At 51.6% G+C, this 56841-nt stretch carries 56 protein-coding genes and 3 tRNA genes (2 of these 59 cut by a window edge); 29 read left to right on the top strand and 30 right to left on the bottom strand.

Annotated elements, in window-relative coordinates:
• On the top strand, positions 1-840 hold the 3' portion of the coding sequence (serS, locus tag HCX89_RS10660) for a serine--tRNA ligase (RefSeq protein ID WP_101058793.1). 447 nt of this gene lie to the left of the window's left edge; the window shows 840 of its 1287 coding nt (coding positions 448-1287); the start codon falls outside the window, past its left edge; the stop codon is at positions 838-840.
• Positions 841-853: 13 nt separating this feature from the next.
• Positions 854-976: a hypothetical protein gene (locus HCX89_RS22990; RefSeq protein ID WP_025009737.1), complete on the top strand. Its 123-nt coding sequence runs from the start codon at positions 854-856 to the stop codon at positions 974-976.
• 61 nt (positions 977-1037) lie between these two features.
• Here HCX89_RS22990 and HCX89_RS10655 read toward each other — a convergent pair whose 3' ends face one another.
• The 6 genes from HCX89_RS10655 to punR form a co-directional block, all read right to left on the bottom strand.
• A complete protein-coding gene (locus HCX89_RS10655) occupies positions 1038-1376 on the bottom strand; it encodes a TusE/DsrC/DsvC family sulfur relay protein (protein ID WP_025009738.1) in 339 nt (112 codons plus the stop codon).
• Positions 1370-1651 carry a sulfurtransferase complex subunit TusB gene (tusB, locus tag HCX89_RS10650; RefSeq protein WP_167716015.1) on the bottom strand — a complete coding sequence of 94 codons (282 nt, stop codon included), beginning with the start codon at positions 1649-1651 and terminating at the stop codon, positions 1370-1372. Before tusB ends, HCX89_RS10655 begins: the two co-directional genes overlap by 7 nt.
• The gene (gene tusC, locus HCX89_RS10645; protein ID WP_025009740.1) at positions 1651-2007 is read right to left on the bottom strand and encodes a sulfurtransferase complex subunit TusC; all 357 of its coding nucleotides are present in this window, start codon (positions 2005-2007) and stop codon (positions 1651-1653) included. The genes tusB and tusC overlap by 1 nt, the downstream gene beginning before the upstream one ends.
• Positions 2007-2396, bottom strand: a complete 390-nt coding sequence (tusD, locus tag HCX89_RS10640) for a sulfurtransferase complex subunit TusD (protein ID WP_107352121.1) — start codon at positions 2394-2396, stop codon at positions 2007-2009. Before tusD ends, tusC begins: the two co-directional genes overlap by 1 nt.
• A gap of 58 nt (positions 2397-2454) precedes the next feature.
• A complete protein-coding gene (locus tag HCX89_RS10635; RefSeq protein WP_167716013.1) occupies positions 2455-3114 on the bottom strand; it encodes a Bax inhibitor-1/YccA family protein in 660 nt (219 codons plus the stop codon).
• Positions 3115-3260: 146 nt separating this feature from the next.
• Positions 3261-4163 (bottom strand): DNA-binding transcriptional activator PunR, encoded by a 903-nt coding sequence (punR, locus tag HCX89_RS10630; RefSeq protein WP_028779875.1) that lies wholly within the window; start codon positions 4161-4163, stop codon positions 3261-3263.
• A gap of 128 nt (positions 4164-4291) precedes the next feature.
• On the opposite strand from punR, the gene punC reads away from it, so the two are divergent.
• From punC to HCX89_RS10615, 3 genes are all read left to right on the top strand, one after another.
• Positions 4292-5533, top strand: a complete 1242-nt coding sequence (punC, locus tag HCX89_RS10625; RefSeq protein ID WP_302476691.1) for a purine nucleoside transporter PunC — start codon at positions 4292-4294, stop codon at positions 5531-5533.
• An 81-nt stretch (positions 5534-5614) separates the two neighbouring features.
• Positions 5615-5705, top strand: a tRNA-Ser gene (locus HCX89_RS10620).
• A 595-nt stretch (positions 5706-6300) separates the two neighbouring features.
• The gene (locus HCX89_RS10615; protein ID WP_167716012.1) at positions 6301-7977 is read left to right on the top strand and encodes an Hsp70 family protein; all 1677 of its coding nucleotides are present in this window, start codon (positions 6301-6303) and stop codon (positions 7975-7977) included.
• Here the strand turns inward: HCX89_RS10615 and HCX89_RS10610 are convergent.
• From HCX89_RS10610 to HCX89_RS10585, 6 genes are all read right to left on the bottom strand, one after another.
• Positions 7971-10892 carry a J domain-containing protein gene (locus HCX89_RS10610; protein ID WP_167716009.1) on the bottom strand — a complete coding sequence of 974 codons (2922 nt, stop codon included), beginning with the start codon at positions 10890-10892 and terminating at the stop codon, positions 7971-7973. The two genes, HCX89_RS10615 and HCX89_RS10610, sit on opposite strands and share 7 nt — an antisense overlap.
• A 5-nt stretch (positions 10893-10897) precedes the next feature.
• Positions 10898-11638, bottom strand: coding sequence for a DUF1266 domain-containing protein (locus tag HCX89_RS10605; RefSeq protein WP_107110401.1), 741 nt, complete (start codon positions 11636-11638; stop codon positions 10898-10900).
• Positions 11639-11816: 178 nt separating this feature from the next.
• A complete protein-coding gene (locus HCX89_RS10600; protein WP_167716007.1) occupies positions 11817-13454 on the bottom strand; it encodes a PepSY domain-containing protein in 1638 nt (545 codons plus the stop codon).
• A complete protein-coding gene (locus HCX89_RS10595; protein WP_167716005.1) occupies positions 13455-13742 on the bottom strand; it encodes a hypothetical protein in 288 nt (95 codons plus the stop codon).
• Positions 13739-13996, bottom strand: a complete 258-nt coding sequence (locus tag HCX89_RS10590) for a hypothetical protein (protein ID WP_144133596.1) — start codon at positions 13994-13996, stop codon at positions 13739-13741. Before HCX89_RS10590 ends, HCX89_RS10595 begins: the two co-directional genes overlap by 4 nt.
• A gap of 362 nt (positions 13997-14358) precedes the next feature.
• Positions 14359-14616, bottom strand: coding sequence for an alpha/beta hydrolase (locus HCX89_RS10585; protein ID WP_217351529.1), 258 nt, complete (start codon positions 14614-14616; stop codon positions 14359-14361).
• Between the two features lie 126 nt (positions 14617-14742).
• On the opposite strand from HCX89_RS10585, the gene HCX89_RS10580 reads away from it, so the two are divergent.
• Complete coding sequence (locus tag HCX89_RS10580) at positions 14743-15669, top strand: LysR family transcriptional regulator (RefSeq protein WP_174840080.1); 927 nt, start codon at positions 14743-14745, stop codon at positions 15667-15669.
• Positions 15670-15893: 224 nt separating this feature from the next.
• Here the strand turns inward: HCX89_RS10580 and HCX89_RS10575 are convergent, their stop codons facing one another.
• Complete coding sequence (locus tag HCX89_RS10575) at positions 15894-17171, bottom strand: site-specific integrase (RefSeq protein ID WP_167716034.1); 1278 nt, start codon at positions 17169-17171, stop codon at positions 15894-15896.
• A 505-nt stretch (positions 17172-17676) separates the two neighbouring features.
• Here HCX89_RS10575 and HCX89_RS10570 point away from each other — a divergent pair.
• Positions 17677-19254 (top strand): DUF3369 domain-containing protein, encoded by a 1578-nt coding sequence (locus HCX89_RS10570; RefSeq protein ID WP_028779892.1) that lies wholly within the window; start codon positions 17677-17679, stop codon positions 19252-19254.
• Positions 19255-19385: 131 nt separating this feature from the next.
• On the opposite strand, the gene HCX89_RS10565 is transcribed toward HCX89_RS10570, so the two are convergent.
• Positions 19386-19673: a hypothetical protein gene (locus HCX89_RS10565; RefSeq protein ID WP_139190774.1), complete on the bottom strand. Its 288-nt coding sequence runs from the start codon at positions 19671-19673 to the stop codon at positions 19386-19388.
• A 439-nt stretch (positions 19674-20112) separates the two neighbouring features.
• Here HCX89_RS10565 and ccoN point away from each other — a divergent pair, with 439 nt between their 5' ends.
• The 11 genes from ccoN to ttcA all read left to right on the top strand — a co-directional run bounded on the left by ccoN (position 20113) and on the right by ttcA (position 30099).
• Positions 20113-21549, top strand: coding sequence for a cytochrome-c oxidase, cbb3-type subunit I (gene ccoN / locus HCX89_RS10560; RefSeq protein WP_028779894.1), 1437 nt, complete (start codon positions 20113-20115; stop codon positions 21547-21549).
• 12 nt (positions 21550-21561) lie between these two features.
• Positions 21562-22167 (top strand): cytochrome-c oxidase, cbb3-type subunit II, encoded by a 606-nt coding sequence (gene ccoO, locus HCX89_RS10555; protein ID WP_025010382.1) that lies wholly within the window; start codon positions 21562-21564, stop codon positions 22165-22167.
• A 10-nt stretch (positions 22168-22177) separates the two neighbouring features.
• Complete coding sequence (locus tag HCX89_RS10550; protein WP_025010383.1) at positions 22178-22354, top strand: CcoQ/FixQ family Cbb3-type cytochrome c oxidase assembly chaperone; 177 nt, start codon at positions 22178-22180, stop codon at positions 22352-22354.
• 5 nt (positions 22355-22359) lie between these two features.
• Positions 22360-23340 carry a cytochrome-c oxidase, cbb3-type subunit III gene (gene ccoP / locus HCX89_RS10545; RefSeq protein WP_025890018.1) on the top strand — a complete coding sequence of 327 codons (981 nt, stop codon included), beginning with the start codon at positions 22360-22362 and terminating at the stop codon, positions 23338-23340.
• Between the two features lie 104 nt (positions 23341-23444).
• Positions 23445-23924, top strand: a complete 480-nt coding sequence (locus HCX89_RS10540; protein WP_025010384.1) for a FixH family protein — start codon at positions 23445-23447, stop codon at positions 23922-23924.
• A gap of 8 nt (positions 23925-23932) precedes the next feature.
• Positions 23933-26329 (top strand): heavy metal translocating P-type ATPase metal-binding domain-containing protein, encoded by a 2397-nt coding sequence (locus tag HCX89_RS10535; RefSeq protein ID WP_107111356.1) that lies wholly within the window; start codon positions 23933-23935, stop codon positions 26327-26329.
• Positions 26326-26553 carry a cbb3-type cytochrome oxidase assembly protein CcoS gene (ccoS, locus tag HCX89_RS10530; protein WP_054745823.1) on the top strand — a complete coding sequence of 76 codons (228 nt, stop codon included), beginning with the start codon at positions 26326-26328 and terminating at the stop codon, positions 26551-26553. The genes HCX89_RS10535 and ccoS overlap by 4 nt, the downstream gene beginning before the upstream one ends.
• Positions 26543-27235, top strand: coding sequence for a sulfite exporter TauE/SafE family protein (locus HCX89_RS10525; protein WP_167716001.1), 693 nt, complete (start codon positions 26543-26545; stop codon positions 27233-27235). The genes ccoS and HCX89_RS10525 overlap by 11 nt, the downstream gene beginning before the upstream one ends.
• Before the next feature lie 55 nt (positions 27236-27290).
• Entirely contained in the window at positions 27291-28043 is a 753-nt protein-coding gene (gene etrA, locus HCX89_RS10520; protein WP_025010389.1) for an electron transport transcriptional regulator EtrA, read from the top strand.
• 89 nt (positions 28044-28132) lie between these two features.
• A complete protein-coding gene (gene uspE / locus HCX89_RS10515) occupies positions 28133-29059 on the top strand; it encodes a universal stress protein UspE (protein ID WP_039032955.1) in 927 nt (308 codons plus the stop codon).
• Between the two features lie 77 nt (positions 29060-29136).
• Positions 29137-30099: a tRNA 2-thiocytidine(32) synthetase TtcA gene (gene ttcA, locus HCX89_RS10510; protein ID WP_044735811.1), complete on the top strand. Its 963-nt coding sequence runs from the start codon at positions 29137-29139 to the stop codon at positions 30097-30099.
• A 90-nt stretch (positions 30100-30189) separates the two neighbouring features.
• Here ttcA and HCX89_RS10505 read toward each other — a convergent pair whose 3' ends face one another.
• The 3 genes from HCX89_RS10505 to HCX89_RS10495 all read right to left on the bottom strand — a co-directional run bounded on the left by HCX89_RS10505 (position 30190) and on the right by HCX89_RS10495 (position 32234).
• On the bottom strand, positions 30190-30642 hold the full coding sequence (locus HCX89_RS10505; RefSeq protein ID WP_167715999.1) for a GNAT family N-acetyltransferase: 453 nt from the start codon (positions 30640-30642) through the stop codon (positions 30190-30192).
• 157 nt (positions 30643-30799) lie between these two features.
• The gene (locus HCX89_RS10500; RefSeq protein ID WP_028779901.1) at positions 30800-31429 is read right to left on the bottom strand and encodes a DUF2987 domain-containing protein; all 630 of its coding nucleotides are present in this window, start codon (positions 31427-31429) and stop codon (positions 30800-30802) included.
• Positions 31407-32234 (bottom strand): glucosaminidase domain-containing protein, encoded by an 828-nt coding sequence (locus HCX89_RS10495; RefSeq protein WP_025887408.1) that lies wholly within the window; start codon positions 32232-32234, stop codon positions 31407-31409. Before HCX89_RS10495 ends, HCX89_RS10500 begins: the two co-directional genes overlap by 23 nt.
• A 150-nt stretch (positions 32235-32384) precedes the next feature.
• Between HCX89_RS10495 and yvcK the strand changes: the two genes are divergently transcribed.
• On the top strand, positions 32385-33287 hold the full coding sequence (yvcK, locus tag HCX89_RS10490; protein WP_071238158.1) for a uridine diphosphate-N-acetylglucosamine-binding protein YvcK: 903 nt from the start codon (positions 32385-32387) through the stop codon (positions 33285-33287).
• A 90-nt stretch (positions 33288-33377) separates the two neighbouring features.
• Here the strand turns inward: yvcK and HCX89_RS10485 are convergent, their stop codons facing one another.
• From HCX89_RS10485 to astE, 9 genes are all read right to left on the bottom strand, one after another.
• The gene (locus HCX89_RS10485) at positions 33378-34571 is read right to left on the bottom strand and encodes an amino acid aminotransferase (protein WP_167715998.1); all 1194 of its coding nucleotides are present in this window, start codon (positions 34569-34571) and stop codon (positions 33378-33380) included.
• 255 nt (positions 34572-34826) lie between these two features.
• Positions 34827-34914 (bottom strand) — tRNA-Ser (locus HCX89_RS10480).
• A gap of 201 nt (positions 34915-35115) precedes the next feature.
• A tRNA-Ser gene (locus HCX89_RS10475) sits at positions 35116-35203 on the bottom strand.
• A 164-nt stretch (positions 35204-35367) separates the two neighbouring features.
• Complete coding sequence (locus HCX89_RS10470; protein WP_096141769.1) at positions 35368-37368, bottom strand: methyl-accepting chemotaxis protein; 2001 nt, start codon at positions 37366-37368, stop codon at positions 35368-35370.
• A 155-nt stretch (positions 37369-37523) separates the two neighbouring features.
• On the bottom strand, positions 37524-38591 hold the full coding sequence (gene nadA / locus HCX89_RS10465; protein ID WP_071238161.1) for a quinolinate synthase NadA: 1068 nt from the start codon (positions 38589-38591) through the stop codon (positions 37524-37526).
• A gap of 167 nt (positions 38592-38758) precedes the next feature.
• On the bottom strand, positions 38759-40366 hold the full coding sequence (locus tag HCX89_RS10460; RefSeq protein ID WP_167715996.1) for a dihydrolipoyllysine-residue acetyltransferase: 1608 nt from the start codon (positions 40364-40366) through the stop codon (positions 38759-38761).
• Between the two features lie 10 nt (positions 40367-40376).
• Positions 40377-41354 (bottom strand): alpha-ketoacid dehydrogenase subunit beta, encoded by a 978-nt coding sequence (locus tag HCX89_RS10455; RefSeq protein WP_123116332.1) that lies wholly within the window; start codon positions 41352-41354, stop codon positions 40377-40379.
• A gap of 2 nt (positions 41355-41356) precedes the next feature.
• Complete coding sequence (locus HCX89_RS10450; protein WP_044734490.1) at positions 41357-42535, bottom strand: thiamine pyrophosphate-dependent dehydrogenase E1 component subunit alpha; 1179 nt, start codon at positions 42533-42535, stop codon at positions 41357-41359.
• Positions 42536-42698: 163 nt separating this feature from the next.
• Positions 42699-43736 carry a succinylglutamate desuccinylase gene (gene astE / locus HCX89_RS10445; protein ID WP_025010398.1) on the bottom strand — a complete coding sequence of 346 codons (1038 nt, stop codon included), beginning with the start codon at positions 43734-43736 and terminating at the stop codon, positions 42699-42701.
• Positions 43737-44032: 296 nt separating this feature from the next.
• On the opposite strand from astE, the gene msrA reads away from it, so the two are divergent.
• Positions 44033-44512 carry a peptide-methionine (S)-S-oxide reductase MsrA gene (gene msrA, locus HCX89_RS10440; RefSeq protein ID WP_025010399.1) on the top strand — a complete coding sequence of 160 codons (480 nt, stop codon included), beginning with the start codon at positions 44033-44035 and terminating at the stop codon, positions 44510-44512.
• 70 nt (positions 44513-44582) lie between these two features.
• Here the strand turns inward: msrA and pgm are convergent, their stop codons facing one another.
• Complete coding sequence (gene pgm, locus HCX89_RS10435; protein WP_144379730.1) at positions 44583-46232, bottom strand: phosphoglucomutase (alpha-D-glucose-1,6-bisphosphate-dependent); 1650 nt, start codon at positions 46230-46232, stop codon at positions 44583-44585.
• Between the two features lie 37 nt (positions 46233-46269).
• Complete coding sequence (gene seqA, locus HCX89_RS10430) at positions 46270-46824, bottom strand: replication initiation negative regulator SeqA (protein ID WP_025887395.1); 555 nt, start codon at positions 46822-46824, stop codon at positions 46270-46272.
• Positions 46825-47123: 299 nt separating this feature from the next.
• On the opposite strand from seqA, the gene HCX89_RS10425 reads away from it, so the two are divergent.
• From HCX89_RS10425 to efp, 6 genes are all read left to right on the top strand, one after another.
• On the top strand, positions 47124-47900 hold the full coding sequence (locus HCX89_RS10425) for an alpha/beta fold hydrolase (RefSeq protein WP_144379732.1): 777 nt from the start codon (positions 47124-47126) through the stop codon (positions 47898-47900).
• Positions 47901-47999: 99 nt separating this feature from the next.
• Positions 48000-48221: a DUF2788 domain-containing protein gene (locus tag HCX89_RS10420; protein WP_025887393.1), complete on the top strand. Its 222-nt coding sequence runs from the start codon at positions 48000-48002 to the stop codon at positions 48219-48221.
• 14 nt (positions 48222-48235) lie between these two features.
• The gene (gene ybfE / locus HCX89_RS10415; RefSeq protein ID WP_025010403.1) at positions 48236-48505 is read left to right on the top strand and encodes a LexA regulated protein; all 270 of its coding nucleotides are present in this window, start codon (positions 48236-48238) and stop codon (positions 48503-48505) included.
• A gap of 54 nt (positions 48506-48559) precedes the next feature.
• The gene (gene fldA / locus HCX89_RS10410) at positions 48560-49087 is read left to right on the top strand and encodes a flavodoxin FldA (protein WP_025010404.1); all 528 of its coding nucleotides are present in this window, start codon (positions 48560-48562) and stop codon (positions 49085-49087) included.
• 77 nt (positions 49088-49164) lie between these two features.
• Positions 49165-50361 (top strand): elongation factor P maturation arginine rhamnosyltransferase EarP, encoded by a 1197-nt coding sequence (gene earP / locus HCX89_RS10405; RefSeq protein WP_144131009.1) that lies wholly within the window; start codon positions 49165-49167, stop codon positions 50359-50361.
• 45 nt (positions 50362-50406) lie between these two features.
• Entirely contained in the window at positions 50407-50970 is a 564-nt protein-coding gene (efp, locus tag HCX89_RS10400) for an elongation factor P (protein ID WP_100143637.1), read from the top strand.
• 69 nt (positions 50971-51039) lie between these two features.
• Here efp and HCX89_RS10395 read toward each other — a convergent pair whose 3' ends face one another.
• Positions 51040-51924: a hypothetical protein gene (locus HCX89_RS10395; RefSeq protein WP_144131011.1), complete on the bottom strand. Its 885-nt coding sequence runs from the start codon at positions 51922-51924 to the stop codon at positions 51040-51042.
• 246 nt (positions 51925-52170) lie between these two features.
• Complete coding sequence (locus tag HCX89_RS10390; protein ID WP_167715994.1) at positions 52171-53553, bottom strand: Na+/H+ antiporter NhaC family protein; 1383 nt, start codon at positions 53551-53553, stop codon at positions 52171-52173.
• 575 nt (positions 53554-54128) lie between these two features.
• On the opposite strand from HCX89_RS10390, the gene HCX89_RS10385 reads away from it, so the two are divergent.
• The 3 genes from HCX89_RS10385 to HCX89_RS10375 form a co-directional block, all read left to right on the top strand.
• Positions 54129-55343 (top strand): pyridoxal phosphate-dependent aminotransferase, encoded by a 1215-nt coding sequence (locus HCX89_RS10385; protein ID WP_109248141.1) that lies wholly within the window; start codon positions 54129-54131, stop codon positions 55341-55343.
• Positions 55344-55461: 118 nt separating this feature from the next.
• On the top strand, positions 55462-56049 hold the full coding sequence (gene yfbR, locus HCX89_RS10380; RefSeq protein WP_107111337.1) for a 5'-deoxynucleotidase: 588 nt from the start codon (positions 55462-55464) through the stop codon (positions 56047-56049).
• A gap of 11 nt (positions 56050-56060) precedes the next feature.
• A protein-coding gene (locus HCX89_RS10375) for an anti-phage deoxyguanosine triphosphatase (RefSeq protein ID WP_167715992.1) crosses the window boundary here: on the top strand, positions 56061-56841 show its 5' portion. It continues 554 nt past the right edge of the window; 781 of the gene's 1335 nt are visible here — the first part of the coding sequence; it begins with the start codon at positions 56061-56063; its stop codon lies off the right edge, out of view.

Here is a 56841-nt window from a genome sequence, read left to right as displayed (position 1 = left end):
GATTTCAAGAGTGCCGTAAAGGTAACGGGTTCACGCTTTATCTTTATGCAGGGCCAAATTGCCCGTATGCACCGCGCTCTGGCGCAGTTCATGCTGGATTTGCATACCCAGGAGCACGGCTACACGGAATGCTATGTGCCTTTACTGGTCAACGAAGCCAGCCTCAAGGGCACAGGCCAACTGCCCAAGTTTGGTGAAGATCTGTTTCACACCAAACCGGCCACAGAGGAAGGTCAGGGGCTTAGCCTGATACCAACCGCAGAAGTGCCGCTGACCAACCTGGCCCGCGATACCATACTGGATGAAGCCGAGCTGCCAATCAAGTTGACCGCTCACACACCATGCTTCCGCAGTGAAGCCGGCTCTTACGGTAAAGATACCCGCGGCCTTATACGCCAACACCAGTTTGACAAGGTCGAAATGGTGCAGTTGGTGAAGCCGGAAGATTCGGAAGCTGCATTGGAAGAGTTGGTCAGTCACGCTGAAAATGTACTGAAGAAGCTGGGGCTGCCGCACAGAACTATCGTCCTGTGTACCGGTGATATGGGCTTTGGTGCCGCCAAGACCTACGACGTTGAAGTCTGGGTTCCGGCTCAAAATACCTACCGTGAGATCTCTTCCTGCTCCAACGTGCGTGACTTCCAGGCGCGGCGCATGCAGGCCCGTTATCGCGCCAAAGACGACAACAAGCCCAAGCTTATCCACACTCTGAATGGTTCAGGACTGGCGGTTGGTCGTACTCTGGTAGCCATTTTGGAAAACTACCAAAATGCCGATGGTAGTGTCACAGTACCTGAAGCCCTGCGCAGCTATATGGGTGGCATTGAAAAAATAGGTTGATGGGTGAGGTCATATGGATAAAGGTCAGCGCTACCTGCGCTGGCTTGCCTACGTGGCCGTCATCGCAGTTTTTTCTGCCCTGTTTTTAGCCACGCTCGGCAAGGCAGCCATGCTGGTATATGAGAATTTAAAATAGTTATTCAAATAGTAAAAAGCCCCGAGAACCGGGGCTTTTTTGTGTGCAGAATCGAGTCGCTTTAAATACACTTGGCCGGCTTGGGCAGCCCGGCAATCTTGGTTGCCTGCTTGGCTGGCCCCATCGGGAACAGGGTGTAGAGGTACTTGGAGTTACCTTTCTCCGGCCCCAGTGCCTGGCCGATAGCCTTGACCAATACCCGAATAGCCGGGCTGGTCTTATATTCAAGATAAAAGTTACGCACAAAGTTAACCACTTCCCAGTGGGCATCGGTCAGCTCTATCTCTTCGCCTGCGGCGATGACAGGCGCCAGCTCGGGCGTCCAATCGGAAACCTGCTTCAAGTACCCTTGAGGATCGGTCGCTATCTGCTTGTCATTGAATTGAATGAAATCTACCACGAAATAACCTTTGTATGAGCCAATATCAGCGCTACCAGCGCCGGATAATCCAACTGTTCATAATTACCAAGAAAGTCCTCGAGCCCGCGGGCTTTGACGTCATCGGCCACCAGCACCACTTTAAAGGGGGACAGTGCCATGGCCCATTGACGTTTCAGCAGGGCGCTTACTGCATCGCCTGCCAGCAGAAACACGTCTGTCTTGCCGGCATATCTCAGTGCGCAGGACAGCGCAGTGTCGCGCGCCGCCGATGTTTGTATTTGGTGTAATATCATCAGAAAACCATGACCTCATCGGCATCCAGCAGGGCCTGGCGGATCTGCTCGTTATCACAAATGGTGGCAGGAATAACCAGTTCGGTGCGGCCAAGTCCCAGCTCCTGCAACGATTGTTTGCAGACCAGTACAGTCTCTATGTCATAGAGGGGCAGCGCACCCAAGGTGGCGATATAGTCCTTGCAACCGATAAGCTCAGGTTGCTGCTGCTTCAGCAGCGTAAGCACGCCTTCATCGGTAAATATCAGGCTCACCTCTTGCTCGAAACTGGCGCTCAGCAGCGCCAGATCCAGGCCTTCGCGGCCGGAAGCCGACCCATGCGGTGCTCGGCGAAAAATAATGGCTAATTTCTTCATTAAAAACTCACCAGACGATCACTCTTTTCAAGCCCGGTGACCAACTCGCCAAGCCCCCCCATGGTAAATCCAGCGGCGAGATTGGCACTCGCTTTGGCGTTATCCTTGGCATCCTGTGCTGAAAGCACACCGCGGCGCAGGGCGGCAGAGACGCAATTCACCAGATTAAGCTGCCACTCCTTTGCCAGCTGCTGCCAGGCGGCAGTTAAGTCCAATTCGTCGGACGCCGGCGCGCATAGCGCATTGGACTGGCTCACCCCATCCTGATAAAAGAATACGCAGTGAACCTCATGGCCTGCTTGCAGGGCAGCCCGGGTATACTTGAGTGCATGGAAGCCAGCCGCCGGGCCGTAGATACTGCCATTCACCATAATAATAAGTTTGCTCATACCAAAAAAAATGACCCTGAATTAGGGCCATTTTAACCTATTTTCCGTCCCGAGGGGATCAGTCATCACCACCGGCACCCATCAGGTGCAGCAGGCTGATAAACAGGTTGAGAAAATCCAGGTACAAGGCAATGGTGGCGCGAATATAGTTGGTCTCACCACCATTGACGATACGGCTGGTATCAAACAGGATAAAACCTGTCATCAGCAGGGCGATACCCGCGTTTACCGCCATAAATACCGCGCCGTTACCGACAAAGATATTGATCACCGCAGCGGCAATGACGACCACCAGACCGGCAATCAAGAAGCCGCGCATAAAGGAAAAATCTTTCTTGGTGGTCACGGCATAGGCCGACAGGGCGACGAAGATGGCTGATGTCAGACCAAAGGCCTGAATAATCAGCTCAGGGCCGTTACTCATACCGGCGTAATGATTGAGGATATAACCCAGAGACGCGCCTTCAATACCGGTAAAGGCAAATACCCAAAAGATCCCGGCGGCAGATTCCGCTTTTCTCAAGGTGACGAACAGCAACACCAAGCCACCGATGGAAAGTCCCAGTGACATCATGGGGCCGATACCCATCGCCATGGCGATGGCGGCACATACGGCTGAAAACCCTATGGTCATTGCCAGCAGCATGTAGGTGTTTCTGAGCATTTTGTTCACTTCCATAGTGGAAGTTTGGCTCGAATAAAGGGTTTGCTGAGTCATTTGCTTCTCCGAAGGTTGACTGACATAGCCCGGGTTGGCGGCCCGGCTAGTTTCCATGTTAGAGCAGTTTAAACCGTATATGGTTCCGCTGCAGGTTTCCTGTTATAGATTGTGCCATTAAACACTGAATCTTTTATGAATTAAAGTCAGGCGAGCCACTCTCTGTGCAGTTTTTCGGTATCGCCCAGATAATCCAGTACCCATTTGAGCGCCGGCGACATCTTGTTGGCATTCCACGCCAGGCAGCAGGAGCTTGCAGCCAGAGGAGTGGCCAGCTGTTTTTCCACCAGGGCACCGGCGCGAATAAAGGGGCTGGCCAGGTGTACCGGCATATAACCTATCCCCAAGCCTTCACGGAAGCAGTTGATGGCGCGGATCCAATCCGGCACCACCAAGCGGCGCTGATTGTCCAGTAACCAGGTGTGGCGCTTGGGGATCTCTCTTGAAGTATCGTCCAGGCAAATAGAAGGGAAGGGCCTGAGCTCTTCATCTTCCAGAGGCCGGTCGATAGCGGCCAAAGGGTGGGACTTGCTCACCAGAAATGCCCACTCGATATCGCCCATGTCTCTGTGATGGTAGGCGCCGCCGACCGGGATGGCAGTGGTGGCGCCAATGGCAACATCGCTGCGACCGGTAGACAAGGCCTCCCAGACACCGTTGAACACCTCAATACGGATGATCAGCTCCACATCGGTGAAGTGACGATAGAAGTCGGCAATCAGCACACTGATCCTGTCTGCCCTGACGATATTGTCCAAAGCGATGGATAACGTCGGCTGCCAACCATTGGCTACCCGCTGGGTTTCCCGTTTCAGGTCGTCCAGTTGCTTGAGCATAATCCTGGCTTCCTTGACAAAGTGAGCCCCGGCGGGCGTCAAACTGACGCTGCGGTGATGACGCTCAAACAGCACGACTCCCAGTTCTTCTTCAATCTGCTTAATGGCATAACTCACGGCGGATGGCACCTTGTGCAACTTGTTGGCTGCGGCGGTGAAACTGCCAAGGTGAGAAACAATATCGATAAGTTGCAACGATTGTTCAGAAAGCATGGCGATTCCTTGCTGTGAGATTATTTGAAAGCATAGGTCAAAAATAAACGTTTCACCTCGATTGAGCAAGGCTTTAGACTGCTCCGGCATTCATATTACTTTTGTCTTAAGTTGTAATCAGGTTGTATATGACTCTTAAATATTTCATGTTTTTATGCTATCTCGCGCTCCTTAGCATGTTGGCTTTCATCGCGACCGACATGTATCTCCCAGCATTCAAAGCAATTGAAGGCTCGCTTGGCGCCAGCTCATCTCAGGTGGCCATGTCCTTGACCTCTTTCCTGGCCGGATTGGCCTTGGGGCAACTGCTTTACGGCCCTCTAGTGCAGCGTTTCGGGAAACGCAATTCACTGCTAGGTGGCTTGGCGCTGTTTGCCCTGGCGACAGTCAGTATAGGTTTCAGTGACAATATCATCATGCTCAACTGTGCCCGTTTCTTCCAGGCGATTGGTGTCTGCAGTGCTGCCGTCATTTGGCAGGCTTTGGTGGTAGAACAGTATGATGCCAAAGATTCACAGCGCATCTTCTCCAACATCATGCCCTTGGTGGCCTTGTCACCGGCCTTGGCGCCTATTCTCGGCGCCAAGGTGCTTGGGCATCTGGGCTGGGAAGCGATATTTTTCATTTTGGCGGCGACGGCAACGGCATTGATGGCGCTGACTATGGTGTTGGTGAAGCCGGCAAATGAAGGCGCTTCCAAAGCTGAAGAAAAAGTGGCCTACAAGACCTTTTTCAACAACACAGGTTATTTGGGCAATGTGCTCATCTATGGTGCTTGCTCAGGCGCTTTCTTTGCCTATCTGACACTCTGGCCGATAGTGATGGAACAGCACGGTTATGAAGCAGACGCCATAGGTTTAAGCTTTATTCCGCAAACCATCATGTTTATTGTCGGTGGCTATGCCAGTAAGTTGCTTATCCGCAGGGTAGGCAGCGAGATGACGCTTAAACTGTTGCTGGCCCTGTTTGGTTTGTGTGTGTTGGCGATTGCCTTGGCGACTTTGGTATTCAAGGCGCAAACCATCTATCCATTGCTTATTGCATTTTCTGTGCTGGCCGCGGCCAATGGTGCCATTTATCCGATAGTGGTTAACAGTGCGCTGCAACATTTCAGTCAGTGCGCCTCCAAAGCGGCCGGGCTGCAAAACTTTTTACAGATCACCTTGGCATTCGGAGCATCAAGCCTGGTTGCTGTGTGGGCCACGGCCGGGGAAACTGCTATTGCCTGGGGGATCCTGGGTTGTAGTGCGCTGGTATTTGCTGGCTATAAACTGCGTCAGTTTGCCGGCTGGTCGCAGGTGGGGGCAGGTTTTACCAAGCCGGATCCCGCGCGTTTGGCGCTGCATGCAGAAGAAACGCCCAAAGACTGAGTGCAGATTGAGCAAATAGATAAGGCCGTGACATTTTCTGCTTTACAGTCTCATATCCTCGCTATAGTATTTGCAGCGTTCGGAGGGGTGGCAGAGTGGTTGAATGCACCGGTCTTGAAAACCGGCATGGGTTTATAGCCCATCCAGGGTTCAAATCCCTGCTCCTCCGCCATATTCAGGGAAGCCCGCTTATGAGAATAGGCGGGCTTTTTCGTATCTCAGTTTTGATGATAGCGATTAGCCAGGTATAGGCGGTTAGAGAATGGCGGGTTTATAGCGCCGTCATGCAGGGTTCAAATCCATGCTCCTTTGCCATATTCTGAGAAGCCCGCTTGTGAAAGCAGGCGGGCTTTTTCGTATCTCATTTTTGATGATTGCCATTAGCCTGGTATCGGTTAGCGGATTGCCGGGTTTATAGCGCCATTATGCAGGGTTCAAATCCCTGCTCCTTTGCCATATTCAAAGAGAACAGCTTTTTGTAAACTGGCTGGCCTTTTCATGTCTGCTCTCCATATCTATTCAAGTTGGTCGTATTCAGAAGACCGTTAGAATTATCGCAGTTATCAGCCTTATATCTTGGTTTCCCCCAAAGAACTCTATTGGTATTACCCTGGTTGTCTGCATTTGGGACAGGTGGATAAATAATCCTTCGACTTTGTTGGTTTTTCAGCATTTAACTTGTTGCTTTGTCGAACTTTAGGCATAGTGTGGGCGCTGGAAATTCCCCCGGCGAAGATGGATAAGCAGGAAAAGGAAGGAGTTAGGTGATGGATAAGCCTGAAGTACCCGCAATCGGCATAGATTTGGGCACCACCAACAGCGCCATTGCGCTTTGGCGCGACGGTAAGGTGCAGATGATCCCCAATGCCTTGGGAGAGGATTTAACCCCGTCGGTCGTCAGTATCGATGAGGATATGCACCTATTGGTTGGTCGTCCGGCCGCCGAACGTTTAATGACTCATCCACGCAATACTGCCGCCATATTCAAACGTTTTTTGGGCAGTGAGAAACGCTATCGCCTCGGAGGTCAGGAGTTCAGCACCACTGAGCTTTGCACCATCATACTCAGTACCCTCAAGGCCGATGCCGAAGCCTATCTTGGGCACGCCATTAAGCAAGTGGTGATTTCTGTACCGGCTTACTTCAATGATCAGCAGCGCAAACAAGTGCATACGGCTGCGGAGCTGGCCGAGCTGGAAGCGGTACGCCTTATCAATGAACCCACAGCCGCCGCCATGGCTTACAGCTTACACGAGTCCCATAGCCGACGTTTCCTGGTGTTTGATATAGGTGGTGGTACCTTCGATGTCACCATTGTCGAGTTCCAGGATGGCATCATAGAAGTTCGCGCTTCGGCCGGTGATAACCGTCTGGGTGGTGAAGACTTCACTCAGGATCTGCTCGATGGCGTGTTGCAAAAGCTGCAACTGGAGCGTGAAAGCCAATCTCTCAAGTACCTCAGTCAGCTCTATTACGCCTGTGAAAATGCCAAGCGTCACAGTAATGGCCAGGGAACCCGGGTCTGTTTGAGTGGCGAGCAGGATATCAACCTCGAGTTCGACGGCCATGAGCTGGAAAAGATTTGGCAACAGACACTGAACCGGCTGCGAAAACCGCTGAGCCAGGCACTTGCCGATGCCAGATTACAGCCTGAAGAGATAGATGAACTCATTCTGGTGGGTGGTGCTAGCCGTCAGCATCATGTAAAGCAGGTCGCTACCAGGTTACTGGGCCGCTTTGGCCGCCAGGAGCTGGATCCTGACCGGGTGGTGGCCATGGGCGCAGCCATTCAGGCCGCCTGTCGTTTGCGCGATGAAGCGGTAGAGGAGCTGATCCTCACCGATGTTTGTCCCTTCAGTCTGGGGATCCGGGTAGAGAGCAATGGCCAGTCCGGGGTGTTTAGCCCCATCATAGAACGCAACACTGTGGTGCCGGTATCGCTGGAGCAACGCTATTACGCCGGTCATGAAGAGCAGAGCCAGGTGTGTATCGCCATCTATCAGGGAGAGAGCCTTTGGGTTGCCAATAATCTGCACATTGACGATCTCGATATCGATATTCCAACCGGGAAAGGGTTGCAATCGGTGGATGTCAGATTCAGCTACGATATCAACGGTATGCTTGAAGTGGATGTCACCATCACCAGCACAGGAGAGATACACCAGAAAGTGATAGATCGCAGCCCGACCGGGGTATCGGAAGACGATAGACAAGCCAGCAGGCAAAGGCTTGCCAGATTGAAAGTGCATCCCCGCGAGCAACTACCCAACCTCAACCTGACGGAAAAGTTACATCGCATGTATGAGGAATGCCTGGGAGGCGAGCGGCGTCAGATAGAACACTGGTTGCTGAGTTTTGAACAGGCTCTGGCCTCCCAGGATGAAAACTATATTCGTGATGTGCGCCAGGCGATTCAAAATGCACTGGCGCACTGGGATCAATAAACAATTTCCTCCAGGGGAATTCTTCTGGGTTCTTTAAAACTCTTCGGCCAGCCGTGACGCATTGAAGATGCGGCTTGTGTGCCTGCGGCAGCCAGCAGGTGGCCGAGAAGCAGCGGCAGCGCCCACCAGAAGCTGTTACCCACCAAGGCCAACACTATGGCAAAGGTGCTCCACACCCCATAGTTGCGGGCGCCTTTCGATGTCTGGCGGGTACTGCAGATCCTGAATACCATAAACAGGTTAAAGGCCAGAAACACCAAGAGTTTTCCTTTATGAGCCTCGAGTTGCTGCACTATGGACATAGGGTCGAGCAGTGAGGCTGCGCTGTCGGGATAGATGGGGAATACGAAAAAACCGTGCAGTGCCACCAGTAGTGCCCAGACAAAAAGGCGCTTGCCGCTGTGCAGATTAAAGCGTTGCGGCGCTTTCTCTCGGTCGTCACTGATGACCTGGTTGAGCTTATCTTCCAGCAGTTGGCACAATAGCTTGGCGGTGTTTTGCCTGTCACCGGCAAGCTTGGGTTGCGACTTGTGAAAGTCCTCTACCAAGGTGCCATTAAACCCTGCACGTGAGATGTCATTGGCCAGCAAGGCTATGCAGTAACAGGCCGGATAGACATAGTCTTTGGCTTCTTTTTTCGCCGCACAGGCATCAATGGCTTCCGGATGAATGCCCCGTTCCCAATCATCATTCAGCAGACCATAGGCCAGGGTATTGTCGTCGTAGTAATACTCTTCGAAATTGATATTTTGCTCTTTCAGCTGCCCCTGAAGCTTCTCCAGTTGTGGCGTGGTGACATAGCGCCAGCTATTAGTGGCGTTGGGGTGATATCTCAGTGCCGCCCAGAGTATCAGGGTATTGTGTATATCGTCAGTGGTTTCAACCCTGCGATTGATCAAGGCACCCAGTGCCGTCAGTTGCTCGGCATCAATCTGTTGCCAGAGCTCTTCATCGCTTAAGCTTGATTGCGCCAAGCGCTCAACCTGGTTGCGCAGCTCTATGCAAAACACAAACTGCTTGGGCCAACGCATGACGGCTTCGGCAATCAGCGGCGAGATGCTTTGCGGATCCGCACACATCTGCCAAGCCAAGGCAAAGGGAGTGTCCTTGATTGGCTGCGGCAACTGCGTCAGTGAAAGTGCCTGACGCATCGCCAAGCGATGGCTGATTTTGCTCCATGGCAATGAATAGTAGAACTCTGCCCACTCCAGGGCGATATCCGCTTGGGAACTTTGCTCCTTGGCGGCTTGCTCGCCGTTTTCAGCGTCCGATGAATGCTCAAATGCCGACAGCAATGGCTGACGTACCCCCTCACGTTGCCAGATCAGCATGCCAAACAGGCTGGGATCTTCCGTCAGCTGTGACAGCCATTCTTCGGCTTCGGCTCTTTGACACAAGGCCCGCTGCCAGCTATCCGGCAGCAGGGGATGGCGCTGGCCAACTTGCAGCCACTCCTCGGGCGTGGGTTGGCTGAAGGCCTGGACATCGGGCGCAGGCATAGTAAACCAGTTGGGCTGGCCATAACCTGCCGCCAGTGCTTCAAACACGGCATGCTTGGGTCTATTGGCGAGGATCTCTGTCGCAATGCCGCAAAGTAACTCGCCGAGATAATGCCAACCGGCTTCCACGCGATCGCAAGCCGGCAATTGAGCGAACTGTTCAATCTGTTGCCAACTGCCCAGCTGACATGCCCAGAACAATCTCGCCAACGCGCCTTCATAACCGGGCAAGGACTTCAGCGGCAATATGGTGTGGGGCATAGCGCCTTCGTTGAATACCGTCTTGTACAGCAGTTGCTCGATGAAATCCGCCTCTTGGGGTTCATCAAACCAGCACTCTTCAAAGGCGGCCGATATTCGCCAGTTCCCGCCTTGCTGACAGGCCAATGCCTTAAACCAAAGTGCCAAACGCGGCGTGCTCGGCAGATACCATTTTTCCAGATGTTCGGCCAATAGCTGAGGCAGCTCGGCTTGCTTGAGCTCATCGGCGAGTTTGAGTGCTAAGGATTCCTTACCGCAGCGGCGGCTGATCTCGGCCAGCAGCACCAAATCTTCGCCCCAGAGTTCGCCTTGCTGCAACACAAAGTCACATAACTCAAGCAACTGTTCCACGGGCCAATTCAGGTTTAACGCCCTGATAACCCTGAGTTGGACAATCGCAAGCGCAGGGTGCAGCACGCCGCAGACATGACCGCTAAAGAACAACATGCGGATCTGTGGGAAATCACAGTCAAGCAGTGCATTTTGCAATGGTTGGTAATAGCTTTGGATGGCGATTTGAGTCGCATTATCCTGCGTCGCCAACCAGTCCAGCGGCGCAGGGCTCGGCCGCGAAATCCACCAATCGAAAAAAGCCGCTCTTTGTTGCTGCGCCTTATCGCCCCGCTCAAGTGAGCTCCACTCCAGTGCATGCCACAAATGACTGATAATTTGTCCTGGCAGCCAGCGCCAATTGAGTATCTCCGCCTGAACCCACTGCGACAGCTGGGCTTGGCAGGAAAGAGAGCTTTGGCCGACACGCTCGGCCCACTGATACCAGTGTTCATTGTCAAAGCGCAGGCGCTCATTGCCCAACATGCTCATCAGCTGCTGGAACAGACTCTCCGGGGTTTCAACCTGGGCTTTGGCAGCTGTTTGCTGGGTTTCCGGCGGCTGGGCCCGGTATCGCGGCTTAGACTCTTGTTGCGGCAATGGTTGTGCTTTGGCCGCTGTGGGCGAGGACGTGTTCAGCTCCAGCGGTTTGGCCTGGGTTGCCGGGCGGGCCGCAGCCAGGGCTTGCTCGTAGGCGCTGCGCAGTGCTCTGAAGCCTTCCGGGTTATCCTCCGGGTGACAGTCGCGGAGCTGGGTGCGGTAAGCCTGCTTGATGGCTGTTTCATCTTGGGTGGCGGTGATACCGAGTATTTGCCAGATATCCATGGCGACTAATCCTGTGTTTGGTTGAGAAGATCGAGCAGGCTTTGCGGGGCGCTAAGTTGCGGCAATTCCATGTCCCAGTCGCATTGATGAATGGGGTTATCCTTGTCACTGATAGCACGGCGATAGTCTATCCGTTGTCGTCTGGCTATCCAGCCATTGAGTAATGCCTCTGCGGCCTCTTCTGTGTCCGGCTCATTGATTAAAAACATCCATATCGCACGCCCGGCAAACCAAGCTTGGGTATATTGCTCCCAAGAGCGGTAAAAATAGCGGCTCTTGGCTGCGATAAAGCTGTGGAGAAAATCGAACTCTTCCTGGCTGACCCAACCCAAGCGCAATCCTTCCCGGGTGAGATAAGAGGCGCGCCCGAAATCATAGGCACGGGTGCCGCCGAAGCCGAGGATGGAATAAGTCGCGGCGACATAGCGCATTTCGGCCTGCCTACGCGGGGATTGTTCGAAATCAATAAGATATCGCCAGTTCAAGCTGGTACCACAGGCATATTGACTATAATCACTGACCAGATAATGACCATGGGTGCCGTCGTTAACCAGACTGGCAATCTGCTGATGAAGGGATAATCTATCGGTAATACCCCAGTCTTCTTCCAGTGTATTGGGTTCTTCGAGCCCGGCATGCAGGGAAGTAGGGTTAAGATAACCTCTGGCCTGGGTTTGGAAACTGATCTGTGGCGAGGTGAGTGTAAGCCACCAGATCTGATGGAGAGACAACGTATTGGTGGACATTCCAGCTCCTTGGTTTTCTTCCATAAAAATCAGCGGCTACTATAAAAGCCGTTGGCAGATTAAGCAATAATGGCGCCGGGCAATGGCGATTCTGTTGTGCAACTTGTGAGCTCGATGGCATGACTTGCAAAGCAAAGCCCCGCGAACGGGGCTTTGTGGAATGATTCAAACTAACAGCTTAAGACTGAACGCTGGTTTGCAGCGCAGCAATAGGCTGTTTTTGCGGTATGGCCCAGATACTGTCAGCCGGCCCCTGGGTCGCTCGTTTAAAGGTTTTGAGCGCGCCAAAAGCAAAGATGGCGGCAAAAGCGAATGCGGTGAGATCCACCGCCCAGGTGCCTGGGGTCTCCGGTGCCCAAATTCCAAGACCGGGTGCCAGCAACGCCAGGATGGATGTCAGCGGCATTGCCAGACAGACTAGCGCCGATAGCGCTTGCAGTGTTACCGCGGCTCTGGCAGCACCACGCCAGAAAGCATAAGCCAGGGCAATAAGGAAACTGGCGTAGTAGCTCCACAGATAGAGATGATTGATATTTTCTACATGAGCATATCCCCATTTACCCAGCAACATGGCCAGCGCAACGCCTAACATTGAACCCAAGCAAATTCCTACAGTAGCGGCTCCAAGGATCCTGACTCTTCTCGGTTGCTCTGGAATGGGCTCCCCCTTGCGCTGTTTGCTGCGGCGCTTTTCCAGCCATAGCAGATTACCGCTGTAAAACAGCATGGCACCACTCATTCCGAGGAAAAAATAGAGCCAGCGACCGGGATAGCCGCCGTAGGAGCCAAAGTGAAGTCCAAAGAATACCGAAACCATCCTGCCCCAAACGCCTTCTTCCCCCGGAGTAAAGGTGCTGTTGCCCACCTCAAGGGTGTAGGGGTTCATATAAAGGAAGTCTCCTATCGGGCCGCGCATCAACGCTTCTTCGTTATACATGGCCATCCGGACCATGGGAGCCGGAGTATCCATGCCCATATAGGTCAAACTGAGTGCCTGATAACCGGGCGCGAAGCTTTCGGCCCGAGCAACCAGTTCAGTTACCGGGGGCAGGGTGCTCAGTGAGCGCACTTCGCCCTTGGGCGCTTCGCGGTTGAACATCGGCTTATCGCCATAAACAAACTGCCCCAAGGCGCCGTACAATTGATCGTGAAAGACAAACACCACCACGGTCAAACTGATAATGATATGAAATGGCAGGGCGGTGATGCCAAGCAGGTTGTGGCTGTCGAGCCAAAAACGATTGGGGCCTTTCTTGCGCCTTAAGGCAAACAGCGTTTTCACCAGTGTTGGCAGCAGGAAGATCACCCCGGAAACCAACGCCATAAAATAGAGAATGCCGGCAACCCCCATAAAATAAGCACCGAGCTGCTCGTGTCCCATATCACCGGGAATACCTCCGGTGCGGTGCAGCTCATCTATCAAGCGTGCCAGTTGGCTCTTGGGTTCCTTATGGGAGATGAGCTCACCTTGATTGTTTAAACTGGCATGCCAAAGCTCATCGCCCAGACCCCATTGCCGCTCACTGCCGGAGGCGTACCAACTCAAAGGCGAATGCTTGTCGCTGGCAAGATGAAGGCTGAAGCCCTTACTTAACTCAGGGTGTTGCGCTCTGGCTTCACTGAGTAGTTTGTCCATCTGTTCCAGTTTCACCTGTGGCAAAATGGTTTGCGGCGGTGATGACCAGGCGGCAATCTCTTCCTTGAACATGGTCAGGGCGCCGGCATAAAAACCGATAAACAGTAAAATCCCGGCGAGTATGCCCACCCAGGTATGAAGTGTTTGATAAATTCTGAGAATATCGCTGCGGATCTGCATTTACTTAACCCACCATAGCAGCAGCCATGCAAGCACGTTGGCCGCCATTAGCCAGAAAATGGCGCGGCGGGCACTGTAGAACAAATAGCTGAAACTGAAGAATGAAAGCCAGAGTGGCGCTATCAGCCACATATTGAATTGCACCTTATCTTTGGCATCTATGCCACCAGGCCCCACCCAGGCAAAGATGCCACTGAGTGCGATTGCCAGGGCAAAGCCCAGCAAGGCGCCGGCAAGGGTTTTCCCCAGCCAGTCAGGGCGGATTTTATCTTTCTTAATTGTTGTCATCTGTTGTCTCCCTTGAGCAGGGAAATAAAGGGCAGGGAGCCCAGCAGCATGGAAAGCAGCATGAGCCAAAAAAACAACGCGGCCGAGGCCGTCAACAGTAAACCCCAGCCGAGCAGAGTCAGCAGCAGTAATAAAGTGCCCAGCAGCTTGGCCTGCCAGGGCAAAGGGTTGGCAAGCAATGCCTGATGTTTACTGCCTAAATAGATAAGCAATGAACCCAGGGTCATCGTCAGGATCAACAGGAGGTACCACATGAGTTGCGATGTCCGAAGAATTGGTTTGATAAAGAATCGCAACATAGCACAAGTATTAGATCTATTAAATGATATTTATTCCCATTTACAATTAGTGCCAACTTAAATACAAGTTACTGATATCAATGATTAACTCTATTCAAACCTATGAGCAGTTTATGTGTTACTTCACATAAATCTGAGGAAATGAGACCGGGGATGTAATCCAGGTGTGATCCCGGAAAGGAAGTAAAACAGCATATATCTCTAGACGGAAGGGGCACAATAACCCCTTACTTTCGGTAAAATTGAGAGGATCGGCCGAGCCGCTCTTTCGTTAAAAGGCAGAGTCACTAGATAGTCAGTTACGCGGCTGAAGTCCTCTACAGCCATCGAAGGATCTTCGGTATAGCGGGGCTCACCGCCGCTCTGTCCCTGCGTACTGCGGTCGAAGGCAATGACAACAAATCCTTCTTTTGAGAGGGCTTCTCCATAAACGTTGCCGCAGTCTGCTCCTTGCAGCTCCCGATAGGATGGGCGCTGATAATGGCAGGGTACTGCTTATTGTCATCAAATCCAGGAGGGAAATAGATGTTGGCTGCGATGTCCCAGTACTGGGTCTTGATCATAACTGTGTTCATTGTCATCTTCCATTTTTCACGGTTGGAGTGCTCAGTTGGAGATAAAACTATAGAACCAAGATTGTCATTGAAAAAGACATAAATTAGGAACACAGTAGTAAGTACTGGTTTACAATAGGAGTGCCGATGGATCCTTCGTTGCTGCCGTCACTGGCATGGTTCACCCATATTGCCCATCATCTCAGTTTCACCAAGGCGGCCGCTGAAATGGGGGTTTCTCGGGCTGCATTATCGCAAAACCTCAAAACATTGGAACAAAAATTGAACGTCAAGCTGCTGTATCGCACTACGCGGGACATGTCGCTGACGGAAGATGGTAGGCGGCTTTTTGAAGTCTTGCAAGGTGCGCTGCAATCGATTGACGATGTGGTAAAAACGGTAGGAGAGACCCGCTCTGAACCCTCAGGACTTTTACGTGTAAACACATCCCGTTTTGCGGCCAAGACCCTAATCGAGCCTCACGTGGGCGAATTCCTGGAGCGTCATCCCAAGTTGCAGCTGGAGCTAATCATGGATGATGGCCTAGCCAACATCATCGCTGACGGCTGCGATGCAGGTATTCGGCTGGGCCAGAGCTTGGCCGAACACGTGACCGCGGTACCCATCACGCCACCAATGGAAATGGCAGTGGTGGCGACACCGGCTTATTTCGAGAAACATGGCATACCGGAAACGCCTGCCGAGTTGGCGAAGCACAACTGTCTGCGTTTCCGGCAAACCAGCAGTGGAACCATTTTCAGCTGGGAGTTTGCGCCACCAGAGATCGCGGGGCAAGAATTTGCGCTGGAACCTCAAGGGAGCTTTATCACCAACGATGATGACAGCATGGTGCGTGCGGCACTCCAGGGGGTCGGTATAATCCAGCATTTTGAAATTGTCGTGCGTCCGTATTTGCAAGAAGGCAAGTTGCAACGTGTTCTACAGGAATGGTGTCAGTCTTTTCCCGGCGTTTACTTATACGTTCCGTCTCGTGAGCATATGCCGGGCAAGGTGAGAGCACTAATGGATTTCTTTGTCGAGAAAAGGCTGCTGATGTCGAGCGTCAGAACATAACTTACGGCTAAAGTTTTTGCAGCCCGTAAATAAGTTAAAAGAAGCTTATAGAGGATATGTAGTGTGTGTAATAAGTTACCCGTACAATTAATTTAACATAATATACATTGTGCGCATTTATATGTGCGGCTATTTGAAATCTGGAGAGTTATTACCGGTAATCCCAGGTTTAAGGCAACTTCCTCCGTGATTCACCTTAAACCTCTACTAATAGTTTTCTTGGATTAGCTCTCAATTCCTTGCAGTCTATCCAATGTCTTGGCGGATGCACTCTGGTGCCTTTCTTCCTGGCTGGTGTGCAGATACTGCGATGTAGTGTCTATGCTTTCATGACCGGCGTCCGCCTGCACATGGGATAAAGGCCGACCATTGAGATTGATGTCATGAGTGATACCTGTATGGCGAATACTGTGCGCAGTAAGCTGTCGCATTTCATTGGCTTCCTGGATAAAGCCATCTTTCTCGGCATCATTGGCGGCGCAGTTTATCAGAAACTGAATTTCATCCCGCAGTTGACGTATGCCGAGGTTGGCATTGAGCACGCCACTTTCCCGACCTCGGCCGGCGGCGCGATGCCGTATAAACAGCGGCGTGGTTTCATTGGATTGCGGATAGTCACTCAATCCCAAATGGCGCCGGTAACTTTGCAGTGATTGCAGCAACACTTTGGATACCGCCACGTTTCTGGCCTTGCCGCCTTTACTCCTGGGAATATGAAAATACCAGATGCCGCTGTGATTATGGCGCTTGAATTGACTCATGGTTGGCGCATAACCGGCACGAGCGGCAATTTCCGAGATCCGCAGATAACAGCCGTACATCAGGTTAATCAAGAACAGACTGCGTTGATGTTGTGCCGGCTCGGCTTCAGCCAGGCGCTGTACGCAAGCCACAAGATAAGACCATTGCAGCTCACTGAACACCTTGAGTTGTTCTTCGGCAGGATCCAACCTGAACTTACTCTTATTGGCAAAGCGACTGTGATTGAGCCAGAGCTGCGCCGGGTTGCGCTCACAATACTCTTCGCTCATAAGATAAGTATAAAATGATGAAAGTATGGCTATTTTTGTCTTCAAGGCATTATCGCTCAGGCTGTATGGCAAGGGTTTGCCGAGCGCCTTGCGACCAATAAACGGCCGCCAGTTGGGATTGGGTTCCCGACTCTGATTGAACTTATCCGTCTTGAATTGCGGGACGTTGAAATAACCCACTAACTCTGTTGGTGGCGCCTGGCAATAAGCCACGTAACGTCCCATTTCCCGTCGGCCCACATTGGCAGCAGATATGCCTGCGACATCGAAACACCAGTGAAAAAAGGTCGTCAACTCGCTGCGGTACGCCTTGTAGTTGTTTTCACTGTCTCTTTGTTCGTAAAGCCAGTCTGTTGCATGCTCAAGCAAGAGGCCTGCATCGGCCACTTTACCCAGGCTTAATTGGGTAATATAGCTGTTGACCACAGGGTTACCCTGCAAAAGCAAGTCTGCGCTGTCAAACAGCGGCATGGCAGATAACGCTTGATTGTCTTCCAAGGTAAAACCTATTCTATAGCAATGATTACTATAGATTTTACTCTTTTTTGACTGATGCCGATAATGTTATTTATCGGCACTAATCCCAGTCTCACATTGGCTGCACTGACGATCGCAATGAACTCTTTGCTTACAGCACCAAAGGCACAATTGCCAAACCTGCTTTTTGGATTGGCTGTCGAGACAACGAAAATCCGCCGCACATAATTCGCCCTTATGGATCAACTCAGCCAGTTTGCCGACGGGTATCGCCATGCAGACTTCCTGATCGGTTTTATACGATATTGTTTTGCTTTTGGTTTCCATTCTGCCACCCACTTAATGAGAATAATTCTCAATATAGTGGATCCTGGCGCTGCTGAAAATCCCCCTATACCGGCCGTTGTCAAATTTGTGAGCTATTGCTAGCCCTTCTCGATGCTTGGACTACACTTTTGAAAGGTAAATCAAAACTATTCAATTGATTGGAGTCCAACAGATGCTGATCGACATGGCCAAGAAAGGCCCGCTATTTGGCTCAAAGAAAGCTTCAACAACGACAGATACCCTGCCCCCCTGGAAAGTTCTGGTGGTGGATGATGAGCCTGATGTGCATACAGTCACTAAACTTGCCCTCTCCCGCTTCAAACTCGACGGCCGCGGATTGAGCTTTATCAACGCTTATAGCGGCGAACAAGCCAAAGAGCTACTGCAAGGTGAAGAAGATGTCGCCGTCGCCTTTATTGATGTGGTGATGGAAAGCGATCATGCCGGGCTTGAGTTGGTGCGGTGGATCCGTGAAAACCAACAAAATAAAGCCATCAGGCTGATTCTGCGTACCGGCCAACCCGGGCAGGCGCCGGAAGAGGATGTGATCGTTAACTATGACATCAATGACTATAAAGCCAAGGCCGAGCTGGACTCCCGTAAGCTGACAACCAGTGTCTACTCTGCCCTGCGCTCCTTCAGGGACATTACCGAAATTGAGCAGGCGCGGCAGATGCAGCTCAATCATCGCCAGGGGCTGGAACGGGTTTTGGAGGCCACTTCCGGCCTGTTTGAATTGCGTACCCTGCACAAATTTGCTGATGGTTTGCTGACTCAGGTGGCCAACTTGCTTGAGCTCAAAGACGCCACCACCATACTCGGCTGCAATGCCATGGATGCGGTAACAGAGCCGGGTAACGGCAACAAAATTCAGATATTGGCCGCCACAGGTGAGTTTACCAACCACCATGAGAAACCCTTGCCTTCTCATATTCAGTCGCTGATGGAAGAAGCCTTGAAAGAGCAGCGTTGTCTTTATCGGGATGATTGCTTTGTGGGCTACTTTCCGGCCAAAAATAACTGGGTCAACCTGCTTTATATGGATTCGGTGAGCCAGTTGACCGATCTGGATAAACAGCTTATCGACATTTTTGCCATCAATGTCGGGGTGGCGTTCGAAAACCTGCTGCTGAATCAGGAAGTGGAAGATACTCAGTCGGAGCTTATTTTACGTCTCGGTGATGTGGTGGAGAGCCGCTCCAAGGAAGCGGCCAATCATGTTAAGCGTATGGCCGAGTATTGCCATGAACTGGCGCTGCTTGCCGGCCTGCCGGAAACACAGGCCGATCTGCTCAAGCGCGCTGCGCCCATGCACGACATAGGGAAAATAGCCATTCCCGACAATGTGCTGCTCAAACCGGGGAAACTGGACGATATTGAGTGGGATGTGATGCGGCAACACCCGATAATCGGCCATCAAATCCTGGCTAATTCAGAGCGGCCCATTTTAAAGGCCGCCGGCACAATTGCCCTGCAACACCATGAGAAGTACGATGGCAGTGGCTATCCCAGGGGCCTCTCGGGTAAAGAGATACATCCCTTCGCCAGAATCGTTGCCATTGCCGATGTGTTCGATGCCCTGTCACACGCCCGCTGCTATAAGCCGGCCTGGCCGCTCGATGAGGTACTGAGCGAGATGCAGTCCTGCAGCGGCAGCCATTTTGACCCGGACTTTCTAAGGCTGTTTATTGATAACATAGATATCTTTATCAAAATAAAAAACAATTGGCGCGATGACGCCGAGCCTTAAGCTGTTTGCACACCGGGGAATGGTTCTGCATCGCGAAAATTGAGATGCGAGCCATTTGAGCCGGCCCGCGATATACGAGATTTTTAGTCTTGCAGTGGTTTTCAGGCAAAATGTCCGATTCCAACTTATGGCTATTTCTGCTTATGGCTGTCGGCGAGAAAGTCGAACCAAGTTGAGTACTGCTCTGTGCCCTGCTGCCAACTGACAAACACCCGCCATACCATATAACCACTGCTGCAGGAGCCAAAAATCAGTTGGCCCTCGAATGTTTCCCCTTCGGTGGCAGACGGCGTCATAGGAATGACCCCCATAAACATATCCCGGCCCTCGACACGAAGTTTGAGATTGGATACCGGGCGATTAAAGCCAAGCTGCCAGTGAATAGGCTTTTCGCTGGGGGCAAAGCTTGGGTTTAGCATCAGGGAGATCTGCTGCTCACCCAATTTTTTAACACAATCGGTAACGGAAAAATCACATAAATCGAGATCTGCGCCAGTTTGGGTCGTCCGGGGAGTTTGAGCTTGGTCACAACCCAGGAGCAAAAGTAGGCTGAAAACGGCGCCAAATAGCTTGGGGAGAGTCGCACTATGCATAAAATTTCACCTTATGCTGCAAGGTGTTAACATTCTATGGTCAAGTTTGATCTGGATCAACAATGTGTCCGGCAGATTGGTATCTTTTTTGACGTAGCTCAAGTATCATTGCATCGCCTGACGTTTTGTCACAAATATGCAGGCTAAGCCATTGACACAAGAGTGTGACTCTCATAGGGGACGCCTTCACTCGAGTCATTTTATAACAGGTAAAGGCCAGTCCTTTACTGAACAACAAGTAAAAGTAATAAGCAGTGGAAGCAATATGATGAACCATTCCCAGCCAACAGGCGCTGATTACAATTACACCGTTGTCCGCCAATTTGCCTTAACCACAGTTTTGTGGGGCATTATTGGTATGTCATTAGGTGTACTTATCGCGGCTCAGTTAATCTGGCCACAGCTGAACTTTGAGACTCCTTGGTTAACTTTCAGTCGTTTAAGACCGTTACATACCAATGCTGTGATCTTTGCGTTCGGCACATCAGCCCTTTTTGCCACATCCTATTATGTCGTTCAACGCACCTGTCAGACCCGTCTGTTTGCACCTAAACTGGCTGCATTCACCTTCTGGGGATGGCAAGCCATCATTCTCTCGGCCGTAATCACTTTGCCGCTGGGTATCACCAGCAGTAAAGAATACGCCGAACTGGAATGGCCTATTGATATCGCCATCGCCGTAGTCTGGATCGCTTATGCGACCGTGTTCTTCGGTACCATTATCAAACGAACCACTTCCCACATCTATGTGGCCAACTGGTTCTTTGGCGCCTTCATTATCACAGTCGCTGTACTGCACATAGTGAACTCCATGGCTGTTCCTGTCAGCCTGTGGAAGTCTTATTCACTGTATAGCGGTGCTGTCGATGCCATGGTGCAATGGTGGTACGGTCATAACGCGGTAGGCTTCCTGCTGACTGCCGGTTTCCTCGGAATGATGTATTACTTCGTTCCCAAGCAAGCCGGGCGTCCCGTTTACTCTTATCGTTTGTCGATTGTCCACTTCTGGGCACTGATTGCCCTGTATATCTGGGCTGGTCCTCACCATCTGCATTACACTGCCCTGCCCGACTGGACTCAGTCTCTGGGTATGGTGATGTCACTGATCCTGTTCGCTCCTTCATGGGGCGGTATGATCAACGGTATCATGACCCTGTCCGGTGCCTGGCATAAACTGCGTACCGATCCGGTTCTGCGCTTCTTGGTGGTGTCTCTGTCCTTCTACGGTATGTCTACCTTCGAAGGTCCTATGATGGCCATCAAGACAGTAAATGCTCTGTCTCACTACACCGACTGGACCATTGGTCACGTTCACTCTGGTGCACTTGGCTGGGTTGCCATGGTGTCTATCGGTTCTCTGTACCACCTGATCCCTGTGCTGTTTGGTCATGGCCGCATGTACTCCACCAAGCTGGTGAACCTGCACTTCTGGCTGGCGACTATCGGTACCGTACTTTATATCGTTGCCATGTGGATCTCCGGTGTAATGCAAGGTCTGATGTGGCGCGCAGTGAACGCAGACGGCACCCTGACTTACAGCTTTGTTGAAAGTCTGGAAGCCTCTTATCCGTTCTACTTCGTCCGCTTCCTGGGTGGTTGTTTCTTCGTAACGGGTATGCTGATCATGGCTTACAACGTGCTGCGCACTGTTTATGCCCCTAAAGACTCTCTGCCTGCCATCGCAGAAGCCAAAGCCGCATAAGGAGCAGTAACGATGAAATTCAATCATGAAATAGTTGAGAAGAACGTCGGCCTGCTGGGTATCTTCACTGTGATTGCCATCAGTATTGGTGGCCTGGTGCAGATCACGCCGCTTATCTTCCAAAAAGATACCACTGAGCCGGTTGCCGGTCTCAAGCCTTACACAGCCCTGCAGCTGGAAGGCCGTGATATCTATATCCGTGAAGGATGTAACAACTGTCACAGCCAGATGATCCGTCCGCTGCGTGCCGAAACCGAACGTTACGGTCACTACTCGGTTGCCGGTGAGTCTGTTTGGGATCACCCCTTCCTGTGGGGTTCTAAGCGTACTGGTCCCGACTTGGCCCGTGTGGGTGGTCGTTACAGTGACAAATGGCATGAAGTTCACCTGATCGATCCCCGTGCCGTTGTTCCTCAGTCCAACATGCCTGCCTTCCCTTGGCTTGCTGAAAACACCCTTACAGGTGAATACACAGCCAAGAAAATGGAAGTGATGCGTGGTTTTGGTGTGCCATACGAAGATAAAGATATCGAAGGCGCCCAAAAAGCCGTTGAAGGCAAGACTGAACTGCAGGCGCTGATAGCCTATCTGCAGTCGCTGGGACACGCACTGAAATAAGGAGGCAAATATGGACTACGGCACAATGCAAGGGATTATTACGCTGGTTTTGATCCTGGTTTTTGTCGGGATATTTGCTTGGGCATATAGCTCGCGTCGTCAAAAGCAATTCGACGAAGCAGCTAATCTGGTGTTTTCCGATGAGGAACAACACCAGAATGCGAAGGACTCAGGAGAACACAAATAATGTTAATGAGTAACTTCTGGAGTATCTGGATCACCGTACTCAGCTTACTGGTGATCGCAGGATGTTTTATTCTGCTACGGCTCTGCTCCAAAAACACCACGCCGGAGATTAAAGAAGGCGACCTGATGGACCACAGCTATGATGGTATTCAAGAGATCAACAACCCACTGCCTAAGTGGTGGAGCTATCTCTTTTATATCACCATCGTCTTTGGTCTGCTCTACCTGGTACTTTACCCTGGCTTGGGTAACTACAAAGGCCTGCTTGGCTGGAGCAGTTCCAACCAGAGCATAGGTACTGAAAAAGGCATCAAGGCCGACTCCGCCAAGGCGATTGCTGACGCAACAGAAGAAGGCCGTTGGGTTCAGTACGATCAGGAAGTGAAGCTGGCCGATGAAAAGTACGGCCCTATCTTCGAAGCTTACAAAGCAACGCCACTGGCTGAGCTGGTCAAGAATGAAGAGGCCTTGAAAGTCGGTGGCCGTCTGTTCCTGCAGAACTGTGCCCAGTGTCACGGCTCGGCAGGTCGCGGTGGCAAAGGCTTCCCCAACCTGACCGACGGTGACTGGTTGTACGGCGGCGAGCTGGAAACTATCAAGACCACCATAATGAACGGTCGTCACGGTATGATGCCGCCTAAAGGTGGTCTGCCTATCGATGACAGCGAAATTGCTGGTCTGGCTGAATACGTAGTGAGCCTGTCCGGTCGTGAACATGATGCCGCGTTGGCCGCCAAGGGCCAAGGTTCATTTATGAAGGGCTGTTTTGCCTGTCACGGTATGGATGCCAAAGGTAACAAGCTGATGGGCGCCCCTAACCTGACCGACAATGTCTGGCTTTACGGCGGCAGCCGTGGCGTGATTATGGAATCCATCAAGAACGGCCGCAGCGGTGTTATGCCGGCGTGGAAAGACGTTCTCGGCGAAGAGAAAGTTCACGTTATTGCAGCTTACGTATATAGCTTGTCACATCAGGCTGAGAAGTAAGTTCGTTTGACTTTTCAAAGGCCTCGATAATTTCGGGGCCTTTGTTTTTAAAAAACCGCTTTCGCGATAGAATAGCCGCCCAAATAGAATAGTAGGTAAACAGTATGAGCGCTCCACAAGCCTGGTATAAGCAGTTCTGGCCTTGGTTTCTTATCGTTTTGCCCATGTGCGCCGTTATAGCCAGTTTTGCCACTCTGCGTATTGCCCTCACCAACTCCGACTCCCTGGTTGCCGATGACTACTACAAAAACGGCAAGGCAATTAACCAGGACATCCATAAAATTCAATATGCCCGTCAATTGGGAATGCAGTTTTCCCTTGAATGGCACAATGGCGAACTCCTGATAACCCAGCACGGCGGCCCAGAGTATCTGGCGGCACTGAACCTGGAGTTTTACCACCCTACTCTGGCAGAAAAGGATTTTACCCAAATGCTGACTGCCGATGCCTCCAAGGTATATCGCTATATTCCCAATGAGTCGCTAGATGGCGCCTGGGTTGTACGAGTCGAAGGATTTGACCGTAAATGGCGTTTGCAGCAAAGACTGCAGATAGAAGCGGATAAAACCTACTGGCTCAATTGAGTGCTGTCATGACACATACAGTCTGTTTTCATTGTGGGGAGCCCGTCACCACGGGCATGCAGTTCAGTACAGTGATTGATGGTCAGGCTCAGCCTATGTGTTGCCTTGGATGTCAGGCGGTGGCTCAGGCCATCATGGATGCCGGGCTGACCAATTACTATAAATTTCGCTCCGAACCCGGCAGCAGGCAAAACGCCCTGGTCCCGGATGAGCTCAAGACCTTCAGTGCCTACGACCTTCCCGAAGTGCAACAGGACTTTGTGCACGATCAGGGCAATCAAACCTCGGTCTCGCTATCGATTGACGGCATTACCTGTGCCGCCTGCGCCTGGCTCATCGAGCACAAAGTCAAGCAGTTGCCCGGCATAGTCTCGGTGCAGGTCAACTCAACCACTCAACGAGCCCTCATCAGTTGGCGCCCGGCCGACATCAAACTGTCTGAAATACTCAATCAAATCGGCCGCATCGGCTATCAGGCGGCACCTTACCAGCTGGATGATCAGGAAGTTCAGAGTAAAAAGAACAGCCGTAAGTTTCTGCTGAGGCTTGGCTTGGCGGGCTTTGCCACCATGCAGGTGATGATGTTCGCCCTGGCGCTGTACGCCGGTTACTTTACCGGGCTTGAGGTGGAATATCGCGACTATTTCCGCTGGGTGAGCATGATGTTTGCCGCACCTGTGGTGTTCTACTCGGCGCAGCCTTTCTATTTCAGTGCCCTGCGGGCCCTGCTCGCCGGCAGGCTCAATATGGACGTGTCTGTCTCCATTGCCATCTGCGGCGCCTATATCGCCAGTTGTATCGCGACAGTACAAGGCACAGGCGAAGTCTATTTCGAGTCTGTGTCCATGTTCACCTTCTTCCTGCTGCTTGGGCGCTATTTTGAGCAGGCTGCGCGGCAAAAAGCCTCAGTCAGTTCGAGTAACCTGCATAAGTTGGTGCCCTTGACCGCCCAGCGTATCGGAGATGATGGCAGCAGCGAAGAGATCCCCGCCAAGCGCTTGCAAATAGGCGATCTGGTGCTTGTGCGCCCAGGGGAAGTGATCCCCGCCGACGGCTTGGTAGAGCAAGGCCATTCCGCCGTCAACGAGGCCATGCTCACCGGTGAGCAGATGCCACAGAGCAAACTACCGGGAGCTCAGGTTTATGCCGGTACCATCAACCAGGATCAACCGCTTAAAGTACGGGTGAACGCCATAGGCCAGGACCAACTGGTGGCAGAGATCATCCGTTTGCAAGAACTGGCCTCCAATAATAAGCCAGCCGTCGCCATGACGGCCGACAAGCTGTCGCGCTATTTCTCCGGCACCATACTCAGCATCGCAGCCATCACTTATCTGGTATGGCACCAGTTCTCGCCCGAAGACGCCTTCTGGGTCACTCTATCTGTGTTGGTGGCTACCTGCCCCTGTGCGCTGGCCTTGGCAACCCCGACGGCTGTGACCTGCGCCACTGCGCTGTTCACCCGCCTGGGGGTGATTACCCGTAAAGCGGGAGTGTTTGAAAAGTTGCCGCAAATTGATGCCGTGGTCTTTGATAAGACAGGTACCCTTACCTGCGGCAATCTGACCTTGCTGGAAACCCGCATCACCATAGGCCGTGAGCCTGAGTATAGCGAGTTGCAGGTGCAACAAGTGGCGGCAGCGCTTGAAGCCGGTTCACTGCACCCGATAGCCCTGGCCTTTAGCCCTTATGCCGGCGCTCTTGAAGCCAACGAGGTGCATCATCAGGTGGCTCGCGGCATCAGCGGCAAGATCAACGGTCGCGATTTTAAGATAGGCAACGCCGAGTTTGTTGGAATCGAGCTCGCCCCCAGTGAACAGCAACAAGTGTTCCTTGCCGATGAGCAAGGCTTGGTGGCCAGTTTTATTTTGCAGGACAGGCTGAGGGAAGACGCCAAGGATACGGTCGAGGCACTCAAGGCAAACAATATCCGTCTGGCGATTGCCAGCGGTGATACCCGGCCCCATGTGGAATCCCTGGCCCGGCAAGTGGGCATAGCGGAAGTGCACGCAGACATGAGCCCGGCAGATAAACTCGATTATGTACGCCGTTTGCAACAGCAACATAAGGTGGCCATGTTCGGCGACGGCATCAATGATGCCCCTGTGCTTGCCGGCGCCGATCTCTCTATCGCCATGGGCAGTGGCACTGCGCTGGCGAAAAACAGCGCCGATCTGATTTTGCTTGGCGATCATCTATGGCGTTTTACTCAAGCCATAGCGGTTGCCCGTAAAGCCAATCGTATCATTCGCCAAAATCTTGCCTGGGCTTTGGGATATAACCTTCTTATACTGCCTCTGGCCGTTACAGGCCATGTCGCACCATATATCGCCGCCATCGGCATGTCGGCCAGTTCGCTGATCGTTGTCAGCAACAGCCTCAGACTTCTCAGGGTTCGCTTATGAGTATTATCTACGTACTAATCCCCATCGCCATGCTGTTTGTGCTGATTGCTGTTGGTGTCTTCTTCTGGGCGGTAAAATCGGATCAATTTGACGATCTCGAGCGCCACAGTGTGTCGATTCTGTTTGATGAGGAACCTGTGGACAACAAGGCGCAACAGGAGCAATCTCAAACGGCTGAAGCTCAAGTCACTCAAGCGCCTCAGGATAGAGGCAATGGAATATAACCTCACTGGTGCCTTTTTAGTGGGCCTAATGGGAGCCGGACACTGCTTTGGTATGTGCGGTGGTTTGGTGGGCGCCTTTTCCAGCCAGCTTCCCGCTGCCCGTCGAGGCCAGAATCCGCTGGCGCAACAACTCTCGTTTCTGCTTCCCTATAATCTTGGCCGTATTCTCAGTTATAGCCTGGCCGGCGCTTTGGTGGGTGGTTCTGCCGCTGGGCTTGGCATGCTGTTTGATATCGATATTTACCTCTTGGTGCTCAGGCTCATTGCCGGTGTGATGATGATCGCCATGGGGCTCTATATTGCCCGCATCTGGGTAGGGCTGGTGCAGATTGAGCGCCTGGGTCAGGGATTGTGGCATTTACTTAAACCATTGTCCCAAAAAGTGTTACCCGTGACTCACCCCGGGCAGGCTTTATTGGCTGGTATGGTCTGGGGCTGGTTGCCTTGTGGGCTGGTATACAGCACTCTTACCTGGGCCGTGGCCAGCGGCAGCGCCAGCGAGGGCGCGCTTATTATGCTTTGTTTCGGTTTGGGAACATTACCTGCCCTGCTCAGCGCCGGGGTTGCCGCCAAGGCGCTGGCCGACTGGGCTCAAAAGCGCGCCGTGCGTTTAATTGCCGGTTTACTCTTGGTTGGATTCGGGATCCAAACACTCTATATCGCCTTGGCTCAGCTCGACTAGCCGGGGTCAGTGAATTGGTTTAACATGGGAAGAGTCGCTTTACTTGAGAAAGACTATGACAATAGACAACAACAAGCATCGTCGCCCTGCTGCCGGGGGCTGTACCATTCATTGTCATGATTGCAGCATGGGGACCTTGTGTATTCCCTTTACGCTCAACACTAATGAGTTGGATCAGCTTGACAACATTATCGAACGCAAGAAACCCATTCAGAAAGGTGAACAGCTGTTCAAGTCCGGAGATCCGCTAAAGTCTCTATATGCTATTCGCTCCGGAACGATTAAAAGCTATACCATCACAGAACAGGGTGATGAGCAGATCACCGGCTTCCATCTGGCCGGTGATGTCATAGGCTTTGACGGTATCCATGCCCAGTCACACCAGAGTTTTGCCCAGGCCCTGGAAACCTCTATGGTCTGTGAAATCCCCTTCAATACTCTGGATGAGCTCTCAGGTACCATGCCCAAACTCAGACAACAGATCATGCGCTTGATGAGTAATGAAATCATGAGTGACCAAGGGATGATCCTGCTGCTAAGCAAAAAGAATGCCGAGGAACGCTTGGCCGCTTTCATCAGTAACCTGGCCGCTCGTTTTGGCAGCCGTGGCTTCTCCCCTAGGGAATTTCGCCTCACCATGACCCGTGGTGATATAGGCAACTATCTTGGCCTGACGGTAGAAACTATCAGTCGTTTGCTGGGACGGTTCCAAAAGGCCGGACTAATTGAAGTGAAAGGCAAATATATCACTATACTGGATCTGGAAGAGCTCGACAGGTTGGCTGGAGCTGCCCGGATAGCAAGATAGCAAGCGATTCAATATATTGATCTCAAGCAATACAAATCACAGCCAATATCGCATGATATAGGTATATCCTGCGGAATAAGGAAAAAGCCATGAGGGACTATCAAAAGCTATTGGTCGTAGTCGACCCTACATCAGAACAGCAACCTGCTCTTGCCCGCGCGGTGGAACTCGCCACCCGCAGCAAGGCCAAGATCACTGTCTTTCTGTCTATCTTTGATTTCTCCTATGAAATGACCTCAATTCTTTCCAATCAGGAACGTGAGGCCATGCGTCAAGGGGTGATTAACCAACGTAAAGCCTGGATCGCTGATCTGCTCAAACCGCACCAGCAAGCCGGACTCGAGATAGACAGTGAAGTACTGTGGCACAACCGCCCGTTTGAGAGCATCATCAACTTTGCCATTCAGGGAGAATATGACCTGATAGTCAAAGGCACCCATGAGCACGACAAACTCAAAGCGGTTATTTTCACCCCCACCGACTGGCACTTGTTGCGTAAGGCTCCCGTGCCTGTGTTGCTGGTAAAACAGCATGACTGGCCGGTAAAAGGTAAAATTCTCTGCGCAGTTAACGTTGCTTCTGAAGATGAAGAACATCAATCCCTGAACGGCAAGATCATTGAACATGCTCAAGAGCTTGCAGCCAAGTTCGATGCCGAGGTGCACCTGGTTAACGGTTATCCGGGAACTCCGGTCAACCTGGCGATTGAACTGCCGGACTTTGATGCCCACACTTACAACGAAACCATTCGCATGCAGCACGAGCAACGGGTCAATTATCTGGCCAACAGCTACGGGGTTGATACCGCCCACTGTCACGTGAAAGAAGGTCTGCCTGAGGATGTTATCCCTGAGCTGGCAGAGCAATTGGACGCCGAGCTGGTCGTTCTCGGTACTGTGGGTCGTACCGGATTCTCTGCCGCGCTTATCGGCAACACAGCAGAACATGTGATAGATTCGGTCAACTGCGATCTGCTGGCGGTCAAACCCGACGGTTATAAGTCGCCTCTGGCCTGAGTCGCCCCTTTACCCGACCGGCTTTAGCTGGAATAATACGCGCCCTGAACCATAGTGTTACTGGGCGCTTATTTTTTATGTCTGAAGTTATGCAAGAGCTGGATAAGAAACAAATCACTCGTCTCAACAAACTGCAAAAGCGTTTACGCCGCGAAGTAGGCAGCGCCATTGCCGATTACAATATGATTGAAGAAGGCGATCGCGTGATGTGCTGCCTCTCCGGCGGCAAAGACAGCTATGCCATGCTGGACATTTTGTTGAATCTGCAGCAGCGTGCACCTGTGCAGTTTGAAATTGTCGCCGTCAATCTGGATCAGAAACAGCCCGGTTTCCCGGAAGAGGTGCTGCCGGCCTATCTGGATAGTTTAGGCGTGGCCTACCATATTCTTGAAAAAGACACTTATTCGATAGTCAAAGATAAGATCCCCGAAGGCAAGACCACCTGCTCGCTTTGTTCCAGGCTGCGCCGCGGTACCCTTTATGGGTTTGCCCAGCGAATAGGAGCCACCAAGATAGCACTCGGCCACCACAGAGACGACATCATAGAAACCCTGTTCCTCAACATGTTCTATGGTGGCAAGATGAAGGCCATGCCACCCAAGCTGCTATCGGATGACGGGGCCAATATGGTGATCCGTCCCCTCGCCTATTGCCGTGAAAAAGACATTGCCGAATACGCCAAGCTGAAAGCCTTCCCTATCATTCCATGTAACCTTTGCGGCTCCCAGGAAAACCTCAAGCGCGCCGAGGTCAAAAATATGCTCAAGCTGTGGGACAAACAGTTCCCCGGGCGTATCGAAACCATCTTTACTGCGATGCAAAATACTGCGCCGTCCCAGGGTGTTGACCGCACAGTGTTTGACTTTATGGCACTGGAGCGCAATCCGGATGCTCCTGCCAGCGGGGAAGTTGCCGAAGCCGATTTACCCGCCTTTGACTTTATGGATGTCAGCAACAGCGGTCATATCAAGCTCGACAGTGCTGCCAAACATGCTGATCAAAGCCAACGTATCGAAGTGGTTGGCATCTATCAGCCTTGATACAACTATTCCGAACAAGCACTTGGTGCTTGTTCGGAAATGCTCTGTTTACTGCCGTTTACTTCATCAAAACTAAAGCCACTATCAAAACTAAAGCCACTTTTGCATAAACAGCAAACGCTTGCCATTGACCTCTGTAGTATCGATTTCAGTAGCATCGAATTCACAATAGCCCAGCTTTTGATAGATATGGCGGCCAACCTGATTAGTAGCAAATACATCGAGCCAGATACGTGAAGCGTTTAACTCATTAAGGCAATACTCTTCCATCAATTGCATCGCCCTTTGACCTAAACCTTGACCCTTATGGGCGACAACAATTCTTCTGAACTCTATCTCCTTCGGCTTATCCTCGACCAAAATCATAAAACCCGCGAGTAACTCATTTTGATAAATCGAAAGATAGTGGACAGTATCCTTCGTCATTTCGGCCAGATGCTTTTCCGCCGGATAAGGCATGATAAAGTCGGCCGTATTTTGCAACTGTTCCATTGCCACGAATTGCCCAATCTCAGTCGCGATAGCCTGCTTTAATTCAATCATTTTACTTCCGATCTCAAAATGCTAACCGCATTATTCTATATGTTGCAGGAGAGGCGATATATCGGTTTCATGTTGAACCTGTGCTTCATACGACATAAAAAAGCCCCGCAATGCGAGGCTCTGCTTAAACCCAGCGGGTTTAGCGGTTACTCGTTTGTCATTTGCCTGGCGCGACCCAAGGGCTGATCACTTTGGGGGTAGCGTCAAACTTCAGAGTCTCAAGTAACGCGATTTCCTCGTTACTGAGTTCATAGCGCTTATCCAGCGCCTGGTGGCGGCCATCGAACCAAGCACCATTTTCACTGCCGCTAAACTCTATGCTCAAACCCGAGATAGGCTTGGCGAAGTACTTCATGGGAAAGCCTTGCATCTGCTTCAGCGCTTCATTCATTTGACTGCTGATGTTTCTCAGCTCGTCGCCGCTGTATTCTTGCTTGGGATTACGCACTCTGAGCTGCATCCCAATGCCACAGCCTTGCCCTTCACCTGCAATCTCAAGATTAATCAAGGCCCTGGCATTCTTGAGTTTTTCATCAAAGGGAATGAATAGCCGTTGGCCGGCATCGAAGGTCAGCGGAAAGCGCTCAGTCTCTGTACTTATACTGCCGGCTTTCACCTGACAGCTCTGGGTTTCAGGCACTGTAAACGCCAGATCTATGAGTTGATAATTCCCCTTATTCATCACTTTCATCCGTGCGTAAAAGTCGGCGTAGTTCAAAGATACCTGGCTCGCCATCAAAGAGGGTGACAGCAACAAGAGTGCACTAAACAGCAGTTTTTTCGACATGGTTATCCACCAAATATTCTTCGTTGTGACGCAGCATATCGAGCAATTCGTCTATGTAGGCTTCCTGACGCTCCGAGTAGTTGACCAAACCATAGACCAGCTTTTCAGCGGTCAGCGGTTCTTGCTGGCTACGGAGATCGGCGCGAATGGAGCGAAACAGAGAATAGGCTGCATTGGAATTAAGATTGCGCATATAGGAAGCCACGGAATCATCGACCGATTTAAATACCGCAACCTCATGGGACATACCCTCGGTGCGTGACTGCGGCACCAAGCCGCAGCCTTTCTTGAAACACCATTGGCCAAAGAAATTGAGTCCTTCGCGGGCAAAGCGTGAGCTGCCCCAGCCGGTCTCATTGGCCGCCTGGATAAGTACCATAGATTCGGGGATCACATCGACCCGACGCAGCAATTTATTGATGCTGTCGCTATCGATAGCGCGCATGGCATATTGATACTTTTCCGCCAAGCGTTGAATACGATATTGCTCGGCATCATTGAGCTGATGCTGGTTTTGCAGATGTTTTTGCACCTGCTCGAGGAATTTACGTTCCTCGGCGATAATCCGGTTTTGTTTTTGCACCGCCGGACGCAGGAAGTCAAAAAACGCCTGTTTCTTGTCGCTGACAACACTGATACTGCTGAAATCGGGGATCAAGCTGACGCCCAATTGGTTCTTTATCAGTGGCGCTGAAGTCTGCTCGGCGGTTTTCAAGCTGGGTATCAAATACACTCTCAGTGCCAATACCGACAGGATCACCAAAGCCAGTGCCAGGGTAAATGAGCCAAGTTTTCCGGTTTTCAATCAGTCTTTCCTTTTGCCTGTTGCCCAAAGGTTACGGGGAAAATGTCCGCGCATTATATGTCAGATATCTCTTTTCACAAAATCAGCCGCTGGCAGCTTTCCCCCACTAATGTAGAATGTAAGGGTTTGAAACCGCAGCAAGGATCCGCTATGCAAGCGCAGTTGTTCAGTCAATATCGGCAAGTTGTTGCCATTGGCGGTGGCCATGGTTTGGGAAGAGTCCTGTCAGCCTTGGCGTTTCTGGGTAACCACCTCACCGGCATAGTGGCGACAACAGACAATGGCGGTAGCACTGGCAGGTTAAGAAACAGCAATGACTGTATCGCCTGGGGCGATCTGCGCAACTGTCTCAGCCAGCTGGCCCATAAACCTTCTGTTGGCTCCTTGTTGTTCGAATACAGATTTGATGGCCAGGACGAGCTCAGCGGCCATAACCTGGGCAATCTTATCCTGACTGCGTTGGATCAGCTCTGCGTCCGGCCGCTTGAGGCTATCAATCTTATCCGCGGCCTGCTCAAAATCGAGACCCGTCTGTACCCCATGTCGGAACAACCCACACACCTTTTGGCACTCGATGTCTCCGGCAGTAAGGTGTTTGGTGAACTGGAAGTCGACAGCATGGCAGAGCGGCCCGTGGCAATGAATCTTGAACCTATGGTTCGGGCCACAGAGGAAGCGGTGGCGGCCTTGACAGCTGCCGAACTGATAATTTTAAGCCCGGGAAGCTTTCTCACCAGCTTGATGCCGCCTTTGCTGTTGCCCGAGTTGGCCGCCGCCATTAAAAACAGCGCCGCTAAAGTGGTATTTATCGATAATCTGAAGCCCGAGGCTTCTGTGGCGGGCGAACTCAGTCTCAATGCCAAACTGGATTGGTGTCAGCAACTCATAGGCACCGGGCGTATTGATGCTGTGCTGTGTCATGGTCAGCCTGCGCAGGAAGGATTGATTTATCGCTCGCCGCTTGCCGACCCAATCCAGAGTGGCTGCCACGACAGAGACGCCCTGGTCAGCGCGCTGGTGCAAGCTCTGCAACCGAAGAAACTCATTGCCTGAGCAGCATTTTTTAAGACAGGTTTTTGTGGCCGGATAAGTAAAAAGGACAGCCGCAGCTGTCCTTTTTAAGTTTGGCAAAATCCAACAGGCTTAGAGCACCTTGGCTATCGCCTTGCAGATAACCGGCATATTGGTCTTGGTCATCCCGGCAACACTGATACGGCCGGAGCCGACAATGTAGACGCCGAACTCATCTTTAAGCCTGGCAACTTGTTCCTTGTTGAGGCCCGAGAAGCTGAACATACCGTTTTGACGAGAGATGAAGCTGAAGTCGCGATCGACGCCTTCGGCCTTGAGGCTCTCAACGAACAGGGTTCTCATGCTGGCTATGCGCTGGCGCATTTCAGTCAGCTCTTGCTGCCACAGGGCATTAAGTTCAACGTCGTTGAGAATAGTGCTGACAATCATGGCACCATGAGCCGGCGGGTTTGAGTAGTTGGCGCGAATGGCGCGCTTAACCTGACTGAAAGCCCGGGCAGCAGATTCACTGTCTTTGGCCACCAGAGTCACGGCGCCGATACGCTCATTATAGAGCCCGAAGTTTTTCGAGAAAGAGTTGGCAACCAGCAGCTCCGGCACCAAGGCGGCAACGGCTCTGAGCCCTTGGGCATCTTCTTCAATTCCAGTGCCAAAGCCCTGATAGGCAAAGTCAAACAGGGGAACCAAGCCCTTTTCGGCACACAGTTTGGCAACTTGCTGCCATTGATTGATATTCAGATCGATACCGGTCGGATTGTGGCAGCAGCCGTGCAGCAGCACAAGATCACCCTCACTCGCCTGTTGCAGATCTGTCATCATGGCATCGAAGTCGAGAGCATGGGTTTCTGCCTGATAATAGCTGTACTCTTTGATCTCAAGCCCGGCGGTTTCGAAAATGTTCTTATGATTGGCCCAGGTTGGGTTGCTGATCCAAATGGTTTTGCTGTCTGTGTTGCTCAGGACAAACTCGGCAGCGACCCGCAGTGAGCCGGTACCTCCCGGCGCCTGAGCCGTTACTGCCCGGCCATCGGCGATTATGACGTTGTCTTTACCGAATAGCAGTTGTTGAACCGCCTGGTTATACAGGGCAACCCCTTCGATACCGAGATAGCTCTTGGTCTTTTCCTCTTCGAGCAACTTGGCCTCTGCCAACTTGACCGACTTGAGTACCGGGGTCTGGCCAGCCTCATCCTTATAGATGCCAACACCCAGGTTGACTTTATCCGTGCGGGGATCGGCTTTAAAAGCCTCGGTTAAACCAAGAATGGGATCGGCCGGCGCGGCGGTAATCTGAGAAAAAATCATGACAGCTTTCCTGTAATTGGACATGTAGGGACAAATCGGCTCCATTTATACCATTGTCCTCGCCCGGGTTACAGTCTCCTTGGCAGATTCTGAGTCATTTAATTTATTACTTGAAGGATATTCACTCAGAAAGGAAATTTGTCATGGATATGACAACGAAGTGCGCTACGGATGACTTCAGCCCGTTTGTGATGTCGGTTAGGTTCGGAAATGAAAAACGGGACCCAGTTAATACTGGATCCCGTTATCAGAATCTGGCGGTGAAGGAGGGATTCGAACCCTCGATACGTTGCCGTATACACACTTTCCAGGCGTGCTCCTTCAGCCACTCGGACACCTCACCATACGTTGGACATTGCGTCTCAACGGGGCGCTACTATAGAGAACTCCAAAGGCCAGGTCAATGCTTTATCGCGCATTATCATCCGTTCGCTTGGTTTTTAGCCTTGAAGGACAGAACAGTCTGAGATGACTTCCCTATCATCCCCTGGGCTTTACAAACGAAAACGGGGTTCAGCCTAAACTGAACCCCGTCGTCTAAATCTGGCGGTGAAGGAGGGATTCGAACCCTCGATACGTTGCCGTATACACACTTTCCAGGCGTGCTCCTTCAGCCACTCGGACACCTCACCGCATCGATACTATTTACTGTGCGTATCAACACATTCAGCAAGAGATATCTCTATCCCCTTGATGGAGCGGTACTTTACGCAAAAGGCGAATGCCGGTCAAGCAAAAATCCGCCATAATATCCGTTTGCGCGTTTGCTGAACAAAGCGGGTGAAAAATGCTGCAATCAATGCTCATTGAGGCGGAATTTGCTCACTTCATCACTCATCTTATTGGCGTCTTTAATCAACAGCTCATTGAGTTTGCCAAGCTCATTGGCGATATCCTGAGTATTGCGGTAAATATCGCTGATCTTCATAGCGTTGCGATTCACCTCTTCTGAGACGGCCGACTGCTCATGGGTCGCGGCAGCTATCTGTTCATTCATGCTATCGATAACCTCCACGTGCTCAACTATGCGTCTGAGTTCCTCACCGGCGCGATTGGCCTCATCGACACTGGTACCCGCCTGCGTCTTGCCTTTGGTGATGGCGGCTACCGCCACTTCGGCGCCCTGTTTGAGCCTTACTGTCATATTACGAATATCTTCGGTGGAAGATTGTGCCCGCTGCGCCAGATTGCGCACCTCATCGGCCACCACGGCAAAGCCGCGGCCCATTTCGCCGGCCCGGGCAGCTTCGATGGCGGCATTCAGAGCCAGGAGATTGGTCTGCTCGGCTATGCCACTAATGACCTCCAGCACACTGACAATGCCGTGAATATCTTTATCCAGTTTGGATATTGCATCGGCGGCATAACTGATTTCTTCAGCCAGTTCATTGATGGCCGATGCCGTGCGCCCCACTTCCAGGCTCCCTTCCCTGGCCTCAGTGCTGGCTTGATTGGACGCTTCCGAGGCCCGTACCGCATTGGAGGCAATTTCCTGTACGGTTGAGCTCATTTCTGTCATCGCCGAAGCCACTTGTTCTGTCTCACTGTAGCCAACAGATACATCGGCTTGCATCTGGGTCGAGTGTTGTTCCATCTGTTGCACCACTCCAAGCAGGGTCTTGCTGCTGGAGCGGACGCGCAGTATTACTTGTTCAAAGTCGGCCATCATACTGTTGAAAGACTCGGCCAGCTCGCCAAATTCATCTTTGCCCGTATGGGGCAAACGCACGCTTAAGTCATAGTGAGCCCGGGCTCGGGTTACGCCCTGATGTAACTCCCTCAAGCTGCCGTGCAGATACTTGAGTATGATGCTGGAGACCAAACTGACAATGATCAGACCTATCACCATGATCCCGAGTAGAAGCCAGGTCTGATTGGCTGCGCTTTGCTGTTTACTCAGAGTCTCTGCCAGCAGTTTGTCTGACAGCTGTTGCTCAAACTTATGCAGAAGATCGATACGGGCAGTGGATTGGGTAAACCAGGTTTCGGGAGATTGAGACTTGAGATCTTCGGCTTTCTGACCAAAGGCCAATTCCCTCAAGCGAGCCACTTCAGCCACTGCGGCTTGGGCTTGCAATACCTTTAAATTCTTGAGTGCGGTTTCATCAGCCAAGGCCACAAACCTTTCCTGATAAGCGTCCTGCTCGGAAACCAGAGTGATAAATTTGCGATAGACACCGGGTTTAAACTCACTCTGGCCGAAGGTTGAACTCAGTACGGCTCGCTCGATACCGGCGCGTTCCTTCATCTGCAAAAAGGCCGAGAATGCTGCAGCTTGCATGGCAATTTGTTGATCGCCGCCCTTCTGTACACTGAGATCGACAATCGACAACAATAATTTATTCAGCTGAGTGTAAAACGCCACTTCTTCAGCAACGCTTATCCCTTGTCTATCAACCTGGCTGCGAATTTCTCTCAAGCGGGCAATGCTGTTCCTTGCCTCGGTTAAATCAGCGGCAAAATCGGTGGGAAGCTGATGATTATTCAAGAAATCATTGAATTGTTGGAGTTGATTATCTGTGAGTTGCCGCTGGCCCGGCAGTTTGTCGGCAAAGCTCTTGCCCTTGGAGCCGAGATAACCGGCGCTCATGCCGCGCTCTTTTTGCAGCTCATGCACCAGCGCCGAGTTAACCACCGCCAGTTCACTGAGATCCAGCACTTCTTCCAGGCCATTGGCGAGCGACAGCCGATCGCTGAACAACAAAATACCAAACAGGGTTGCCGCAATAAAAGGCGGCAGGATAACCAAGAGAAATTTGTGTTTCAGAGGAAGATTTTCAATCCATTGCCATTTCATTGATGCATCCTTTAAGCAGCTAACTTACTAATTTATTGCTATGAAATACAATTTTTAGCATACGTCGGCAAGTATAGTCGATGAAACCGAGTGTAAATGGAAAAAGAGCCTGCATTTGCAGGCTCTTTGACTTGGTTCAAACTCTTGCGGGTTTATCAGGCGTTGCCTTTGACTTGCATGTTGAGGGTCTTGGCAAAATCCAGCATCCGGGTCAGAGGCACCAGAGCCCCTTGACGCAGCGCTTCATCGACAAAGATCTCATGCTGGCTGTTGTCCTGGCTTTCCAACGCACTGGCTATCGCCTTGAGGCCATTCATTGCCATCCAGGGGCAGTGAGCACAGCTGCGGCAAGTGGCGCCTTCACCGCCGGTTGGGGCTTCAATCAGGGTCTTGCCCGGTGCTGCCTGTTGCATCTTGTAGAAGATGCCTCTGTCGGTGGCCACGATAAAGGTATCATTGTCCATGGTCTGGGCAGCTTTGATCAACTGGCTGGTTGAACCTACCGCATCGGCCATTTCCACCACACTCGCCGGAGATTCAGGGTGGACCAGAATGGCGGCGTTCGGGTGCTGCGCCTTTAATTGACGCAAGGCCCTGGCCTTGAATTCATCGTGAACGATACACTCGCCCTGCCACATCAACATTTCTGCACCGGTTTGCTTGGCAATATAGCTGCCCAAGTGACGGTCTGGCCCCCAGATGATTTTTTTGCCTTCACTATCCAGGTGTTCAACGATTTCCAGCGCTATGCTGGAAGTCACCACCCAATCGGCCCGGGCTTTGACCGCAGCCGACGTGTTGGCATAGACCACAACAGTGTGATCCGGGTGCGCATCACAGAAGGCACTGAACTGCTCAATAGGACAGCCAACATCCAGAGAACAGGTGGCTTCCAGAGTCGGCATCAGAATGGTTTTTTCCGGGCTAAGGATCTTGGCGGTTTCCCCCATAAACTTAACCCCGGCAACGATGAGCTTCTTGGCAGGATGATCGCGACCAAAACGCGCCATTTCCAACGAGTCGGAAACGCAGCCACCGGTTTCCTCGGCCAGTGCCTGAATTTCAGGATCCGTATAGTAGTGGGCAACCAGCACCGCATTCTGCTCCTTGAGCAGTTGCTTGATCCTGGCTTTGTATTCGCTTTTTTCCTGTTCAGACAAGGGAACCGGTTTTGGCGGGAAAGGATATTGAATGTGTTCTATGCTTGGTGCTACCTGACTCATAACAGACCCAATGCGACTAATACTGTTGGCGATTATACGAAATCTGCCATCAAATCGTAACCACTTTGTGCTTGGGATCAAATAAAGCCATTGCCTTAAGAAGGCAAGAATAGTGCTGCTCCCGAAGCACACCTAAAACAAGGCCCCGCATTGCAGGGCCTTTATGATTATCTCATCGCCAGCAGCATTTCCTGCGGCTGCTCGAGATACTGTTTCCACAGATTACAGAAGCGGGCAATAGTGCCGCCATCTATCACTCTGTGGTCACCGGACCAACTGACCTGCATCAGTTTACGGGCTTCGACCTCACCCTTGGCATTGAAACGCGGCAGGGTTTGCACCTTACCCAAGGCCACAATCGCCACTTCGGGTTTATTGATGATAGGTGTCGCCACAGTGCCGCCCAGAGCGCCTATGTTGGAGATAGAGATGCTGCCATCTTTAAGATCGGTCGGTGCGACTCTACCCGAGCGCGCTGCCTGGGTCAGACGGGTAACTTCGGCGGCGACATCCAGAATCGACTTATCCTGCACATCCTTGACGTTGGGCACCAACAAGCCAACCTTGGAGTCAACGGCCATACCTATGTTATGACGGCCAAGATAGGTGAGCTCGGTGCAATCGGCGTTCACTCGGCTGTTGATCACCGGAAACTCGGTCAGCGCCAGCGACATGGCCTTCATAAAGAAAGGCATCATGGTCAGCTTAAGCTCGTCATTGGAGTACTTGGCCTTCATCGCTTCACGAAGGGCGATAAGCTCGGTCAAGTCCAGCTCTTCGCAGTAAGTAAAGTGCGGAATGCTGGAAACTGACTCCGTCATCATCCGCGCCATCACAGCGCGAACACCCTTGATAGGCTCTACCCTGTCGTTTGCGGTTGCCGCTGCGCCGGTTTGCACTTGGCCCTGTGGCAAAGTTTGGGGTTGGGCTTGTGCCTGAGGCGTAGCCCCCTTAAGGAAACGCTCAATATCCTCTTTGTAGACCCGGCCGTTTTTGCCGCTGCCGGGCACTTTGGCGATATCGACATCCAGGCTGCGAGCCATACGTCTTACCGCTGGGCTCGCCAGTGCCTTACCCTGGGGCACCATACTGCAGCCAGCCGTTTGCGAGCCGCTCTGGGCTTGAGTCTGGGCTTGAGAGACGGTAGATGCTGAGCCTGATGGTGCACTTGCTGCAGCGGTTTGAGCCACAGGTGCACTGCCTGATTCTGCGGCAACTTCAATGGCAAACAGAGGCTGATGCACTTGGGCCAACTGCCCCTTACGGTAGTGCAGCTTGACGATTTTACCGGCCTTCATCGCCGGGATTTGCACCAGTGCCTTATCTGTCATTACATCGCAGATGGGTTGATCTTCAACCACAGTGTCGCCTTCTGCGACCAGCCACTCCACCAGTTCGCACTCGACTATGCCCTCGCCAATATCCGGCAGCATAAAGTCTTCCACCTGACTGCTACCGCCAGCCGCAGCGTTAATGCTAGGAGATGCAGCGATATCGGCGCCGGCCACATTGGCTGCTGGCACTTCACTGTCTACAGCGTCCACTTCCACGGCATACAAAGGCTCATGCACCTTGGCAATTTCACCCTTGGCGTAATAAAGCTTACTGATAACACCGGGGAAAGGCGCAGGAATTTGCACCAGTGCCTTGTCTGTCATCACATCACAAACGGGTTGGTCTTCGGCGACGGTATCGCCCTCAGCCACCAACCATTCCACCAGTTCACACTCGACAACACCTTCGCCTATGTCGGGCAAAATAAAATCTTTAATCATCCTGGCTCTCCTAGAAATTCACCGAGGCCTTGATGGCTTCAAAGGTTTTAAGCGCATCCGGCATATATTCTTTTTCGTGGATCAATGGATATGGCGTATCCAGACCACAAACCCGGCTGATGGGCGACTCCAGGTACAGGAAACATTCCTGTTGGATGGTAGCGGCAATTTCACCGGCAAAACCACCGGTCAGCGGCGCTTCGTGGTTGATAAGCAATCTGCCGGTCTTTTTCACCGACTCGGCCACGGTTTCCACATCCCAAGGGGCGAGAGTACGAAGGTCGATGACTTCACAGTCAATACCTTCCTCTTTGGCCATATCGGCTGCTTTCTCGATGATTTCCATCTGCGCACCCCAGGCAAGCAGAGTAATATCTTTACCTTCACGAACCACTTCGGCTTTACCCAGCTCCAGTTGATAATCGCCTTCCGGCACATCGCCGACAGACGCGCGATACAGGCGCTTGGGCTCGAAGAAGACCACTGGGTTGTTATCGCGAATGGCGGCCAGCAGCAGACCCTTGGCTTGGTATGGGTTACGGGGAACCACCACCTTAAGACCGGGTGTTTGGGTAAAGTAGGCTTCCGGTGACTGGGAGTGATAATGACCGCCGGCAATGCCGCCGCCATAAGGGGTTCTGAAAGTCAGGCCGCCGACATCAAACTCGTTGCCGCTGCGGTATCTGAACTTGGCCGCTTCGTTGACGATTTGATCGAACGCCGGGAAGATGTAGTCGGCAAACTGGATTTCCGCTACCGGCGTCATACCGTTGGAAGCCAGGCCGTTGGCAAAGCCGGCAATCCCCTGCTCGGTGAGTGGAGTATTGAAGCAGCGCTCACGGCCAAACTTTTCCTGCAAACCGGAAGTTGCCCGGAACACACCGCCGAAATGGCCTACGTCTTCACCGAAAACCAGCATTTTTTCGTCGGCTTCCATCGCTATGGTCAGGGCATTATTGATGGCCTGTAACATATTCATCTGTGCCACGCTTATGATCTCCCTGCTGTTTTAGGATAGGCTTTCGGATACTTGGCAACGTGGGCCTTAAGCTCGGTTAATTGCTGCTTGAGCGCCGCTGTCGGCTGATCAAAAACGTCTTCTATGATGGCGTCTATGGCTGGTGCCGGAACCTTTTCGGCCACTTTTACCGCGGCCAGCACTTCCTCGCGATACTTCTCATACAGCTCGGTCTCGTCGCTTTCCTTGAGCCAGCCTTTGTTGATAAGCCACAACTTGAAGCGTTTCACAGGGTCGTGCTGTTGCCACTTGGCTTCTTCCTCTTTGGAGCGATAACCGGATGGGTCGTCGGAAGATGAGTGGGCACCCAGGCGGTAGGTCATGGCTTCAATCAGCACAGGCGCGTTGTTTTCAAGCGCGTAGGCTCTGGCTTGCTGCGTTGCGGCCAGAACCGCCAGCATATCGTTACCGTCGACTCTGATGGTGTGCATGCCATAACCAACGCCGCGGCTGGCTATGCCGTTACCGGCGTACTGCTCTTCCGTAGGGGTTGAGATGGCGTAGCCGTTGTTGCGACAGAAGAAGATGACCGGCGCTTTGTGAACTGCGGCCATATTAAGACCGGCATGGAAATCACCTTCAGAGGCGGCACCTTCACCGAAGTAACAGATAGCGACATTACGCTTGCCCTGCATCTTCAGCGAGTAACCTACGCCGGATGCCTGCGGGATCTGAGTCGCCAGCGGTGAAGAGATGGTTTGATAGTTGAGTTCACGGCTGCCGTAGTGAATAGGCATCTGCCGGCCTTTGCCCAGATCTTTCTCATTGCTGAACATCTGGTTCATAAACTGCTCAGTGGTAAAGCCGCGATAACGCAATGCGGCATGTTCGCGGTACTGGGCAAGGATCACATCCTTGTCATCCAGCGCGGCGGCACTGCCGATAACGGCGGCTTCTTCACCGATACAGGTCATGTAAAAACTGATCCTTCCCTGACGCTGGGCGCCCAACATACGTTCGTCCAGGACACGGGTAAAGACACAGGTATCGAATATCTTGCGTGACAGGGCTTCATCTATGACGGGCAATACTGCCTCTTCATAGGTGGTGCCGTCGGCCTGAAGTATTTTGAGTACAGGGATATGCAGCGAGTCCTTGTTCAAAAAACTCACCCGATGCACCGTCTCATTCATATTTGTTGCGTTGCTCATAGTGTGCTCTTGTTATCTCTGGGTTTGTCCGGCTCGAAACCGGCCCTACCGATTTTTTCAGTACGCGCCCCGAACATTACGTTAACGTAAACTAGCAAGCAACTCCCGCCTTGGGTGCTTTGCCAACTAGCATGGGATCGGCGCGTATATATTGGTTTACAATTCAGGCCAATGGCACCTCTGTGGCCTGAACCAGGCAGATCACTGTACGTTGGCCAATGGGCACCTTGGCGTTGGGAAACACCACGGCTTCCGAGTCCTGCTCTACTCGAATATCCCGGCCCGCTTCCCGCGCCAGCACATAACCCTTGGGGAAAGCAGTGAAGTTTTCCACATCGCTGGCGAAGGTAAATTCAAAGTCGTCGGCCTGCTTATTGATGACCCTACAGACCTGATAGATATTGACCCGCTCAAGCGCCTGCTCCTCGAGTTCGAGCGATTGCTTGCAGATCAAACGGCTCAGCATCTCCCGGGTGGCGATAAAACGTGTCATATCGTTTTGTCCCATGGGGTAAACCTTGCCAAGTTCAATGGTAAAGGCGTCGGCGCCAAACTGATTTGACGAGAAATAGCTGAAAGTGGTTGTGGGTTCGTGATGCAGCAACACGGTATCGACTCCGGCCGCCTCCAGGAACATCAATTGTTCACGGCTGTAAGCCTTACCCGGTCGATAGGGATAGATGGCAAACTTTTCATGCTTGGAGCCGCGAATGGCGGTGTGCAGATCGTAATGGATCCTCTGTCTTGCCCCTTGTGGTGCGTCTTCGAAGAAACGTGTGACATAAGTTTCCAGTTTCTTGGCGCGGATCCGCTCCGGGTTCACCAGCCCGGGGGGATTGGAATGTTCGCCACTGAACAGCCGGTTGAGGTTTTCATCGACAATACGGGTGCCACGGTTAATTGCCGCCGGGTTACCGAACATGAACAGTACTCGCTGCCCTACCCGTATTTCTTGCTTTAACAGCGACTTGATAATGCCATTACACAGTTCGATAGGTGCAGTTTCATTGCCGTGTACCCCGGATGACAGCACGATATCTTTATCACTCTGGTTGTCCAGAGGTTCAAACAGCAAGACTCCTGTGTCCCAAATCGCTATCCGGGTGTGGTCGCCAAGCGTGCCACTAATACTCTCCAATGAATTGGGGTTATTCAGAGTCAATGACAGGAAGTCAGGATTATCCTTCAGGGCTTGTAACACGAAATACTCCTTCTTATTGCCGATTTGGCTGTTGTTTCCATTAACGCTGTCTCCTGGGAACTTGTTGCAATGCGTTTGCTTGTTGAGACCAGCGCCAGAGAGCAAGGTTTCATAGTACCACAGCTTATTAAGTTGGCGATGTGACTAAAGCTATCCAATGCCAGGCTCGCGAACTGGTTTCAGATAGTTCTTATCTAACTAAGGAGCAAAAAAGCCACTCCGACAAATACACCACTTGCGCCGGAAAAACTTATCACGCATAATTTTGGCCATCTGGACATCTAGAGGTAAACTCAATGGCGGTAGCAACATTCGGTGGCGGTTGTTTTTGGGGGGTGGAGTATTTCTTTCGTCAAGTGCCCGGGGTATTAAACGCCACCAGTGGTTATATGGGCGGTGATGATAGAATCAACCGCTATGAAGAGGTAAAACAGGGAAACAGCGGCCATGCCGAAGTGGTTCAGGTGGAGTTCGATGAAGCCCAGGTTTCATTTACCGAGCTGCTGCAAGTTTTCTGGAGCAATCACAACCCCACCAGTCTCAATCGCCAAGGTGGTGATATCGGCACCCAGTATCGGAGCGTGATTTTTTTTCATAGCAAAGAGCAGAAGGAGCAGGCTGAGGCCTCAAAACTGGCGTTGGCTCGTAGTGGTAAGTGGGGTCAGCGGCACATAGTGACGGAAATTGTTCCAGTGAAACAGTTTCATCGTGCGGAAGAATATCATCAGGACTATATCCAGAAGAATAACCTGCCCAGTTGCCATCTTGAATATTGATCCCCGGAAATAAAAAAGCGCAACTGTGTTCACGGCTGCGCTTTTTTACTGAACTGGCAATCTCTTAAGCTCAGTTCGGCTTACCTTTTAGGGCGCTGGTTATCAGAGCTCTCGCCTGTTCCAGTATCTGCTGCAGATGCTGCTCGCTGACAAAGCTTTCGGCGTAAATTTTATAGAGTGCCTCAGTACCTGATGGTCTGGCGGCAAACCAGCCGTTGTCGGTTAGCACCTTAATACCGCCAATAGCACCATCATTGCCGGGGGCCTTGGTCAGTACCGCCTTAATCTTGTCTCCGGCCAAACTCTCTGCCCCCAGGGTATCTGCATTGAGGGTGGCAAAACGCGCCTTTTGCTTGGCATTGATGGGGCTGTCTATCCGTTTGTAGAAGCAATGACCGTGTATCGCAGCCAGTTCTGCATAACGCTCGGCTGGGTTTTTGCCGGTTACGGCGAGGATTTCAGCGGCCAGCAGCCCGAGAATAAAACCGTCTTTGTCCGTGCACCAGGTTGTGCCGTCACGTCGAAGGAAGGAGGCACCGGCACTTTCTTCGCCACCAAAGGCCAGGCTGGCTTCACTCAAACCACTGACAAACCACTTGAAACCAACCGGCACTTCACAAAGCTTGCGACCGTGTGAGGCAACTATCTTGTCTATCATGCCACTGGAAACCAAGGTCTTGCCGATTTGCAGCGTCTGCGGCCAATCGGGTCTGTGCTCCAGCAGGTAATCTATCGCCACCGCCAAAAAGTGGTTGGGGTCCATCAACCCTGTTTCTGGGCAGACTATCCCGTGTCTGTCGTAGTCGGGATCATTCCCAAGGCAGATATCGAACTCATCCATGTGCTTAAGCAGGCCTGCCATGGCAAAAGGCGATGAGCAGTCCATGCGGATTTTGCCGTCTTTATCCAGTGGCATAAAGCCGAAGCTGGGATCGACCCGGTCGTTGACCACGGTTATATTCACGCCATAACGGCGGGCAATATGTGGCCAGTAATGGATGCCTGAGCCGCCCAGAGGGTCGACACCTATGCGAACGCCGGCATCTTTGATGGCTTGCATATTTACTACAGAGGCGAGATCGGCAACATAGGGCTCTATAAGATCGGTTTCTTTGATGAGTCCGATACTGGCGGCTACGCCGTAGTTGAGTTTCCTGACCCCTTCCAGCTGCGCCTTGAGATAGTCATTGGCTCGCTGCTCAATCCAGGCAGTAATCTCACCTTCTGCCGGCCCACCATGGGGCGGATTGTACTTAATTCCACCATCCTGAGGTGGATTGTGAGACGGGGTAATAATAATGCCATCGCTGAGCTCGGCGGCATTTCGGTTTGCGCTAACTATGGCATGGGAAATGACAGGCGTAGGCGTAAAACCCTGGCTCTCTTGCACCACCAACTTCACATTGTTGGCCAGCAATACTTCGATGGCCGAAATATAAGCCGCTTCAGATAAGGCATGGGTGTCCATGCCAAGATAGAGTGAACCCTCAATCCCTTGGGATTGGCGGTAATCTACCACTGCCTGGGTAATGGCCCAGATATGGTTTTGATTGAAGCTGCCGCTTAAGGAACTGCCCCTGTGCCCCGAGGTGCCAAAGCTCACTTTCTGGGCCGGGTCATCACAGTTGGGGACAATTCGGTAATAATGGCTCATCAGCCGCGGAATATTAACCAGATCCTTCTGCATGGCCTTGTTACCGGCCCGCTCATGAATAGCCAAAATAGTGCTCCTTGATGGCGGATGTTGGAATACAGATTTATGCCTTAAGTGGCAGTGCCTTATCGGCAATCGCTTTGGCCTTGTCGCCGTCGCAGCCCATCTTTTCCAACACTTCAGACAAAATGGTGTGCTTCTTGGCAGTGTTGTTATTGGTGGTTACCCAAAAACCACTGCTGCCGACTTCTTTGGGGTTGGCCGATTTACTGGCCTTAAGCAAGGCTTCCTTCGAGGTAGCAAAATAGAGGCGATCACGCCCCTGAACCTGCAGTACCTGCTCAAATCCTTGCTGATCCTGGTTATAGAGACATTCGAGGGCAAACAGAAAACGTCCAACAGCCCCCTTTTGGGCTTCGATAGCCGCACTGCTAAACAGGTTGTCAAAGTCCAGGGTTGACTCGGCCTCGGGTAATGTATTGGGACGATAACCCTGCTCCATGCTTGGCTGGCTGAGTTCAACCGGTGCCTTGGGTTCAACGGCTGTCACATCCAAGCCCAGCAGTCGACGAAGAATATCCGATGCGCTTTCGCCTATCCTTTCGGTTTTCCCGGCAATAAAGCGATACAGTTCCTCATCCACCTCAATATATTTCATGGCCCGATTCCTTTAGTTTCAACTTGTTCTATGCAGCCGCCATGACATTGCCATCAAAGCACATCTGGGGCACGGCTGCGATTTGGCTCAAAGTATGCCATAACTCGCCAGCGGTGGAAGGCTCAATCCATCAAAATGCGAGAATAGAGTTACAAACCTATGACTTGCACAGCCAATTTGTTGAAAAAGCAGTCAAAGCCAGTGTTAAATCCGCATCCATCCTTGTCAAATACTGACCTTTGTCGCAGAATTTGCCCCCTGCTGAAATACTGGCAACAAACTCACTGTGAGGGGACTGTATGCACTTTGTTTCGACCGGAAGCGGTAGTCCGGCGTTGCTGATCCATGGCTTATTCGGTGATTTGGATAATCTCAAATCACTCGGGGCTCTGCTTGAGCAAAATCATCGGGTAATAAGGATAGACTGCCCCAATCATGGTCAGAGCGAACATTGGCCGCAAATGGACTATCCTGGGCTTGCAAAAGCGCTTGTGTCCCTGCTTGATGAACTGGCTATAGGCAAGGTGCATCTGGTGGGCCATTCCATGGGCGGTAAGATTGCCATGGCAACCGCGCTGGCTTATCCGCAGCGGGTACAATCCCTGACCGCCGCCGATATTGCGCCTGTGGCCTACACGCCGAGACATGAAAAAGTGTTTGCCGGCCTAAACAGCATGCCTTTGGATATTAAAGACAGACGTCAGGCGCTGGCACATCTTTTGAATCATGAGATCGATGAGGCGACGGCGCAGTTTTTGCTCAAGAGCCTGCGTCGCAGCGAATCCGGCTTTGAGTGGAAGATGAATCTGCCGGGGCTGATTGAAAGTTATCCGGCTATCATAGGTTGGCATAATGGCCCTGAGCGCTGCGGTGGCCAACTTAGCTATCAAGGGCCCACCTTGATGATCCGGGGCAGCGAGTCAAACTATGTGACCGCCGCTTACAAAGAAGAGATTGTGGCTCAGTTTCCTAAGGTCAAAGCCAAGACCCTGGAGGGATGTGGGCATTGGCTACACGCCCAGAAACCGGCGATATTCAACCGTATAGTGTCCGACTTCATTGACAGTAACGATTAATATCCAAGCCCTTGCTGAGGGTAAATGCGGTAGCAGCCCCTGAACCAATATGCTATATTCGCGCCTCTTTTTGGCTAGGGAACACCGGGAGGCTGCAGCGTGTTGAACCAGTATATGCAACAGATAGAAGCCGTTGGACTGGATCTGTTTTTCGCAGCAATTTTCTTTTTTATCGGTATGGCCATCAGGGATGTACTCAATCAGGGTAACGTACCCAAGTTTGGTCGCTTCATTGTTTGGTTGGTACTCTTCCTTGGCTGTGCAGGCTTTGTCGCCAAGGGGATAATTCAAATGACCTGGGAAGGCTCAGGTATAGGTTAAACATCAGATTTCAAATGGCAAAAGAAGCAACAGATAGAACAACCATAGACCTTTTTGCCACTGAAAAGCGCCGCGGACGGCCCAGAAGCAATCCTCTGCCCCGCGAGCAGCAGCTCAAGGTGAATAAACGTAACCAGATCATGCGGGATCGGGCGAAGGGTCTGAAACGAATAGAGTTAAAAGTGTCACAAGATTTATATGACGCCTTGAATGAGAAGGCTTTGGCCAGTAACATCAGCCGCAGCCAGTTAATAGAATTGATCCTTCAGGAGCAGCTAGGTTAGCCCCTGTCAGGAAAGATCGAAGTAAATAGCGAACTAGACATTAAAGGAAAGACAATGGCAACTGTAGGTCTTTTTTTCGGTAGCGATACAGGTAACACCGAAGCTGTAGCCAAGATGATCCAGAAGAAACTGGGCAAGAAGATGGTTGAGGTGAAGGATATCGCCAAGAGCACCAAAGAGCAGATCGCCGAATACGACCTGCTGATCTTCGGGATCCCAACCTGGTACTATGGTGAAGCTCAATGTGACTGGGATGACTTCTTCCCTGAGCTGGAGCAGATTGATTTTACCGATAAGCTGGTGGCCATTTTCGGTTGCGGCGATCAGGAAGACTATGCCGAGTACTTCCTCGATGCCATGGGTATGGTCCGAGATATCGTTGAAGAGCGCGGCGCAATAGTCATTGGCCATTGGCCGACTGACAGCTACAACTTCGAAGCCTCTAAAGGGCTGGTTGACGACAAGCATTTTGTTGGTCTGGGTATAGATGAAGACCGCCAGCCCGAATTGACCGAAGAGCGTGTCGACGCCTGGGTTAAACAGATTTACGAAGAGATGTGTCTGGCCGAGCTGGAAGACTGATATTCGCTCCCCGGTAACTCTCCGGCGGCCTATATGGCCGCCTTTTTATTGGCTATTACTCAGGAAACAGAAACAAGATGCAAGCCGATAATCTGCGTCATTGGGATATCTTCTGTACTGTGGTGGACAACTATGGCGACATAGGCGTTACCTGGCGCCTGGCGCGGCAGCTGGCCGGCGAATATGGCATTAAGGTACGTTTGTGGGTCGATGACCTCAACAGCTTTACGCACATTTTACCCGAGTTAAACCCGGCCCTTGTCAGTCAACACTTTGGTGGTGTTGAAGTCATCCATTGGCTGTCTCCCCTACCCCGAGCCTGGCAACCGGGCGAAGTATTGATAGAAGCCTTTGCTTGCGACTTGCCCTCGGAAGTGCTGACAAGCCTGCCTGAGCTTGCCAAGGCACCGAAATGGATAAATCTGGATTATCTCAGCGCCGAGAGTTGGATAGATGATTGCCACGGTCTCAGTTCGCCGGCGCTCAAAGGGGTCAAGAAGACCTTTTTCTTTCCGGGCTTTACCCCAAAGTCAGGCGGACTCATCTGCGAGCAGTCGCTGTTTAGCGAGCGTGATGCCTGGCAAGCAAAGCCTGAACACGCCATGGCACACTTGGCAAAGATGGGGCTTAGTGATATTGGCACTGATGATTACCTCATTAGCCTGTTCAGCTACGAGACCCAAGCCTTGCCGGCGTTGCTGGAACTTTGGCAGCAAAGTGAGCGGCGGGTACAACTGTTAGTCCCCAAGGGGCGCAGCTTAGGTTGTATCGCGCCTTTGCTTGAGCAATTTAACCAGGATTCAGGACCCAAAGTCGACTGGCAAGATCCTGTCAGTTGGCAAGCAGGCCAGAGTTTCAGTCGCGGCGCACTCAAGGTGCAAGTCCTGCCGATGACAGATCAAGATGGCTATGATCGGCTGTTGTGGAGTTGCGATTTCAACATAGTTCGCGGGGAAGACTCTTTTTTAAGAGCTCAGTGGGCTGGCAAACCTTTTATCTGGCATATCTATCAGCAGGAAGAACAAGCACATCTGGTAAAATTGGATGCTTTTATGGCACGATACTGCCATAATCTGCCTCCCCTTGTCGCCCAAACCTGGCGAACGCTGAATACCGCGTTCAACTGCGACCAGGGAGCCCAAGCCAGCCAAAGCTGGCTGGCACTGAATTCTGCCATGCCGACATTGATGCAACACGCAAAAAAATGGCCGGCTGAAGCAATAAATGAAGCAGATCTGGCAAACAGGCTAGTGCTAATGGCCAAAACCCGCTAAGATTCTGCGCTGAATTGAAAAACCGCTTATATAGGAACATACGTAATGAAGACTGCTCAGGAAGTCCGCGCAGGTAACGTTATCATGGTTGACGGCAACCCTATGGTTGTACTCAAGACCGAGTTCAACAAATCCGGCCGTAACGCTGCTGTGGTAAAGATGAAGCTGAAGAACCTGCTGCAAGGTTCCGGCACTGAAACTGTATTCAAGGCTGACGACAAGCTGGAAGATATTCAGCTCGAGCGCCTGGAGTGCACCTACTCTTACTTTGCTGATCCTATGTATGTCTTTATGGACGCAGACTTCAACCAGTATGACGTTGAAGCCGAAAACATGGGTGATGCCATCAACTACATAGTTGATGGAATGGAAGAGATCTGTCAGGTTACTTTCTACGAAGGTAAAGCCATCTCTGTAGAACTGCCTACCACTATCATTCGCGAAGTAGGTTACACCGAACCTGCCGCCCGTGGTGATACCTCAGGTAAGGTAATGAAGCCTGCTTCTATCGTAGGTACAGATCTTAAGGTGATGGTTGCCGACTTCGTTAAAGAAGGCGACAAGATTGAAATCGATACCCGCACCGGTGAATTCAAGAAGCGCGTTTAATTAAATCGCCCTCCTTTGTAAAAGCCAGCATCGTTGCTGGCTTTTTTGTACCGTAAAAAACACATCTTGTTATTGGTTTGTCAGTCGTAAACGGGTATTGAGCATTAACTTCTCATTCGATAAGGCAGGGTAAGCTGCTTCATAGGGGGAGCCTCCCGGATAATAGTCCCGCAAAGCGAGCGCCTCATCAGACAAAGAGGTAAAGCATATACCGGGTTTCTCAGCTAGCTCCGTAATATAATCAGGACCGATTACATACACAGAGTAGTCGAGTTTGATATCACTCTCATCCTTCCCCGTTAACTCTTCATTTGAACAGTCTTTCAACCTGCCTCTTATTCGGTTCAGCTCGTTCCTTATCTCTGCAGCCGCTATCTCCACTTGGTAGACGAGTGAACTTTCCGACTGGCACTGGAGTGCCATGCGGGATGAGAAGAGTCCATTTTCATAAAGGGAAGCCCCTTGAGTCTGGCTATTGGTATCCACAAAGACAATTATCTTAATGTTGTGGTCTTCAATTAAGGGATCGCGTTTAAAAACGATCTCCGCGTTTAAGGAGATGAGCTGACCTGCCGTATCCTGGTTTTGAGTAACATTAAAATGTTCAATCAAAGGGGTTTGACCATAATCTTGCCGCTGTTTGGCGCGAAAAACCTTAAGTGCCGCACTTCGTTTGGCACTGTGTTTTCCATCCATCCGGGTGATCATTAAGATACCGGCAAAAATAAGCAAAATAACCAGTACCAAGCCTGCAATAGCACTTATCACACCTGAGCCTGAAGCATCGGGAAGTATAGTTTTGAAAATTGCAGAGCAGCCCCAGACAATTAGCCAAAGAACGCTGATAAAAGCCATAGCCTGGCGAGGTGATGGGGTAAACCAACGGCTTTTGTTACTGCTTAGAGGTGTTATGAGTAATAACAGCAGCGCAGTAATAGCAAAGAATATATGCATGCAGCTCTGTCCTTAAGCCTTGTGGTACTCACTTACAAACACCATAGAAGGCAAATTCCCTGTATCGTTATTCACAATACTGCCGAGAAGCGTTTGATATGTCGAGCTATTGAACCTTTTGCATCTGCTTTTATTGATGGCTTCTTGCGGCAACCGTTGAAAAAAATCCCCGCGGATAACCTTGGGGATTTTTGTTGGTAGGCTCAGGCTTTGAAACAGCCGTCATTCAACTAATCATGCGACTAATCATGCGACTATGATAAAGCCAATAAAGGTAAGTACTGCTGCTATCAAGGCATAGGGTAACTGGGTCACCGCATGGCTTACCAGGTTACAGCCCGACCCTTGCGCCGCCAGAACGGTGGAGTCCGAGTAGAAGCAAGCCTGGCTACCAAAAGATGAAGCCGACAGCAAGGCACCTATCACCAGCGGTATATCAGCCCCCACAGATTGAGCCAGCGGCATTACAATAGGAATGGTCACCGCAAAAATCCCCCAGCTGGACCCGGTGGCAAAGGCCAGAATTGCCATGGCCACAAACACCACTGCAGGCAAGAGTTTTGGCGTCATAAAGGGACTCAGGGACTCAATCACATATTGAGGCAGCAACAGTTGGTCGCAAACATCCTTAAACACAAAGGCGGCGATAACCGTGCCTATGGCCGGCAGCATGCTCTTGAAGCCATCTATCATCTGATCCATCATCTCGGACAAGGGCATCAAACGCTGCACCGCGTAATATGGCAGGGTAATCACCAGTGTTGCCAACAAGCCTTTCCAGACATCGATATCAAAGTAAACGGTAAAACCAACCAACAGCAAAATTGGCACCAGGAAGTTATGCAGCTTACCTTGCTTGTCGGCCTGCTCAAACTCCTCCTCCATGGCGCGCACGGCATATTCATCTGAAGTCTGAACTTCATCCAGATCTATCTGCTCTTTGGCCGGATTGCCGGCCGCCGCCGCGAGCTGCGCCTTTTTCATTGGTCCTATGGCCGGTACTATGCCAAGGATGACCAGCAGCACCATGGCAACCGCCAACCAGGCGTAAAACATATAAGGGATCGCCTGCATATAAATTTGGATCCCCTCGCCTTCGGTGGCCACACCGTTGTTGACCAGAAGTCCGCCGAAAAACACCGCCCAGGTGGATAGCGGCACCAACACACATACCGGCGCTGCGGTGGAGTCAACCACATAGGCCAGCATCTCTCGGGAAATCTTGAACCTGTCTGTAACCCGTTTCATGGTTTCGCCGACTGTGAGTGCATTCAGGTAATCATCAATAAAGATCACCAGGCCTAGCACAAAGGTCATCAGCAGAGATGAGCGTGGCCCTTTGGCGAGTTTGAGCGCTTTACGGCCAAAGGCCAAGGCGCCACCTGTGCGCACCAATAAGGCTATCAGGGCACCGAAACTGCCACACACCAGGATTAACCAACCTATGGTCTCATCGGCCATCACCTTGAGAGAGATATCGGCAAAGCTGTTCAGCACCTGACTGGGGTCAAGAAGCAATAGCCCGCTGACGGCACCTATGATTAAGGCCAGGATGGGACGACGCAGCCAAATGGCCAGCACCAATACAACTATGGGGGGAACAAGACTTAACGCTGTCGGCTCAGACATGCACTTAGGTCCTCAAAAAGATGGCCTTGCGGCCCTATAAAGTCATGTGGGGCGTTGAAGACACCACCAAAACAACTGCTTTATTTACGGCTTTCCGCCAGACGGACAGTAACAACTGGTCGCTTTTGTTGGAGCCTTGCTAAAAACATCGCGCAGAAAATAATGCGCAACTGGATATGAGTCAACCATAAATTGAGTCAGTCAGAGCAAATTTTGACCTTGCGGGCGATTCCAAAAAAAACATCATATGATTCAAAGGGTTTTACATGTCATTTTTATGCTTTTTTGCATGCATTTGCATATAAGCATTCAGTTAAACTGCCTTTTTATTTCAAATATTGCCGAAACTGTATTGTGACAACTGCTAGTGTTTACACCTTTAAATAGTTTTTAACTCCAATGTTGAAGTGTAATTCAGTTTCATCATCTTTTTTGTGAGGTGTTTTTTTGTATTTAAAAGATGAAAGTTCTGATGAAAAATAGAAATAGGGCCTTATTCCCCTTTATAAGCCGCTTGAAATTAGGTATTGTGCCGAAGGTTAAACTCTTTCATATCAGCCAGTTTCGAGGTAGTAATGCGGCCAATCATCAAATCCAATAAGCTCGACAGTGTTTGTTACGATATTCGAGGGCCGGTACATAAAGAAGCGCGTCGGTTGGAGGATGAAGGCCATCGTATTCTTAAGCTCAATATAGGTAACCCGGCCCCCTTTGGCTTTGAAGCCCCGGAAGAGATAGTTCGTGACGTTATCCTCAACCTGCCATCGGCCCAAGGGTATTGTGAGTCCAAAGGTTTGTTCTCTGCCCGCAAGGCGATAGTGCAGCATTACCAGTCCCAGGGGATTTTCGGTGTCGATATCGAAGATATCTATATAGGTAATGGTGTTTCCGAATTGATTGTGATGGCCATGCAGGGGCTACTCAATACCGATGATGAGGTGTTGGTTCCCTCCCCTGACTATCCACTGTGGACCGCGGCGGTTAACCTGGCCGGCGGCAAGGCGCGCCATTATCGCTGCGATGAAGCGGCCGACTGGTTTCCCGATCTTGAGGATATCAAGAGCAAGATTGGCCCAAGAACCCGCGGAATTGTGATTATCAACCCCAACAATCCAACCGGGGCCGTATACAGTCGCGAGCTGTTGCTGGAGATTGTTGAGCTGTGCCGGCAGCACTCCATCATACTGTTTGCCGATGAGATCTATGACAAAATTCTTTACGATGGCGCTGTGCATATCCCGGCCTGCGGCCTGTCGGACGATATTCTCACCGTGACGTTTAATGGCCTTTCCAAAGCCTATAGAGTTGCCGGTTTCCGGGTCGGTTGGATGATGCTATCCGGCAACCTCAAGGCGGCGCGCAGCTATATTGAAGGGCTGGAAATGCTCTCCTCTATGCGCCTTTGCGCCAACGTGCCCAATCAGCATGCGATTCAAACCGCATTGGGGGGTTATCAGAGTATCAATGAGCTTACCGCCATCGATGGCCGCCTGACTCAGCAGCGGGATATCTGTTATGAGCTGCTCAATCAAATTCCCGGTGTGAGCGTGGTGAAACCCAAGGGCGCCATGTATGCATTCCCCCGCATCGACAGCAAGCGTTTCGGTCTCAGGGACGATGAGCGCCTGGTGTTGGATCTACTGAAAGAGAAGAAAATTCTCTTGGTACAGGGCACCGCCTTTAACTGGCCGGAGCCGGATCACCTGCGAGTGGTGTTCCTGCCTCATAAGGAAGACTTACAACGGGCCCTGCTCGCCTTCGGTGACTTCCTCGAGTACTACCGCCAATAACACAATGCCAGCCGCCCATCGAGGCGGCTTTTTTATCCCCGCCCGGCACTGACAGCCTTTAAACACTGAGGTAAAGTAAGGGAAACGAGCAAAAAACTTAGCTATCAAAGGAAGTTGTATGAGTCACCTTTTTGCCCACCTGGCCAGGATGAAGTTAATTCAGCGTTGGCCTTTGATGTATAACGTCCGCCCCGAGAATGTGCAGGAACATTCATTGCAGGTTGCCATGGTAGCCCATGCGCTGGCCATCATCAGTAACCGTAAGTTCAATGGCCAATATTCGCCCGATCGCGCCGCGACCCTGGCCATCTTTCACGATGCCGGCGAAATACTTACCGGCGATCTGCCCACCCCGGTCAAATACTTCAATGCCGAGATAGAGGCCGAATACAAGAAGATTGAAGCCATAGCCGAAGCCAGGCTGCTGGAGATGGTGCCCGAAGAGTTTCGTGACGATTACCGCTCGCTGTTTATCAGTGATAGCGCCGAACTCAGCCATCGCAAGTTGGTTAAGTCCGCCGATACGCTGTGCGCTTATCTCAAGTGTCTCGAAGAAAAACGCGCCGGAAACAACGAGTTCAACAGTGCTCGCAAGCGACTCGAAACCATGCTGGATGCCAACCCCGACCCGGCAGTGGCGTATTTTCGCGAGTATTTTATTCCCAGTTTCACCCTGGATCTGGATGAAATCAATCAACTGCTCTAGCAGGAGAGATTATGAGCCAAGCCCACTGGCAAGCCAGGCGCGAGCCCAATAACAGTCAGCGCCGAGACGATAATCGCAGTCCCTATCAGAGAGACAGAGCCAGAATTCTGCACTCTGCCGCCTTTCGGCGCTTACAGGCCAAGACTCAGGTGCTTGGGGTGGGCATGAACGACTTTTACCGCACCCGCCTGACCCACTCACTGGAAGTCTCGCAAATAGGCACTGGCATTGCCGCCCAGTTGAAGCAGCACTATCCCGAAATGGCCTTTTTGCTCGACTCCATGAGCCTGCTCGAAGCCCTGTGCCTGGCCCATGATATAGGTCACCCACCCTACGGCCATGGCGGCGAGGTGGCGCTCAACTACATGATGCGTGAGCACGGCGGCTTTGAAGGCAATGGTCAAACCTTCAGAATCCTTACCCGGCTCGAACCCTATACCGAACACTTTGGCATGAACCTGACCCGGCGCACCCTGCTCGGTGTACTCAAATACCCGGCGCCGGTACGCACACTGAAAGTGGATAGACCTCAGCCGGAACTGAGTCACTATCGTCAGTTAAGGCCGAGCCAATGGCCGCCGGTGAAAGGGGTTTTCGATGATGATGAAGCTATCCTCGATTGGGTACTTGAGCCGCTGGACAGTAAAGACAAGCAGAGCTTTCTCAGTCATTACAGCCCTGGGGAAGGACTGCACCGACGCACTCACTTCAAGTCGTTCGACTGCACCATTATGGAGCTGGCCGATGATATCGCCTATGCGGTGCACGATCTCGAAGATGCCATAGTAATGG

Origin of the sequence: Shewanella sp. Iso12 (assembly GCF_012030025.1) — a bacterium.
Lineage (GTDB): Bacteria > Pseudomonadota > Gammaproteobacteria > Enterobacterales > Shewanellaceae > Shewanella > Shewanella algae.
Note: the sequence above shows the minus strand (reverse complement) of the source record. Positions and strands in the feature narration are given on the sequence as shown.

What these genes read in the sequence shown, in the direction of transcription:
- ccoO (WP_025010382.1), top strand. Translation starts at nt 21,562, where the DNA reads ATGAAATTCAATCATGAAATAGTTGAGAAGAACGTCGGCCTGCTGGGT.
- ccoS (WP_054745823.1), top strand. Translation starts at nt 26,326, where the DNA reads ATGAGTATTATCTACGTACTAATCCCCATCGCCATGCTGTTTGTGCTG.
- HCX89_RS10585 (WP_217351529.1), bottom strand. Translation starts at nt 14,616, where the DNA reads ATGAACACAGTTATGATCAAGACCCAGTACTGGGACATCGCAGCCAAC.
- HCX89_RS10590 (WP_144133596.1), bottom strand. Translation starts at nt 13,996, where the DNA reads ATGTGGTACCTCCTGTTGATCCTGACGATGACCCTGGGTTCATTGCTT.
- HCX89_RS10470 (WP_096141769.1), bottom strand. Translation starts at nt 37,368, where the DNA reads ATGAAATGGCAATGGATTGAAAATCTTCCTCTGAAACACAAATTTCTC.
- HCX89_RS10425 (WP_144379732.1), top strand. Translation starts at nt 47,124, where the DNA reads ATGCACTTTGTTTCGACCGGAAGCGGTAGTCCGGCGTTGCTGATCCAT.
- HCX89_RS10580 (WP_174840080.1), top strand. Translation starts at nt 14,743, where the DNA reads ATGGATCCTTCGTTGCTGCCGTCACTGGCATGGTTCACCCATATTGCC.
- msrA (WP_025010399.1), top strand. Translation starts at nt 44,033, where the DNA reads ATGGCGGTAGCAACATTCGGTGGCGGTTGTTTTTGGGGGGTGGAGTAT.
- HCX89_RS10460 (WP_167715996.1), bottom strand. Translation starts at nt 40,366, where the DNA reads ATGATTAAAGATTTTATTTTGCCCGACATAGGCGAAGGTGTTGTCGAG.
- etrA (WP_025010389.1), top strand. Translation starts at nt 27,291, where the DNA reads ATGACAATAGACAACAACAAGCATCGTCGCCCTGCTGCCGGGGGCTGT.
- HCX89_RS10610 (WP_167716009.1), bottom strand. Translation starts at nt 10,892, where the DNA reads ATGGATATCTGGCAAATACTCGGTATCACCGCCACCCAAGATGAAACA.
- seqA (WP_025887395.1), bottom strand. Translation starts at nt 46,824, where the DNA reads ATGAAATATATTGAGGTGGATGAGGAACTGTATCGCTTTATTGCCGGG.
- tusC (WP_025009740.1), bottom strand. Translation starts at nt 2,007, where the DNA reads ATGAAGAAATTAGCCATTATTTTTCGCCGAGCACCGCATGGGTCGGCT.
- yfbR (WP_107111337.1), top strand. Translation starts at nt 55,462, where the DNA reads ATGAGTCACCTTTTTGCCCACCTGGCCAGGATGAAGTTAATTCAGCGT.
- HCX89_RS10525 (WP_167716001.1), top strand. Translation starts at nt 26,543, where the DNA reads ATGGAATATAACCTCACTGGTGCCTTTTTAGTGGGCCTAATGGGAGCC.
- ybfE (WP_025010403.1), top strand. Translation starts at nt 48,236, where the DNA reads ATGGCAAAAGAAGCAACAGATAGAACAACCATAGACCTTTTTGCCACT.
- HCX89_RS10575 (WP_167716034.1), bottom strand. Translation starts at nt 17,171, where the DNA reads ATGCCGCTGTTTGACAGCGCAGACTTGCTTTTGCAGGGTAACCCTGTG.
- HCX89_RS10390 (WP_167715994.1), bottom strand. Translation starts at nt 53,553, where the DNA reads ATGTCTGAGCCGACAGCGTTAAGTCTTGTTCCCCCCATAGTTGTATTG.
- ccoP (WP_025890018.1), top strand. Translation starts at nt 22,360, where the DNA reads ATGAGTAACTTCTGGAGTATCTGGATCACCGTACTCAGCTTACTGGTG.
- fldA (WP_025010404.1), top strand. Translation starts at nt 48,560, where the DNA reads ATGGCAACTGTAGGTCTTTTTTTCGGTAGCGATACAGGTAACACCGAA.
- HCX89_RS10570 (WP_028779892.1), top strand. Translation starts at nt 17,677, where the DNA reads ATGCTGATCGACATGGCCAAGAAAGGCCCGCTATTTGGCTCAAAGAAA.
- HCX89_RS10540 (WP_025010384.1), top strand. Translation starts at nt 23,445, where the DNA reads ATGAGCGCTCCACAAGCCTGGTATAAGCAGTTCTGGCCTTGGTTTCTT.
- HCX89_RS10385 (WP_109248141.1), top strand. Translation starts at nt 54,129, where the DNA reads ATGCGGCCAATCATCAAATCCAATAAGCTCGACAGTGTTTGTTACGAT.
- HCX89_RS10450 (WP_044734490.1), bottom strand. Translation starts at nt 42,535, where the DNA reads ATGAGCAACGCAACAAATATGAATGAGACGGTGCATCGGGTGAGTTTT.
- earP (WP_144131009.1), top strand. Translation starts at nt 49,165, where the DNA reads ATGCAAGCCGATAATCTGCGTCATTGGGATATCTTCTGTACTGTGGTG.
- HCX89_RS10600 (WP_167716007.1), bottom strand. Translation starts at nt 13,454, where the DNA reads ATGCAGATCCGCAGCGATATTCTCAGAATTTATCAAACACTTCATACC.
- efp (WP_100143637.1), top strand. Translation starts at nt 50,407, where the DNA reads ATGAAGACTGCTCAGGAAGTCCGCGCAGGTAACGTTATCATGGTTGAC.
- ccoN (WP_028779894.1), top strand. Translation starts at nt 20,113, where the DNA reads ATGATGAACCATTCCCAGCCAACAGGCGCTGATTACAATTACACCGTT.
- punR (WP_028779875.1), bottom strand. Translation starts at nt 4,163, where the DNA reads ATGCTTTCTGAACAATCGTTGCAACTTATCGATATTGTTTCTCACCTT.
- HCX89_RS10395 (WP_144131011.1), bottom strand. Translation starts at nt 51,924, where the DNA reads ATGCATATATTCTTTGCTATTACTGCGCTGCTGTTATTACTCATAACA.
- HCX89_RS22990 (WP_025009737.1), top strand. Translation starts at nt 854, where the DNA reads ATGGATAAAGGTCAGCGCTACCTGCGCTGGCTTGCCTACGTGGCCGTC.
- nadA (WP_071238161.1), bottom strand. Translation starts at nt 38,591, where the DNA reads ATGAGTCAGGTAGCACCAAGCATAGAACACATTCAATATCCTTTCCCG.
- HCX89_RS10605 (WP_107110401.1), bottom strand. Translation starts at nt 11,638, where the DNA reads ATGTCCACCAATACGTTGTCTCTCCATCAGATCTGGTGGCTTACACTC.
- HCX89_RS10635 (WP_167716013.1), bottom strand. Translation starts at nt 3,114, where the DNA reads ATGACTCAGCAAACCCTTTATTCGAGCCAAACTTCCACTATGGAAGTG.
- ttcA (WP_044735811.1), top strand. Translation starts at nt 29,137, where the DNA reads ATGTCTGAAGTTATGCAAGAGCTGGATAAGAAACAAATCACTCGTCTC.
- HCX89_RS10535 (WP_107111356.1), top strand. Translation starts at nt 23,933, where the DNA reads ATGACACATACAGTCTGTTTTCATTGTGGGGAGCCCGTCACCACGGGC.
- HCX89_RS10500 (WP_028779901.1), bottom strand. Translation starts at nt 31,429, where the DNA reads ATGTCGAAAAAACTGCTGTTTAGTGCACTCTTGTTGCTGTCACCCTCT.
- tusB (WP_167716015.1), bottom strand. Translation starts at nt 1,651, where the DNA reads ATGATATTACACCAAATACAAACATCGGCGGCGCGCGACACTGCGCTG.
- HCX89_RS10550 (WP_025010383.1), top strand. Translation starts at nt 22,178, where the DNA reads ATGGACTACGGCACAATGCAAGGGATTATTACGCTGGTTTTGATCCTG.
- tusD (WP_107352121.1), bottom strand. Translation starts at nt 2,396, where the DNA reads ATGAGCAAACTTATTATTATGGTGAATGGCAGTATCTACGGCCCGGCG.
- punC (WP_302476691.1), top strand. Translation starts at nt 4,292, where the DNA reads ATGACTCTTAAATATTTCATGTTTTTATGCTATCTCGCGCTCCTTAGC.
- uspE (WP_039032955.1), top strand. Translation starts at nt 28,133, where the DNA reads ATGAGGGACTATCAAAAGCTATTGGTCGTAGTCGACCCTACATCAGAA.
- HCX89_RS10565 (WP_139190774.1), bottom strand. Translation starts at nt 19,673, where the DNA reads ATGCTAAACCCAAGCTTTGCCCCCAGCGAAAAGCCTATTCACTGGCAG.
- HCX89_RS10505 (WP_167715999.1), bottom strand. Translation starts at nt 30,642, where the DNA reads ATGATTGAATTAAAGCAGGCTATCGCGACTGAGATTGGGCAATTCGTG.
- HCX89_RS10595 (WP_167716005.1), bottom strand. Translation starts at nt 13,742, where the DNA reads ATGACAACAATTAAGAAAGATAAAATCCGCCCTGACTGGCTGGGGAAA.
- HCX89_RS10615 (WP_167716012.1), top strand. Translation starts at nt 6,301, where the DNA reads ATGGATAAGCCTGAAGTACCCGCAATCGGCATAGATTTGGGCACCACC.
- HCX89_RS10485 (WP_167715998.1), bottom strand. Translation starts at nt 34,571, where the DNA reads ATGATTTTTTCTCAGATTACCGCCGCGCCGGCCGATCCCATTCTTGGT.
- yvcK (WP_071238158.1), top strand. Translation starts at nt 32,385, where the DNA reads ATGCAAGCGCAGTTGTTCAGTCAATATCGGCAAGTTGTTGCCATTGGC.